We start from the raw sequence: 57671 nt of genomic DNA on the forward strand, positions 1-57671 counted from the left end.
GCATCGGTTACAAAAGTATCGGCAACGCTCCAAGCCGTTATGTATCTTTATGACCAAAAGAAGATTAATCTGGATGAAAAAATAGTTACTTATCTTCCAGAACTCAGAGGAACCAATAAAGAAAATATGACGATTCGCAACATCCTCTGGCATCAGGCAGGATTGGTTGCTTATATTCCATTCTGGGAAAGAACACGTATTCCTTTAGGATGGAAAAAAGAGTTTTATAGTACTACGCAATCATTAGACTATCCGTTGCAAGTAGCAGATGACATGTATGCCAAAACGGCTATCAGAGACTCTGTTTGGAAATGGGTAATAAAATCACCTTTAATTAATAAACACGACCGCGATGGGTCTTTTAGCTATGTATATAGCGATTTGGGCTTCATGATTATGCAACATATTGTTGAACGCATCCTTGGGCAAGGATTAGATGTCTTTACATCCTCCTATCTATATGAACCATTAGGCATGAAAACGACAGGCTTTAATCCGTTAAAAAGAATAGAGAAAGCCAAGATAGCACCTACTGAAAACGACCGTTTGTTCAGAGAAAGAAATCTACAAGGAACTGTTCAAGACCAAACCGCAGCGATGCTCGGTGGAGTATCTGGTCATGCTGGCGTATTTAGTTCAGCGTCAGATTTGGTGAAGTTGTTTGAGATGAACCTTGAAAAAGGAAGTATCAATAACTTGATTTTTTATAATGAAGAAACCATCAATACTTTTACGAACAGTGTTTCTCCAAAAGGGGAAAGAGCTTTGGGATGGGACAAACTTCCAGCTGATGGTGAAAGTAATTACATTTCAGCTTCCGTTTCGCCCAATTCTTATGGACATTCAGGTTATACGGGTACGTTGGTTTGGGTAGACCCAGAAAAAGAGTTAGTATTTATATTTTTATCAAACAGAGTACATCCTTCTGTGAGTAACAATAAAATAAACGCCTTAAAAGTCAGAAGAAAAGTAATGGATGTAGTTTATAGGTCAATTGAGGATGTAAAGTAATAAGAATATAAAAGCCTCCTGATACAAATCGGGAGGCTTTTATACTCTTATCTCAATTCAAATTACTAGTAATCTTCAGTCTTACTACTTTTGTCTTGAGTCTTCAATCTTAAAGTCTAAACAAAATCTACTGGTCTAACAAAATCTCAAGCTCTTTCTTGAACTCAATTAGTAATGTTTCTTTCATAGAGATTTTACGTTTTTGCGTGTTGATTTTATTCATCACCAACTTATCTCCCATTTGACCATTGTAATTAGCATCAGAGATAAATGAATCTAGTTCGTTTTTCTCTTTTTTAGTCATGTAATCCATTTGATTAATCATGATTTTCAATTGCTCAATTCTTGGTTTTTCATGCAAAGCAGGGTGACGATAGCTAATTACTCTTAACAAGTAATTCATTTCGAAAATCTTATCACAGATATTTCTGAAACGTTCAGCAATTCCTCTATCAACATTTTTAGCAAGAGCCGATAGCTCTTTCCATTTTACTAAATATCCTTTTGCCTTTTCCGAAGTTTGTGGAATTAATTCTTGTTGTTTGAACAATCCTTCCAATTCGGTGGTCATATCCTTCATCTGCTGTACTCTTGGATCAACTCTTGGGGTTGATACAATACCTTTTTCACGGTTATAACGCTCGAAGAAGAAATCACTTGAACGTTTGAACTGTTTCCAAAGTTGGCTTTGCTTTTTAGGTGGAACCTGACTAATTGTTTTCCATTCACGTTGTAAATCCTTAATTTTAAGGAATCCAGCGTCTACATCTTTTTCATAACGTAAATTACGAGCATCATCAACAATACGTTGAAGTGTCGCAAGTTTTTCGTCAATGATTCTGTTTTTCTCAGCGTAATATTCACGGCGTCTCACGAAGAAATCATCTACAATCGCATTGAATTCTTCTTCAACGCTATCTTGTAAAGATTTATCAACAGGGCCAGTTTTCAACCATTTGGTTTTAATTTCCATAATGGTTTCTGTAGTTTCTGCCCACTCTTCGCTCTTACTTGCTTCTCTCAACTCCTCAATCAAAGCTCTTTTTATTTCAAGATTTTTGATTTGGTTGTGCAGAATAAGCTCTCTTAATTCCAATTCTAGGCCATCCAAACGTTCGAGTAAGGGCATAAAATTTCCTAAGCCATCAAATTCTACAAGATTTTTGCGAAGCTGAAGTAGTTTGGTAAGATAAGAACCTTTGTTCTGAGCTTCTTCTACTTGTTCAAAAAGTAAGGCTACTTTATTTTCAGCAATCGTAAAACGATTAACGAAATATTGTAAGGCCTCCTCTTCTGTGTTTCTAACAACACCAATCTGACGTTCTGGATATTCTGAATATCCTTTTAAATAGACCTTACCATCTTTACAATAGCCATAGTCGGCGGAGTTCTTAACTGTATTTTCCATTGGTTTACATTACATGATTAGAGTGTCTGGCAAGGCTCATAACTCTAAGAGATTCATGGTTTAGGTTGAATTTATTTTAGTAGTTTTGTGATTGTTTAAAAAGTCTGATTTTTCTATTATTAATGAAACGAATCTAATTGAAAATAATTTCAAAATTCTAAAATTAACAAATTTTGAAAATGGAAACTCTTCTTACACCTAAATTTTTCGCAATTTACTGATTTTCAGCAAAAAATCTAATGATTTGTTTACATTATCAATCTATTCATAACTTTTTTATTTTAACGCTTAAATACAGCCCAAAATAAACAATAAATGAATATAAGTGAACCTCAAATAGTTAAAATATTATTTAATAATATACGTACTGCTTAAATTAAGCGATTTAAATGACAAATACAGCTATCATACAAGAAAGGTAAGCAGGCTTTGATTAAATATACTATCTTTGAATAAATGATTATAAAATTTATTTGAAATAAATTGTTCGTAATTAAATGACAAGGAAAACTGTTTTCTGTTGCATGAACTTTGGCATTTTTTTGAATTGATAAAAAATTACATTAAACGATAAATTAACCCGATGAGTCAGGAAACCATTATTTTTTCTATGGAACGTGTTTCTAAAACCGTTCCACCCCAAAAACAAATACTCAAAAATATCTACTTATCATTTTTCTACGGAGCAAAAATTGGAGTTTTAGGTCTCAACGGTTCTGGGAAATCTTCACTTTTAAGAATTATTGCTGGTAAGGATAAAAGCTATACTGGTGATATTGTTTTCTCGGCGGGTTATTCTGTCGGAATGTTAGAACAAGAGCCAGAGCTTGACCCTACTAAAACAGTGAAGGAAGTAGTAGAAGAAGGCGTGGCTGAAATTGTCGCTTTATTGAAAGAATTCGACGAAATCAACGAAGCTTTTGGTGACCCTGATGCAGATTTTGATAAGCTTTTAGAACGCCAAGGAGAGGTTCAAGAAAAATTAGACCACTATAATGCTTGGGAACTGGATACTCGCCTAGAAAGAGCCATGGATGCCTTGCGTTGTCCGCCTTCGGATGCCAACGTCGCCAACCTTTCTGGGGGTGAAAAACGTCGTGTTGCTTTGTGTCGTTTGTTATTACAAGAGCCAGACGTACTTTTATTAGATGAACCTACCAACCACTTGGATGCTGAGTCTGTTTTGTGGTTAGAAGAACACTTACGTCAATACAAAGGAACGGTAATCGCCGTAACCCACGACCGTTATTTCTTAGACAACGTAGCGGGTTGGATTTTAGAATTAGACAGAGGCGAAGGTATTCCTTGGAAAGGAAATTATTCTTCTTGGTTAGAGCAAAAACAAAATCGTTTAGCACAAGAAGAAAAGACGGAATCTCGTCGTCAGAAAACATTACAACGTGAATTAGAATGGGTACGCATGGCGCCCAAAGCACGTCAGGCCAAATCTAAAGCACGTTTAGAGGCCTACGATAAATTGATGTCGGAGGAAAACCGCCAGAAAGAAGATAAACTAGAGTTATTTATCCCTGCTGGTCCACGACTAGGCAATAAAGTAATTGAAGTAAACAATGTAACAAAGGCTTACGGAGATAAATTATTATTTGATAACCTCACCTTCTCGTTACCACCTGCGGGTATTGTTGGGGTAATCGGGCCAAATGGTGCGGGTAAAACGACGTTGTTTAAATTGATTACGGGACAAGCGCAGCCAGATGCAGGAACATTTGAAGTTGGTGAAACTGTTCAGATGGCGTATGTTGACCAAGAGCATAATCAGTTAAAACCTGATAAATCAGTTTTTGAAACCATTTCTGGAGGTACAGAACATACTATGTTGGGAGGCAAGCAAGTAAATGCCAGAGCCTATGTCAGTAAATTCAATTTCAACGGTGCCGATCAAGAAAAGAAAATTGGTAATCTTTCGGGTGGAGAGCGTAACCGTGTACATTTGGCAATGATGCTGAAAGAGGGTGCCAACCTTCTATTGCTGGATGAGCCTACCAACGATTTGGACGTAAACACATTACGTGCCTTAGAAGAGGCTCTTGAAAACTTTGGTGGTTGTGCTGTAGTCATCTCCCATGATAGATGGTTCTTAGATAGAATCGCCACGCATATTTTAGCATTTGAAGGTAATTCGCAAGTATATTGGTTTGAAGGAAACTTCTCTGATTATGAAGAAAACCGTAAAAAACGTTTAGGTAACGATGCTACGCCAAAACGTATTCGTTATAAGAAGTTGGGAGAATAAAACTATTCTGTATACTAAAAGCAAAAACAGCTCACTTATGACAAGTGAGCTGTTTTTGCTTTTCAATTTATTAATTATCAATCCCTTAGAAAAATCAGGCTTTGTGTAAAGATTTTAAAACTTTGGACACTTTAGTTCTCCTTTTCTTGGACGATTACTCTTTTTAGACTGAATCAAGTCTGTAAAAATATAAGAAATTGATAGTTCATGAGCACCACCTGTCGAGCTTAGGGAAGAAATGGTGGCATCGTAACTGTAACCAATAGAAAAATTATCTTGACGATAGCCTACCAAAAACACCAAGGCATCGTGGCTAACGATACTTACATTATCTTTCTTATACGATTTCAAAGGAATACCTCTATACCATGCACCAATTACGATAGGGGAATAAGTTAAATAAGCACCTACATCTAATTGGTCTGATTGCCCTTGACGTCTGTAGTGAACCACAGGGGTAATACTTTTTTCTTTATCAACTGCATCGCCAAGATTATTCCCCAACATATAGTCGGCCAAAGGAATATTAAACCCTGCCTGAATACCTATTCGCATAGGCAAGGCTGCATTTGAATTAGAAAATGACTGGTTAGGTTGATTGATATGGTGGAATGAAGCCCCCACCCAAAACTGTTCTCCATATAAAAGAGCACCCGTTGAAAAATCCCAATATTTTAATTGAGGAGTCAAATTGTTACCCCCTTGTAAAATCTGATCAGACGAATAGCGGGGATATGCTCCTGTCGTCAAATAAGTATTAATTTGATCACCAAACGTATAGTCAGCAAAATTGACCCCACGTGTTACATACGAACCTTGTATCCCTAAGTTTGCTCTTAATCCATCATTGATTTTAAGGTGATAAGAATATAACGCACCAATATCCGTAGTTACCAAGTTAGTAAACTGACGGTCTGAGGTAAGTAATATCCCTACGCCACTGTTGATTTTATCTAAATACATATCAGCAGAAAGGGAGGAGGTCACAAAGTTAGCACTTAAAGATGGCCACTGATTTCTGTGATTTAAACTGACACGAGCTGCTTTTGCAGACCCAGCAAAAGCTGGATTAAGGAACATAGGTGCTGCATAAAACTGTGAATATTGAGGGTCTTGCGCCTTAGCAAAAGACCAAGTTAACATACAAAATACAAACAGGAAACTTCTTTGCAACATGGAATTCGGAATGGTTAAATGCATCTTTATCAACAGTAAATCATAATGTTAAATCTTAATAAGATATTTTTATTCAGATAATATTTTTATTGACAAAATGTACTTTATCTACATATTTTTGTACCATTTTGTGTTTTCTATTATTTTAAGCATTATATTCCGTTACAAAAGTGCTATACTCTTATAAATTTCGTTTATATTATCGGCGGATGATAATTCTATTTATTTGAACGATGAACAATAAATTCTAGTTTATTTAACACAGAAAAATCTAAATTTAAAGAAGATTTTTTTATTAAAAACCATTTTTATAATAACTATTTTCACATCCAACCTTTTAGGTATAATACCTGTCTATATCAAAGCAAAGAGTATTTATATTTTTATAACGAAAGAATGTTTAGAATTAGTAGCATACAACGTTTTTTTTTGCTCATCACCTGTGTTTTTATTACATGGGTTTGTACAAACACGGCTAGTGCTCAATTCAGTGCAACAAAAACTTGTTTGTCGGAATGTTCGGATTCTACAGCAGCAACAATTTTTAAAGATTTAGGTACAACAGTGGCAACTGCTTGGCGATGGGACTTTGGTGACCCTACCAGTACACTAAAAAACGTTTCTACTTTACAAAACCCTGCACACTTATATTCTACCCCCGGTCCTAAATTAGTAACACTTATTCGTACAGAAAATGGTGTTCCAGTAACTTATACAAAAACAATTACGATTAATGCTCCTCCACAAGCTTTCTTTTTGGGGCAAACACCATCACAACAAGACACGACTATTTGTAAGGGCAGTACAATACTCTTAGACCCTTATCGAAATGGGGGCGCACAACCTCAATATAAATATCGATGGTTTCCTAAAGGCGATTCTACGCAGACGCTTATTGCCGATACAACAAGCTGTTATTCTGTACAAGTAACCGATACGATAACTGGATGTTCGGCTCAAAACAAAATCAATGTTCAACTTTGCGTACCTCCTCCTCCCAAACCACCAGAAACATCTTGGTTCTTTGGGAATAATGCTGGTATCAAGTTCTCAAATGGTTCAGCTACACCAGATACTGAAGGAAAATTAAATACAGTAGAAGGGGTATCGTCGATAGCAGACCAAAATGGTAATTTATTATTTTATACCGACGGGCGAAAAGTATATGACAAAGATGGGAATGAAATGGCGGCAATCAACCCTGCTGATACTTTAAAGGGAAGTTCGTATTCTACCCAATCGGCTGTGATTGTTCCCCAGCCTAGTTGTCAAGGCTGTCAGTCATATTATTATATCTTTACCACAACAGAAATTAATGGTGAAAAGAAATTAACGTATTCAATTGTTGATATCCGATTGAATCAAGGAAAAGGAAAAATTATCCAAAAAAACCTTCCCTTAGACGACGTTTCTTCTACTGAGAATCTTATTTCAACATTTGTTAAAAAAGACTCTACTTATTGGGTCATCTCACACGATTATAATACAAATACTTACCGTATGTATCGTGTGACAAAGAATGGTATTTCTATTTCTAAAACGATTAATATTGGCTCCAAAATAGATTCCGTAGAGAAAGCTCAGGGATATTTAAAGGTGTCGCAAGATGCTACTAAACTAGCCATTGCCATCCCCGGAGGTGCCAGAAATCTTGTAGAAGTGTATGATTTTGCAGATTCCACAGGAGCAATTACCAATAAAAGGATTATTGATTTAGGCCCCGCTCCACCAACGGTGTATGGCGTGGAGTTTTCTCCAAATAGTAAAACCCTGTTTGTGACGATGAAGGCGGATACCATTAAAAAGCCCGATTCGTATTCTTCGTTATTACGCTATGATTTAACTCAAGGAGACTCTGTTTCTTTAGCTAAATCAAAAATCACGTTAGATTCTTCTAAAAAAGAATACTATGGTTCGGTACAACTAGGCCCTGATGGAAAAATTTATCTTGCTGTTCAAGGTACTGATACCTTGGGCGTGATAAAACTGCCTAATGATACTGTATCTTATACCAATGCCAATAAAATAAAAATTGATACTTCATATTACCAAAGAGATGCCTTCAGCTTAAGTGGCAAAACTAGTCAATTGGGGTTACCCACTACGGCAACGGTTGTCATTACCAAAAATTCTGGTGTAGGTATTATGGCTTCAGATACTTGTTTTGGTTCGCCTTCTAATTTTCAGACGAATCATCTTTGTGAGGGAGAGACCTTTAAAAATACTAAAACAGACTGGAGATTTTATGCTGGTCCTGCTCCTCAGGCTGGCAATGATGGAAAATATACCCCCGTCGGTTCGCCCGTTTACACCGTAAATGGTGGTGCTGGCGATGCAGGCTTAAAGGTTTCTTACACTTTCCTTGCCCCAGGAAAATACCATGTTTTTGTAAACATGGGTAATCAATGCTTGGCCGATACATTACTACCTCCACAGGAGTTCGAAATTTTTGCCATACCTACTGCCGATTTAGGCAATGACATTAATCTTTGTCAGAATACTACTACTCTGACGGCAGCGAATAACCTTCCTGATAGCCACTATGCATGGTTGATAGATGGTACTTTTTCACCTAAAGATACCCTTCGTACTTTAGTAGCAACGAAGTCTGGAAAATATACGGTATTGGTAGAGAAAAATGGTTGTATTGCCGAAGATTCTGTAAATGTAAATTTGTATGCAGCCAAGCCTTTTTATTTAGGTGCAGATACTACCATTTGCCAGAATACTTCCTTCGTTTTATCTGCAAGCAATGCTGGTACTAGTACAACTACTACTTTTTTATGGAATACTGGACAAACAACACCAAGCATCGTAGTAAGTAGCGCGGGTACTTATGCGGTAACTGTCAAAGAAAGTACGACGAATTGTGAAGTAAAAGACCAGATTACAGTACGAACGTTGCCTAAGCCAAGTTTCATTGTCAATAGAAAATTGCCGAGTAGCTGTAATATTAAAGACGGGCAAATTGATATTCAAAACCTCTCTCCTGCTGATACCTATACGTTTGTATGGTATAAAGATGGGATTGCTATAGCAGGTCAAACGCAAAGTTCATTGAAAGGTATAGAAGCAGGTAGCTATCGTGTATCTATTCAAAGCACGATTTCTTGTGATACTACGTTCAATATTACTTTATTGGCTTTGGGTTCTAATCCAAACATTATTGTAAGACCAACAGATACCTATTGCGACGTACTCAATAGTGGTTCAATCGCTTTCACTGTTAACACAAATAGTGGTGTTCAACCTACCACGTATGATTTAAAATTGAATGGTAATCCTGACGCTTCTGTTAGAAGTGGCTCTGTGGGTTCAATATTGGTATCATCTAGGAATTACTTAATTAGCGGTCTTGGCGCTGGCACTTATACATTAGAATTATCAGACCCATCTGGCTGTAAGTATATTGAAAGTAATTTAGTCATCGCCATTCGCCCAAGAACAGTTACAAGCATTACGGTACCTCCATTGGTTTGTCAAGGCGATACAATTGTTCTGAAGGCTACTAATGCTAGCACTGGAACAATATCATGGAGCACGGGTGAAAATACGCCTGAAATTAAGGTTTCTAGGGCTGGTCAGTATACTGTAACAGTTATGGATGCTACAGGAAAGTGTATCAGCACCGCTAAATCTTTAGTGTCTTTCAAGCCTGTTCCTGTTATCAATCCTAGTGTTCCGAATGAAGTATGCGAAAATAGTCGCCCGATACAGTTATTAGCGAGTCCAGCAGCAGGGGTTTGGAAAGGAGCGAATGTAACTCCTGGCGGACTTTATACGCCTTCTCCTTATCCAAAAACAGATATTGTAAGTTATGAAGTAACAGGTACAAATGGTTGTGTCGGTAGTTCAACTAGCATGATTAAAATAGCTCAATCACCAAAAGTAGATTTAGGAGCAGACAGGGATGTTTGTAGAAACGGTATTGATTTTATTGGTACTAATCTTGAATCGGGCGTTACTTATCGCTGGAATACTGGACAAACAACTAATTTTATCTATCCTACACAGCAAGGGCTATATACGTTAAATGCTAATCTTGGCAATTGCAGAGCTAGTGATGATATTATTGTTCGCTTATTGCCCTCTCCTTTTATTCCTTTAAAATCTGAATTACCACTTTGTGTGCCAGATGCTTTACCGATAAAATTGGATGCTGGTGGCGGAGCAGGGCAAACGTATAGATGGTTTCCTACTGGACAAACCGACCAAAGTATTTTTGTATCAAATGTTGGGATTTATACCGTGGAAGTAACCAATACGTTAGGTTGTACTAGTCGCGCAAGTACTAATGTGGTAGATAGATGCGAACCGAGCATTTTAGTGCCTGATATTTTCACGCCTAATGGGGATATCCAGAATGATTCATTTCAAGTATTTACAGCTCATATCAAAGATTTTGAATTAAAGATTTTTAACCGTTGGGGCGAGTTATTATTCATCTCTAAACGTCCAGAAGACCGTTGGGATGGCAAATACAAAGGGGTATTAGTAAAACCAGATTCATTCGTTTGGCAGATTACTTATACTGCTGAATACTTTCCTGAAAGAGGTACATTAAAAAAACAAGGGGCTGTTACGGTGGCTTGGTAGCTTTTGGGCTGTCGGGTTTCAGCTATCAGTCTTCGGATATCGGCTTTTTATCTGAATAGAATGTAGGGACGAATTGCATTCGCCCTAATATTTTTTTGCTACAAAGGACGAATGCAATTCGTCCCTACGGTTTGATAATCCTAAAAGAAAAAAGTCGGCTTCCGATAAACCGAAAGCCGACTTCTGAAAGCTAAAATAAGTCCGAAAGCTGAAATCCGATAGCCGAAAGCTTAATCCTCATCTCCTCCACGTACTCCTGAAAGTATTGTTGAACCAAAGAAAATAGCATTTAAAAACAATTTGTTAGTACCATACCAAAATGCTCTGAAGTTTGGATTATCCGTCATCACAATCACCTTTCCTGCTCCATAAGCTGTTGCTACTACCGATGGTGTATTCTTCATTAACTTCTTGTTACGCTCAGTGATATAACCACTTACCAGAGGGTCGTTAGTATAAATCAATGGAGCATTGTATGGGTCTTTAATTTTCTCTAAATAAATATTATTATCTCTGAAAACACTTAACGTTTGGTCTTTATATCCATAGCCAATTGGGTGCGTAGGGTCTAGTTTCACTTGGAAAATAGCACCACTTGTTTGCTGTGCACCTTTATAGCGTTCTGCCAACGCATAAGGTTTAGCAGTAGCAGTATCGGCAGGAATATTTTTAATTTTTACAGGAGATAAGCCTTTTGCAGAAGCCCATTCTACCGCATCAGTTAAAGCGATTAAAGTACCACCTCCTCTAACCCATGTTTTTATTTTCTCTTCATTCAAAGTACTGTATTCACCACTCGAAAGAATCAACGTATTGTACTTTTCTAAACTCATGCGGTTTACTTGCGTAATATCCGACATCGATAAAGGAATGTTTACCCTAGTATCTAATAAATGCCAAATCTCACCCGCATCGTTTGGATTTACACCCGTTCCCGTCAGCATTAAAACCTTTGGTTGACGCATCGGTGCGAAATAGCTACTTCCTAAATCAATTCCTGATGGTGTTAAACCTGTTTGTAAAGCATAAAAGTCAATGCCATCTCTTTCAGCAAGTGTTTGTAACAATGTTTTCAGGGCAACAAAATCAGCTTGTTGATTTGACCCAACGGTGATTTCTACGGTACCATAGCTAAATGCTTTTGTCCCGCCTTCAAATACTCCTGTGAAAGGTTCAGTAGCTACTTTTAGCTTGTAGCCTTTCTTCTGTAATTCATAGGCTGCTCTTGGGGCAAAATAGCTATCCCACTCAAACACATACCCGTAAGTGGTATTACCAATGATTTTTCCTTTTGGAAATTCATTCTTCGTTAACTTATCCCCTAAAGCTAAAGCAATTTTGGCTTCTGAATAAGGTACATTAAAACAATGAGGCATAGACCACGCCGAAATATCATAGAAAAGAGAATCTTCAAAAGTAGTACGTTTTTCAAAAATACCTTGAACCAAACGGTATTGCGGTTGACTTAAAGGCACAATATAGGCCTCCCCTTTTTTAAAGGTTTTTCCATCCAATGTTTCATCTTTGGATACATTGAAAACATCTATTTCATGTTGGCGAAGGATATTAATCATTTCCCAAACCTTTACTTTATCAGCACCTCCGCCAAAAACATAAGCTTTGGTAGCCGAAGTAGATTTTTCTTGATAGAAACTTCTTTGATAATCTAACAAATCCTGACGCATCGCTTTGGCTGCACGCAAAGTAGAAAGCGTAGTAACAAATTGGTTTCTAACGGTAAAGGCAAAACTCATATTGCCATTCTGTGTTTCTTGTAAATGTCCACGAGAACTAGCTTGTTCAAACAAGATACCGATACTTCCCTGCACGTCTGGGAAAGTAGAACCTTTTCCATAGTAAAAATCATCGTACCCTTCTTTCGTAAAATATAATGACCCGATTTTATCTAACGCTGCCGCATGAAACTTACCTATTACTTCGGTTAAATCGATGTTTTTCTTTGGCGTAAGTGGATGCGTTCTGGCTGGAATACCGGGTTGAAAGAAGAATGATGAATTAGGCCCCATCTCATGGTGGTCAGTCAGGATATTTGGCTTCCATTCATGAAATTTCTGTATTCTGCCTTTACTTTCTGGATGTTGCGTATAAAGCCAGTCACGGTTAAGGTCGAACCAATAATGGTTATAACGTCCCCCCGGCCACATCTCATTCAATTCTCTACTGTTTGGGTCAGATACCATGTTCACGCTTTTGTTAGCATTCACCCAGCTTGAAAAACGCTCGCCACCATCTGGATTAATGCGTGGGTCTAGTAAAATGACCGATTCGTTCAAGATAGAATCTATCTCAGCACCCTGAGCCGCCGCTAAATAATATAATGCCAATACTGAAGCATTTGTACCACTGGCCTCGTTTCCGTGTACCGAATAGCCCATCCACATTACGATAGGCATATTTTTAGTATCTAAACTCGACGATTTGTCGGGTTCTACTAACTTATGATGGTCTGCTTTAATTTTATCGACATTTGCTAAGTTTTTTGGAGACGAAATCGTCAATAATAACAATTGTCTGTTTTCGTAACTACGACCATATTCACTCAACTCAACCCTGTCAGATAATTCAGCTACTTTTTTCATATAGCCCATCAGTTGCTCATGCTGAATGTGCCAGTCGCCTACCTGATACCCAAGATATTGCTGTGGGGTAGGGATTTTAGGGTCATAACTAATATTCTGTGGCAGAAAGTAGCTATTAGGTACTTGTCCGAAGCAAGTACGAATAAGCATAAAAAACAAAAAAGCGGTTAACCGCTTTTTGCTAGGAATGTAAAGAGGAAAGTTGTTTGTCATATTGATTAGTTTGATGATGATGCACAATTAAAGTAGGCTATAATATTTATGCCATAGCCATTAAAATATTTTTGAATTTTGAATAAAAGGGCACAATAAATAGTGTATAGAGATTTTATCAGAAAAACTCTATCATTATTAACAATAAAATTGCCATTCAGATAATTAGCGTTGTTTCATCAACTTCGCTTCAATCGTCTGTTGTGTATGAGGCACAGCTCTTAGGCGTTCTTTAGGAATCAATTTTCCAGTATCGATGCATACACCATAAGTGCCATTTTTGATACGGATTAAAGCATTCTCTAACTGAGTAGCAAATTTTTGCAAACGTGCTGCTAATTGGCTCATACTTTCTTTTTCAGAAGTATCAGCGCCATCTTCCATTGGCTTAGAGCTACCTGCCGTCACATCTGTTCCTGGATCATTACGTTTATGTAATGCTTCACGAATGTAGTTTAACTCGCCACGTGCATCTTCCAATTTGTTAGTGATAAGCACTTCAAATTCTTTTAGCTCTTCCTCAGAGTATCGCGTTTTTTCTTCTACAATAGTGTTCATATTCAATAGGGCTGTTTGGGTTGAATATTAAATTAATAGCATTTAAAATTTTTGCAAAGATAAGTTGTTGATTTTAAAATTTGCAATATTTCAAGAATAAATTAAATTTTTCTAAAATTTTATAATTTCTTAATTTTTAGAATTAGCCAACGATTATTTGGCAAACGCATCTATCTTCCATAAAGTTAAAAAGCAAAAAGCAAAAATACCTCAAATTTATGTTTTTTGATTAAAAATCAGGTATTTATACTTACATACAAAGTACTTGTTTTTGTCGTTTCAAGTGTGTTATGTTTGTGCATAATCAACAAAAACAAATCTCAAGGCCTGATTACCACTTATTTAGCGAAAAACAGGAAATAGTATTTTCCTAATATTTCAATCTCCTATAATAATGGTAGTCGGATATATAAAAACAATGACTTACTTAGAGCCCGCTCCTATCAAGGACAAAGAAAACCCACTAGAATCCATGATGCAACGCTTCGACAAAGCGGTTGAATTATTGGGAATTTCTGATGAAATGTATTATATCCTTAAAGTGCCTGCTCGTCAGGTAACAGTAGGATTACCCATTACAATGGATAATGGAAGTATTAAGGTATTTGAAGGCTACCGAGTGATACACTCTAACATCCTTGGTCCATCAAAAGGGGGAATTCGTTTCGACCCTGCTGTAAATATTGATGAAGTACGTGCATTAGCTGCTTGGATGACATGGAAATGTGCTGTAGTAGATATTCCTTATGGCGGAGCGAAGGGTGGAATCGCCTGCAATCCTCGTGAAATGTCGGCTGGCGAGATGGAACGTTTAATGCGTGCTTATACGGTATCGATGTTAGATGTGTTTGGTCCAGACAGAGACATCCCTGCACCAGATATGGGCACTGGTCCTCGCGAAATGGCTTGGCTGATGGATGAATATTCTAAAGCAAAAGGAATGACGGTCAATGCCGTTGTAACAGGTAAGCCTTTGGTTTTGGGCGGTTCGTTAGGTCGTACAGAAGCAACTGGTCGTGGGGTAATGGTTTCGGCTTTGGCTGGCATGGATAAACTTAAAATCAACCCTTATAAATCTACTGCCGCCGTTCAGGGTTTTGGCAATGTGGGTTCTCATGCTGCTAGCTTATTACACGAACGTGGCGTAATGATCAAAGCCATTTCTGATATTTCTGGTGCTTATTACAACGAAAACGGTATTGATATTGAAGGGGCTATTAAATTCAGAGACTTAAACAAAGGTACATTAGCAAATTTCCCGGGGGCTGAAAGAATCTCGAATGAAGAGCTATTGACTTTAGACGTGGATGTATTAGTACCTGCTGCTAAAGAAGATGTTATCACTATCGAAAACGCACCTTATATCCAAGCAAAATTGATTGTTGAAGGAGCCAATGGCCCAACGTCTGCTTCAGCTGATGACATTATTAATGAGAAAGGGATATTAGTAGTGCCAGATATTCTGGCGAATGCCGGAGGCGTTACGGTATCTTATTTTGAATGGGTTCAAAACCGTATGGGTTATAAATGGAATCTCGACCGTATCAATCGTCGTTCAGATAGAATTATGAAAGATGCTTTCGATAAGGTATTCTTGACATCCCAACAATTTAAAGTACCTATGCGTATTGCGGCTTATATCGTAGCGATTAAGAAAGTAGCTGATACTTATAAATTCCGTGGAGGGTATTGATTAATCAATTAATACTAAAAATCCATCCCTAGCGAGGGACTTAAGTCCCTCGCTAGGGATGGATTTTTGATTTTCAAACAGTCTTATTCAGGCAAGTAAATTCACTTCATTAAAACTTCTGACTGTTTTAGCAATGTCTTGTATTAATTCCATTCGTTCTTCAATGGCATTACCCACCACGATAATATCTGCACCTGCCCTTAAAGCATCATGCGCTTTTTTAGCAGTATTTATTCCTCCTCCTACGATGATGGGAACATCAACAGATTGCTGTACTGCGGCAATCATTTCTGGCGAAACTGCATTGTAAGCGCCCGAACCCGCATCCATATAAATCAATTTCAAGCCTAACATTTCGCCTGCCATAGCCGTACACGCAGCAATGCTTGGTTTATCATGCGGAATGGGTGTGGTATTAGAAATATACGAAACCGTAGTTTGGCGACCGCTATCAATAATCATATAGCCCGTCGGTAATACTTCTATCCCACTTCTTTTCAGAATAGGGGCAGAAATTACTTGTTGCCCTATGAGGTAATCAGGGTTTCTACCCGAAATCAATGACAGGAATAATACACCATCTACTTTATTATTAAGGTGCAGGCTATTGCCAGGGAATAGTACCACTGGTATATCGCTGTTTGCCTTAATATCCGTAATTACCTTTTCCATGATAGAGCTAGTAATTAAACTACCACCCACAAAAAAGAAATCTACTGCTTGCTCTTTACTTAAGCTTATTAAATGCGAAAAGCTGTCTTCATTGACTTTGTCGGGGTCAATCAAGACAGCAAATGCTTTTTTGCCTTGAGCCTTCAGCTCATAAAATTTATTGAGAAGATTTCTCTGCATAATTTTCTTTTAAAATCGAAAGGGCTTCTATGATTTTATCTTTAGCAATGGCCATTAAAAATGACAACATGTACCCTTTGATAGATGAAACAAGCCACGATTCTTTCGCTTTTTCTTTTTTTACAATAACAGGTAAATTACCGTTTTCTGATATTTTGGCAGATACTTTTTTTTCATTATCCGAGGTCAAATAGCTAAATAGTAAATAACTAGTAGCTAAAACACCACCAATAATAAGGGCTCTCGTACCTATACGGGTAGCTTCTGATTTAAGGTTGCTAACCTGTCCATCAATCGTTTCTTTATATGCTTTCGCTTCTAAATGTAATTGTCGCTTACGTTCAGAGATTTTTTTGGGGCTAACTGTTGGAAACATAATCTTTACGTTATTCTGTTATTGTCCGAGTAAATTCATTGCACAAATCGCTGACACAATAACTGTGTATGTATGTAAAACTATTCAAAAGTAATAAAAATTGCTTTTTTGAGTAAAAATTTAAAGAAAGAATTATCTTTTAATTTTCTTGAAAAGTGGATTGAGTTTCTACTTCAATACTTTCTGTAATTGTATCGGGTTTTAGTAGTTTTTTTCCAAGATAAAAAACAAACGTTATTACAATGGCGAGTAACACTGTAACTACTAGAAAACCAAGGTATTCGCTTTTGAAAACATGGTTTAAAAATAATGCCAAAGTAAGAAGGAAGAATAAGAGAAGCAATAGTCCAGATAATACAAGTATTGCTCCGATAATCAACTTTTTAATCGTTTCCTGAACTCTTTCTTCTACTTCAAGTTTCGCAATTTCTACATACGTTTGTACATACTTATAGATGTTGTCAATCAATCCGTTTGTCTCTGGTATCTTCATGGCTTAGTTAATTTTGCAATACAAATAACTAAAAAATAGTATCCCAAAGCAAATATCCGTTTAATACAATGATGATAATTGCTACTATCCAAGAGCAAATTTTCATCAATTTGGAATTAACAAATTCGCCCATTTGGGTTTTATCATTTGTGAAAAGAATCAGAGGTACTACTGCAAAACTAAGCTGTAATGATAATATCACTTGGCTAAGTACTAATAATTCTCCCGTCCCTTTTTCTCCATACAATATTGTTACCACTAAAGCGGGAATCACTGCTATTAAGCGTGTTATTAGTCTTCTCAGCCAAGGCTTTAATCTCAAATTCAAAAAGCCTTCCATCACGATTTGCCCTGCTAAAGTTCCCGTTAACGTAGAGTTTTGTCCAGAAGCCAATAACGCTACAGCAAAAAATATTCCAGCAAACTTTACGCCCAAAACAGGGTCGAGCAAGTGATAAGCATCGTTGATATCTGCCACATTTTGATTTCCTGTATGGTGGAACGTAGCCGCAGAAATGATTAAAATAGCAGCGTTGATAAAGAATGCTATTGATAATGATAAGTTTGAGTCTATCGTCGCAAAAAAGATGGCCGAGCGTTTCCCTTCACTATTTTTTTCAAAATTTCGGGTTTGTACAATACTAGAATGTAGGTATAAATTATGAGGCATTACCGTAGCGCCCAAAATACCAATGGCCACGTACAACATTTCAGGATTAGTCAGTATTTCGGGTTTAGGTAAAATATTCCCAAAAATTTCTTTGATGGAAGGTTGAGATACAAATATCTCATACCCAAAACAACAAAAAATCATAAAGATTAATCCAGCCACAATAGATTCTAGTGTTCTAAAGCCCTTTCCTTGGAAATATAACAGTACCAAGACATCCAAAACGGTAATCACTACTCCTACTGTGAGCGGTAAGCCAAAAAGCAAATTAATGGCTATGGCCGAGCCTATGACTTCTGCTAAATCGCAAGCGGCAATAGCAATCTCACACAAAACCCATAATGTTATGGCAACAGGTTTTGAATACGCATGTCTACAGGCCTGAGCTAGGTCTCGTCCTGTGGCAATTCCTAATTTTAATGATAGATGCTGTAGGAGCATCGCAAAAATATTGGAAATAAGGATTACCGAAATGAGTGTGTAGCCAAATTTTGCCCCCCCCGCAATATCTGTTGCCCAGTTTCCAGGGTCCATATAACCCACTGCAACCATCAAGCCTGGGCCTGTAAAAGCCCATAATTTTTTGGAAAAAGAACCTGTTTTAGGCACATGTATTGAACCATATACTTCTGGTAACGACTGATTTATAATTGTATTCTTAAGGTCCATGCTGAATATTGTATTAAATTGTAAGGTATGTCTCAGATATATGATGTAAATTTATTTTTTGTCAACTACAATTCAAAATATTTTTTTAGATTAATCTAAAATTTATTTTTTCGCTTATTAAATAATATCTTTGTCATAGAAACAACTACTATTATTGCCTTCAAAGAATATTCGTCATGACTTCATTTACGGAAGAAAACTACCTTAAAATAATTTATAAGCTTTCTGCGGAAACTGGCAGTGAAGTCAGCACAAATGCTGTGGCAGAACTGACGCTTACAAAGGCAGCATCTGTTTCGGATATGCTTAGAAAACTTTCTGAAAAACAACTGGTTAACTACCAAAAATATCAAGGTGTGAGGCTAACAGAGTTGGGCGAGGCTGTGGCATTAAAGGTGATTAGAAAACACCGTTTATGGGAAGTTTTTTTAGTTGAGAAATTAGGCTTTAATTGGGATGAAGTACATGAAATTGCAGAGCAATTAGAACATATTGATTCAGAAGAGTTGGTTGAAAGACTTGACGAATTTTTAGGCTTTCCAAAGTTTGATCCACACGGTGACCCAATTCCAGATACTTTCGGAGTGATGCCTGAATTACGCTATCAAAATCTATCAGAAATTGCAGTCGGACAGCATGTTGTAATGGTTGGTGTGTCTGAACACTCCCCTACTTTTTTACAGTACTTGGCCAAGATAGGGCTAACCTTAGGTTGTCATATTGTCGTAAAAGAATTGAATGAATTTGATAAATCGCTATGCGTTAGTCTTGGCGAAGCCCCTAGTCTTTTCATCAGTCACGAAGTAGCCAAGAATCTGTTAGTAAAGAGTATCAAAAATTGATTTTGAATTAAAAGCATAAAAAAACCTAATAACGCCGCCACGTTATTAGGTTAAAAAATCTGCGTTCGAAGAACACATTACAAAGATAGAAAAAATGGAGTTTAAGTCAAGCATTTTTAAAGAATTCCTTGTATAAACTTATAAAATATTACACGAACCAAGAATATTTCTTTATGAACTCCTCGAATTTGTTTACGAAACGCCAAAATCTTTCTACTTAAATTTTATAAATTAGTTTTTTTGATAATTAATTGCTAGCAAGCAACTCATCTTTACAAAACTATTTTCAGATTTAATATTATATTTTCTTGTTTATAATATTAACTTATGTTAATTCATTAAAACAATCATGCTTATCTCTTTTTTTACCTCTTATTACCCATCATAATTATAGTATCTATGTCCCGCATAAAAAGACTCAATTTTTTAAAGTAATTTATAATTAGCCATTTCATCTTTTAGCTGTACACCACTTATTTTTTTCCCTTTTATTTCATTTAACAAATAAAAAATCTTTTCTGTGGCTAACACATAGTTTAATCCTTCTGGACGAATATTAGAGACACAATTTCTACTTTCATCCGTCAGTCCCACTTGAGGTTGGTAAGTAATATAAGCACCCATACTATCTGCTGAAGTAAGCCCAGGGCGTTCGCCAATTAAAATAACTACGATGCTTGCCTTTAATAAAAAGCCTATTTCATCAGCAATGGCTACTCTCCCTTGTTCAACGATACAAATCGGTGCAATCTTCCAATTATCAGCTTGAAGTTTCGGAAGTAATAACTGTAAAAAAGGGAGGGAATGTTCATTAATGGCTTTCGCCGAGAGTCCATCGGCAATGACAAAACAAATATCAGCTTCAGTGGACTCTTTTTTACTCAACGTTTCTCTGGATAGTTGGCTGATAGTTCTTCCTAAGTCGGGACGTTGAAGATATTGTGAACGAGACTTTACCTCACTTTGTAACGGTAATACTTCTATCTTAAAATTTAACATAAAAGCCTCTTGTAAACTGCTTATCTGTATTTCAGAATAAACGGCATCTCTTGCCTGAGCATGGTCAGATTGAAATTTCAATAATTCAGCCGTTGGCAAACTATGCCCAGCTCGCCCACGAGCGATCCGGGCAGGTGTATAGTTTTGTAAAAATTGCCATTGGTCGGCTTTGTTGATTTCCATGTTGTGATTCATTGAATGATTTAATGAATGAACGATTTAGTGATTAATCATTGAATTAAGAAAATTATTGTCTAATTCTATTGATAGCAACAGCAAAAAACTCCTCACTCTCCACTCTAAACTCATCACTCAATCAACTCCATATTTCTTCTTTGTCTCCTCATCCAAAGGCAATAAATACACTTTGCCAAAAACCTTAATCCATTCTTGTATTTCCTCATATTTGTAATCCAACTCTTCGCCATCTCCATAACTCATCAAATTATCCTGTTGTGTTTGTAAATCTGTTTTAACAATGGCTTTGCCAGCCGTGACATAGAGATAGCGATTGTCTATAATATCAATATCTGTTGGTACTTTATTTAACCATAAAGTTTGGATTAATTTGCCTGTGGCTACTTCGAAAGTTTTTACTTGGTGTTGGCTTACTTGGGTAATTGATAAAAATTTGCCATTTCCTGAAAACCTTAATAGCTTATGATTTTTTATCTCTTTTAAATAGTAATGAAGTTTACCTTCCGTCAATAACCATACTTTATAATTATGATATTTATCTACTGTTAAAAGCCATTTAGTATCTGGAGAAAAATAGGTAACAATAATATTTTTTTCCTCTTTTAAAAAGTGAGCTTGCCTCTTATTACTCATAGACCAAATTTTGTGAGTACCTCCCAATAATTTATCTACTGTTACTAGCCATTTTGTGTCTGGTGAAAAATCGACATAACTAATATTTTTTTCCTCTTTTAAAAAGTCATAAAGTATTCCCTTTCCCATCGACCAGACTTGATTATTATTATTCATATCCCAAGTTACTAACCATTTACTATCGGGTGAAAAATGAAAATCCCTAATGCCTTGCTCTTGTTTTAAAAAGCTCTGGGCAAGCTCTTTTTCCATCAACCAAAATTTGGCTATGCCATCGTTGTATTTTGTTACCAGCCATTTATTATCGGGCGAAAAATAGACACTACGGATGCTTTGATTCTGTTTTAAAAAGTTTAGTTCAAGTTCTTTTTCCATCGACCAGACTTTGACGATATCATCATTATATTTTGTTATTAGCCATTTACTATCAGGGGAAAAAAAAGCATCAATAATATTTTTCTCCTCTTTTAAGAAATCATGTTTAAGCCCTTTTTCCATCGACCAGACTTTGACTGTACCATCGTTATATCTTGTTATCAGCCATTTACTATCAGGGGAAAAAGAAGCACTACGAATGCTTTGCTCCTCTTTTAAGAAATCATAAGGTATCACTTTGGAGTCTTGCAAGACTTGAACATGATTATTCTCATCTATTATTACAGTCCATTTTCTATTAGGCGAAAAATAGATAGAATTTATGATTTTCTTATTATTCAAAAAATTGACTTGGATACCATTATCCACTTGCCATGCTTTGATAATTCTGTTATCATTTTTTGTTATAAACCATTTGCTACCAGAGAAAAAATAAGTATCATCAATGTTTTTCTCATCCTTTAAAAAAGAAACTTGTTGCATTTTTTCAACTTGATATACTTTGAACTGGTTATTTATATTCCATATTACTAACCATTTACTATCGGGTGAAAAATACACATCCTCAATATTTTTCTCTTCTTTTAAAAAGTCATAAAGTAGCCCCTTATCCACTTGCCATACCTTGGCAGTACCATTTACATCACATGTTACAAGCCATTTTCTATTAGATGAAGAATAAAGAGAATGAAGATTAGTCTCTCTTCTTAAAAAGTCGACTTGTACACCCTTATCCACTTGCCATACTTTGGCTCTACTTCTGCTCATAAAATCATAATCATCAAGTGTTACTAACCACTTATCATTAAGATTCAAAGAAAAATAGGCATCTTTTATTTCTACTTCGTCTTTTAAAAATTTAGCCTGAATTCCATTATCTACTTGCCATACTTTAACATTATCATTTTCACTTCTTGTTATCAGCCATTTACTATCAGGGGAAAAAGTAGCAGAATTAATATTTTTCTCCTCTTTTAAAAAGTCATAAAGTATTCGCTTATCCATCGACCAGATTTTGACAGTACCATCTTTGTACTTTGTTAAGAGCCATTTACTATCAGGGGAAAAAGTAGCAGAATTAATATTTTTCTCCTCTTTTAAAAAGTCATAAAGTATTCGCTTATCCATCGACCAGATTTTGACAGTACCATCTTTGTACTTTGTTAAGAGCCATTTACTATCAGGGGAAAAAGTAGCAGAATTAATATTTCTCTCCTCTTTTAAAAAGTCATAAAGTATTTCTTTTTCCACTGACCAGACTTTGTAATCATTTTCACCTCTTGTTACAAGCCATTTACTATCAGGGGAAAAATCGGCATTAAGAATGCTTTTCTCCAGCCTTAAAAAGGCTGCTTGCTGACACTTAGCTAGCGACAATACGTTACAATCTCCATTCTTATCTGTTGTTACCATCCATTTACTATCGGAAGAAAAATATATATGACTGATATTTCTCTCTTCTTTTAGAAAGTCATAAAGCACTCCCATATTTACTTGCCATACTTTGGTATCTTGGTTCTCATTTACAGTTACGAGCCATTTACTATCAGGAGAAAAATAAGCATCACGAATATTTTCCTCCTCTTTTAAAAAATCAGGTTGTTGACTCTTGTCTAATGTACAAATGTTGCTGTATCCATTCTTATCTTCTGTTACAAGCCATTTACTATCAGGAGAAAATGAGACTCTTGCAGCCTTTTCAAACCTTCTTTTTTCTTGCCACTGATGAATATTGCTTTGATTAAACAACCTTTCAAATACTTCATTTATAGTTTGTAATGCTGTTACATCGTTGGTTTTATGCAAGGCTCCTTCCAATAATGCTATTCCTTGTATAGGATTGAGCTTATCTGCTTCTGATGCCCAATATAAAGCTGTTGTATTATTCTTTTCCAGTGTAGAGACCCACCCAAAAATACAACCAAATAGACTCAAAAGAATACAAATCACAACCCCCAAAATTATCGTTTTTTGGTTTACACTTCTAAAATTACGTTCCCTAACAATATCTTCAATTACTTCATTGGAGGGTTTCGAGCCTCTAAGATTTTCAAGTGTTTCTGGAATATAAACAAAACTGTTATTATTAGAAATTTTAGGGTTTTTAAACTTTGCCAAGGATTCATTGATATTAATGGCAATGATATTTTTGGAAAATGTTGTTATTTCTTCATCAATCCAATCTGTATTTCTAATACTTAAAGGTTCTGCCGCTTGTGGAGAAGCAATTAAAATCATTTTACGGCTTCGTCTTAGTCCTGTTTTAATCTCTTTGGGCAAAGCATTACCGGGAAGAATTTCAGATTCATCTACAAAGCAATAAATTCCTTTGCTAAATAGGCTGGATTCCAATGATTTCATATACCCATAAGCATCCGCCCTACGATATGAGATAAAATAGTCCCAACCAAAGAGCTTTATTTTTAGGCGGTCAAAAAAACTATAATTGTTCATACGTTTGTAACTGATTTATAGACAATTTCTAAGCCCCTTCATCACCAAATATATGGCTTCCATCAGATGATTCGTTTGAAATAGTCTTATATTTTCCTCTTCTGTAAGTCCATTATGAAGGTCTTTCCATGATAGATTTTGAAAGAAAGTATTGATTGCTTCAACTGATGGAATATTTGATGGGTCTTTTTCTTGATAGAGATGTTGTAAAGCCTTGTACTTTTCAGAAAAATAATCTTTGTGTTCGCTTGTAATTAATGTAGTCTTTTGGGTAATGCTCTGTATTAAACAACGAGTTGCTCCTCCAAACATTCCTATTAAATAGATTGGTTTTTGGGTTTTCAAACCCTCGTAAGCCTCCTCTATTATCCCTGCATAACAACCTATAAAACCTCCTAATTTACCACCCATTAATATCAGAGCATCACTTTTAAGATTCTTTTCTATACGCATTTTAGTTAAATTTTTTGCCCATAAAAAAGTATTCTCAATGGTATCATGAGAAACAATTTGATAGTCTTTTTCATCAAGTGAGAAGATGGCTTCTGGTTTAACCTTTACAATCCTCACTCTGTTTTTCTTAAATTTCACTTCTTGTTCTAAAGTAAGTGTACAATAAATTGGATATGAAAAATAGTTAATGAAAGGGGAATATTGAGCATCGTCTTTTACTCGATATTGAAAAGATAATTCTAAAAACTTTTCTAAAAAGCCATTTTTTCTTAAATCTCCACCATATACAATTGTTGCTCCTTGTACCAATAAGTGCCTTGTCAATTCAATAATAGAGTCTTGCAAATGTAATGATGACATTCCGAGTTCTTCTAAATCCTCAGAATCTGAAATAGAGAAGGCTATTCTTTTTCGATTTGGGGCTGCATTATTTGGACTAAGTGTGTTTAAATCAGTTTCTATCATTTCCAACAATTGCGTTGAAACCCCAGTAATATTGATTTCTTGCTTGTCTATATTAGTCTCCATCTTTATAAATATTGGAATGAGTGTGACGGTGTTACAAAATTGATGTCATTATTTACTTCATTAAGAATTTTTAGTTCCTCATTACCTAATGGTGGGTCAGGATATAAAACTAAGACAGGTTTATCGGTATTTTCTTGACGAAGCTTTAAAATATCAAGGTAATTAAACAGCTCTGGGGGATTACTTAGAATATGACAATGATATTTTTTTTCTAAATTATAAAGAGTGATATGTTTTTCTAAAAACTTTTGAGCAAACAGGTTTACCAATACTTGGATAATTGCTAAATCTATAATATCATTAAAACTACCATTCCATTTGATGGTGGGGACATTTCCCAAATAAGGAAAACTTCTTCTTTCTTGTTTTTGTATATGATGAACAACAACGATGGGACACTTTTTCCTTTTGGCAGTAGATACTTCAATCTGACACCATTCTCTTGTAGAATAAGCATCCGTGAGAAAGACTATCATGGCAGTATTTTTATCAATATTGCGATTGATTTCATCAGAGAAATCATATCCATCTGCTATATCATTGGTATCAAAAAAGGTATTGGCTTTTAAATTGTTTTCAATGTAATTCTTGAAACTAATCGCCAATTCTTCTCCATCTGCTTTGGCATGGCTTAAAAAAAGCTTTACGGGCGGTCTTGGTGTAATTACTGTGTTTGTTTTTACGACTTCGTTAACAGATTGAAGGTCTAACATCATTCTGGCAATATCATGCAATAACCTACTTTTAAGTATTTCCCATTGTTTATCTAAATCATTAGTTTTCATCAAATTGATACTTTGAAAGCGGGGAAACTTTTTCTCTTCCAGAAAATAATTGGAGACAGAAGACAGTTCAACAGGGTAAATACGATTATTCTCATCTAAATTCGAAAGGAGATTTGATACATATTCTTCCCAAATAGCATCATTAAACATATTATTGTCTATTAATAAAACAATAGCATTTTTATCTGACTCTTGAAAATTAATAGAAAGGATTTCATTGTTTCTATTAGCCTTATTTCTATAAAACACAGGGATATTTAAGTTTCTACTTAATACATAATCAGTATCTCTATTGAAATTTTGATAGATTTTATTAGCAAAAAAAAGTCCATCACTAAAATTAGGATGCCATAAGACATATATTGCCAGAGGAGAAGTATACATTTTGGGGGCTTTTATTGATAACTAAAATTGGAGTGCATTGGATACAAATATGCTATCTATATCCAATGCACTCCAATTTACTGAAATAAAAAAATAAAAGCTTAAAGAATTTCTTAATTTTATTATGCGGTAAAAGCAATGTTTATCAAGGCTTTATAAAACATTAAAGGGGGATTGCATCTTATGATATGTTAATTTTAGTTTTACTACTTCTCTAAATACAAGGCATTGATTAATTGTTTATTCCCCGATTTCAAACGCATATTTTCATCAAAAATATTCATTTTCATAAGCCAATCTTCAAACTCTGGGGCGGGTCTTAGACCTAGCAGATGTCGGATATAAAGCGCATCGTGAAAAGACGTACTTTGGTAATGCAGCATCACATCGTCTGCACCGGGAACGCCCATGATAAAATTACAACCTGCTGCCCCTAACAGGGTCAACAACGTATCCATATCGTCTTGGTCGGCTTCGGCATGGTTGGTATAACAAACATCTACACCCATGGGTAGCCCTAACAATTTTCCACAAAAATGGTCTTCAAGTCCTGCCCGTATAATCTGTTTGCCATTATACAAATACTCAGGGCCAATAAAGCCTACTACCGTATTGACTAATAAAGGATTGAAATGCCTTCCTACTGCATACGCACGGGTTTCGCAAGTTTGCTGGTCTAAGCCATGATGAGCATTTGCCGAAAGCGAACTCCCCTGCCCTGTTTCAAAGTACATTAAATTATTGCCTAGTGTACCACGCTTCAAAGAAAGTCCTGCTTCATAGCCTTCTTGTAAAATATTCAAGTTTACACCAAACGAAGTATTGGTCGCTTCTGTGCCTCCAATAGACTGAAATACTAAATCGACGGGAGCATTTTGTTCTATCGCTTGAATGGTCGTAGTGATATGGCTAAGAATACAAGACTGCATCGGAATATCAAAGCGTTGACGAACACCATCCAGCATTTCGAGCAAGCGAATCACCGTAGGGACATTATCAGTAGCTGGATTGATGCCAATGACGGCATCGCCACTGCCATAAAAAAGTCCATCAATCATACTGGCGGCAATGCCTTTAAAATCGTCAGTGGGATGATTGGGTTGTAATCGCGTTGAGAAATGTCCTTTTAGACCGATGGTATTTCTGAACTGCGTAATTACTTCACATTTTGAAGCAACAGTGACCAAGTCTTGAATGCGCATTAATTTACTAACGGCCGCTACCATTTCGGGCGTTAATCCTCTTTGTAAAGCTTGGAGAACCTTAGTGTCGGTAGTTTCTTCCAACAAAAAATTTCTAAAATCTCCTACGGTTAAATGACTGATTTGGCTAAACGCTTTTATATCATGGGTATCAATGATTAACCGTGTAATTTCATCTTGTTCGTAAGGCACTAAGTGTTCAGTCAAAAACGTTTTCAGAGGCACCTCTGCTAAGGCCATTTGTGCTGCTACACGTTCTTCGGCTGAATAGGCAGCAACGCCTGCTAATTCATCTCCAGAACGCAAAGGACTGGCCTTTGCCATCAAGTTTTTTAGGTCTGCAAAGTGATAAATATGGTTTCGAATACAGGCTTGATACATTGGTTATCATTTTTAGCTTAGTCAATACAAAGAAACGTTTTTTTATCATTCACCCTATGATAATTTTTTTATATCAACCCCGTTATTCTACATCGGTAATGCTAACTTGCATTTTTATTAAATTAGTCGAGTTTGTATTTATTATTTGTATAACCCCAAAATACAATAAACATTAAACAAGCACCCTCTCTAAGGGGTTAAGAGAGTCCTCTATTGCCATGAAAAAAGTTACTACCCTTATCGCTGTTGTAGCACTGAGTTTTATCTCGGGTTTTACAGTGATGGCTCAAGAAGATTTGAGTAAAAAGCTTCTTCCAATGGACCCAAAAGTAAAAGTTGGGGTTCTTCCAAACGGACTTAAGTATTATATCATGAAAAACGCTGAGCCTAAAAATAGAGCACAGTTGCGTTTGATGGTAAAAGCGGGTTCTGTATTGGAAAATGATGAGCAACAAGGCCTTGCTCACTTTATGGAACACATGAATTTTAATGGAACGAAAAACTTTCCGAAAAACGAGTTAGTTGATTTCCTGCAAAAATCTGGTGTCCGTTTTGGGGCAGATTTGAATGCTTACACAAGTTTTGATGAAACGGTGTATATGTTACCCGTTCCAACAGATTCGATAGAAGTATTCAAAAAGGGAATTCAAATTCTGGAAGACTGGGCTCATAACGCTACCTTAGACCCTACCGAAATTGATAAAGAAAGAGGCGTTGTATTAGAAGAATCTCGTACAGGCAAAGGAGCTCAGGCACGTATGCGTGATAAATTCTTCCCTATCATTCTAAACAATTCGCAATATGCCAAACGCTTGCCTATTGGTAAAGATGATATTCTAAAGAACTTCAAGTATGATGTGCTAAAACAATTTCATCAAGATTTCTATCGCCCAGATTTAGAAGCTGTAGCGGTAGTTGGTGATGTAGATGTAGCGATGGTAGAAAAAATGATTATCGAAAAATTTAGCGGTATTCAAAATCCTGCCAACGAAAAACCAAGAACAAAGTATAAAATTGATTTAAGCGGTAGTACAGATGTAGCCATCATCACCGACCCTGAGCAACCGAATACGATTGTCCAGATTATGAATAAGCAGGAAAAACGCAAAGACGTTACTTATCAAGACCGTCGTGAAGGAATGCTTCGTTCATTGTTCAATCAAATGCTTTCTGGACGTATCCAAGAGCTTACTCAAAAAGCTGACCCTCCTTTCCAATATGGTTATGCAGGTTATAGCGGTTTTTTAGGTAACCTAGATGCTTTCAACACCGTGGTTGTAGCCAAAGGTGGTAACGTAGAAAAAGGCTTAAAAGCCATATTAGAAGAAGTAGCTCGTGCTAAAAAATTCGGCTTTAATGCTTCTGAATTACAAAGAGCCAAAACTCAGTACATGGTAGGTCAGGAACAGGCTTATAAAGAAAAAGATAAGACTGATTCGGAACAATTGGTAGAAGGATTAGTAGGCGCTTTCTTAGAAGATGAAAACCTCACTTCAACTGAATTTGGGTATGAGTTTACCAAGCAATATTTGGAAGGTATAAAACTAGAAGAAGTAAATGCGTTGGGTAATTTATTGATTACAGATACCAACCGTGCCGTGATTTTGATGGCTCCTGAAAAAGACAAAGCTACCTTGCCTACAGAAGCTCAAATTAGAGAGTGGTTAAATTCTGCTGGAAAAGATGTGACAGCGTATGTTGACCAAACTGTCAACAAACCTCTGATTGCTAAATTGCCGACGGGCTCTAAAGTAATTGCTACTAAACAAATTCCAGAAGTGGGTCTTACAGAGTATACTTTTGCGAATGGAGTAAAGGCTGTTTTGAAACCAACAGATTTTAAAAATGATGAAATCTTGATTGGTGGTTATAGCTTTGGCGGGTCGAATTTATATGGTAATAAAGATGCTGATAATGCTCGTGTAGCATCTGCTATCGCTTCTATGGGTGGCTTAGGAGATTTCTCTACAGTAAACCTCCGTAAAGCCTTAACAGGCAAAGTAGCGAGGGTTAGTCCATTTGTTTCAGGAACGACAGAAGGCATCTCAGGATCTAGTAATCCCAAAGACTTAGAAACGGCATTGCAGTTATTGTATAGTTATTTTACCCAGCCTCGTTTTGATGCTGATGTAGTAAAAGGTTTCTTGGCAAATCAGCGTGATGCTTTGGCGAGTCAACAAAAAACTTTGACGCCTGAGAAAGTATATAGTGACTCTTTGACAGCGATTTTAAGTAACTACGCTCCTCGTAATTTACCAATGACGGTAGAAAGATTGGAGAAGATTGATGCTACTCGTGCTTTCCAGATTTATAAAGAACGCTTTGCAGATGCTTCTGACTTTACGTTTTTCTTTGTTGGGAATTTTAAAAATGAAGAAGTTAAACCTTTATTAGAAAAATATTTAGGAGGCTTACCATCAACTAAACGCAAGGAAACTTATAAAGATTTAGGTATTCGCCCACCAAAAGGAAAGGTTGAAAAAACACTTTATAAAGGTACAGAACCTAAAGCACGTGTAACATTGGTTTGGTCTGGTGACTTTGATGGTACTGCCGAAAGCGAAACACAGGTTGAAGCTTTATCAGAAGTATTGGAAATCAAATTGATTGAGAAATTAAGAGAGGAAGAATCAGGAGTATATGGTGTAGGTGTAAGTGGCAGTACTGCTAAGATTCCTGCTAAACGTTATAACTTCCGAATTGCTTTTGGTTGTGCCCCTGAAAATGTAGAGAAGTTGGTAGCTCGTACTTTGGCTGAAATTGAAAAAGTAAAAGAAAAAGGTGCTGAACAAACAGACATTGATAAGTTTAAGGTAGAAACGAAGCGTCAGACGGAAACACAATTGCGTGACAATGGTTTTTGGATGGGTTATTTACAATCTCAGTATCAAGAAGGTGACGATGTAAAATACATCTTGAAGGAAGAAGAAGCCCTTAAAAAAGTAACTGTTGAAAGTACTAAGACGGCGGCTAAAAAATACTTTGGTGATAATGTCATTAAAGTAATTATGTTGCCAGAGAAAAAGTAGTTTTTTGAAGACTAAAAGATTGTGAGACGTGAGGACAAAGGAAGAAATTCTTTTGTCCTCATTTTTTTGTTTTAGTCAATTAACAACGTAATCTAAACTCCGACCACGCAATGAATCAATCCCTACTCTTAATCAGTTTTCACATCTTTCAAAAACAAATCTATTTGCCATCTTAATGCTGGATTATGAGGCTGGATTGCATTGACTGTTATAAGGTTGCCATTAGCATCAATAATTATATATCTTGGTATCCATAAAGGCATTTTTTCACCAATCCTACGGGTTAATAAAAATTGAGTGAATTTATCTGACTGCCCTATCCAATAACTTCCTGAGCCTTCTTGAGATACGTCATAACGTTTAGATGCTTTTAACCACGCCTGTTTCTTTTTATCTATGGACAATGCTATAAAAGTGATGGGTTTCCCTTTGTAAAACTTAATATGTTCATTTAGGGGTTTCATTAGCATCAAACAAGGTGGACACCAACTTGCCCACATATCTATAAAAATTAGTTTCCCTTTGTTTTTATTGAGTAGTTCAGCCCATGTAATTGTATTTTTATCATCTTTTAGCAAGGTCTGTTTTAATACATAATCTGGATAAACGAAGTCCTTGTCATCTAATTTATCTTTTACATATTTTAAAAAGTATTCGTTTTTACAGAGGTTATAAAATGTAGCTACATTATCATAAAAATTAGCAGGGTTATATGGCTTGTTTATTCTAAGGATATAGGCCATCAAGAAATTTCGCTGGTCGCCCTTGAAATTTCTAACAGCAGAATTGAATTGTACTTGGAAATCATTTTTACCATTCAAAGAATCTCTGCACAAAAATTGATTATAGGAAAATAATGCTCTTTTATATTCTACTCCCGCAACTGTTGTATCTAATCCAAAAATCTCGTCTTTAAACTTTGTCAAACTATCAGTATACCATGTAGGGAAAAATTTCCATGATGTATTTCCATAAATGAAAGGTGATAGTAACTCTACCAAAGTAAAACATTTTATTTCTTGTTCTGTCGCTTGATAAAGTATAGTATTGGTGCTGTCCCTATACCTAGATAATACATTTAATTGTCGATGCATTTTGTTGAAAATACTTCCAATCAAAATTTCATATTCACTTTTTAACACATCCTGAACCTTATAGCCAGAATGTGTTGCAAGTTCTAAGCCTACCTCCTTTTCTAAGGCCGTAAGAACACCAAATAATGAGTCTGCCTTATTTACACATTCATAGGATGTTTTATCGGCTCTTTCTTTAAAAATTAAACTATCGTTTGGAAAAAGTAAAAACGGTGTCAGTTTCCTTTCCCAACCTATATAAACTTGAGTTGGATAGGATATATTAAAAGTAAAATTATTGGAACGACCTTTCCCAATTACTGTTGAGATTTGTTCAAGTAGATCATCATAATAGCGAACCTTATGATTCGAAGAAGTGTCTTGAATGATAACCTGTGTTGATTGCCCTACACAATCTGATAGACTTAAAATAGCAAGAATACAGGCAATAATTCCCTGACTGAAAAGAGTAGATTTCATTGTATTAAATTTGGTAGATATTAATTAGATGTATTGTAAATATATTAAAAATAAATTGTAATAATTAGTAGCACGAGTTTCCAACTCGTGGGTATGTCCCTTCACGAGTTGAAAACTCGTGCTACAAATCATTCATAATTATTCCCAATAACACAATCAAACAAAGTAAAACTATCTTATCTTTGTTTAGCCAATTATTTATTCAACTAAGTTCTATAAAACCACATTCTATGCTTGCAAAAACCTTCGGTAGTGCCGTTCATGGTGTTGATGCTACCATTATCACTGTTGAAGTGAGCGAAGGCCAAGGACAAAATTTCTTTATTGTTGGGCTTCCAGACGGAGCTGTTAAAGAATCTACTCATCGGGTGGAATCCGCCATCAAACAAACAGATTTTTTCTTTCCTCGTACCAAAGTTGTTGTAAACCTTGCTCCTGCTGATATCCGTAAAGAAGGTTCTGCTTATGATTTACCCATTGCTTTAGGGATTATCCATGCTTCTGGACAAAGTAATTTAAAAAGCCTTGAAGACTACGTAATTATGGGCGAATTAGCCTTGGATGGTGCTTTACGACCTATAAAAGGAGTTTTACCCATTGCTATTGAAGCCCGAAAAAAAGGTTTGAAAGGATTCATTCTTCCCATTGAAAATGCTTCAGAGGCTTCTATCGTCAACAATTTAGACATCATCGGTGTCAATACGTTAAGAGAAGCGGTTGATTTTTTGAAAGGAACGCTTCAGATAGAACCTTTGATTACTGATACGCGTGATATTTTCTTTAACTCTCAGAATGATTACGATGCAGACTTTTCGCACGTGCAAGGACAAGAAAATATTAAAAGAGCCTTAGAAATAGCGGCAGCTGGTGGGCATAATGTTATCATGATTGGCCCTCCCGGTGCTGGCAAAACCATGTTGGCAAAAAGGATTCCTTCTATCCTTCCTCCGCTTTCATTACAAGAAGCCTTGGAAACTACTAAGATACATTCTGTAGCAGGGAAACTAGGGACGAAAGCTTCCTTAATTTCTACACGGCCTTATCGTTCACCACATCATACTATTTCAGATGCGGCCTTGGTTGGTGGAGGAGGAAACCCACAGCCTGGAGAAATTTCATTAGCCCATAATGGCGTATTGTTTTTGGATGAATTACCAGAATTCAAACGCTCGGCTTTGGAAGTAATGCGTCAGCCTTTAGAAGAACGAAAAGTATCTATTTCTAGGGCAAGATGGGCAGTAGAATTCCCTTCAAGTTTTATGTTGATTGCTTCGATGAATCCTTGCCCTTGTGGTTATTACAATCACCCCGAAAAAGAATGTGTTTGTGGGCCTGGTGTAGTACAAAAATACCTTAATAAAATATCGGGACCATTATTAGATAGAATAGACCTTCATGTAGAAGTAACACCCGTGAAGTTTGAACAATTATCGTCTAACAGAAAATCTGAAAGTTCTACTGATATTCGAGAGAGGGTAATTAAAGCGAGAGAAATACAAACTGTTCGTTTTAAAGACCATCCTGCTATTTATTGTAATGCCATGATGCCTTCGCAAATGGTGAAAGAGATATGCGAAATTAATACGGCAGGCGTTGCTTTATTGAAAAAAGCGATGGAAAGATTACAACTTTCGGCACGAGCTTACGACCGTATTTTAAGAGTGGCTCGTACAATATCCGACTTAGCAGGCACAGAAGACATCCGTGCTGAACATCTAGCCGAAGCGATACAGTATAGAAGTTTGGATAGAGAGAACTGGGCGGGGTAATAAAAGGCAACGACTGTGGTGTATATGTCGTCATTTGCTTTCATTACATAATATCATTGTAAATCTCTTTGATATAAGACCATTTCCAGTCTTTTTTCGCTTGGCATAAACCTGCTTTAACAGGATTATTTAATACATAATTCAAAATTCGATGAAGTTCATCTCTATTACGTACCAGTCTATCATAACTTTCTCTTTGCCAAAACTGGCTGGTACGTTCTAAAATTTTATTACATTCAAAAGCCGAATAACGTTTGACGGAATGCATAAAATCTTCTAAATAAAATGGGGTGTCAGTTTCTGATTCATCAAATAAACGAACTACAACATGGACATGATTGGACATGATACAATACGCATATAATTCTATCTTTTTATTATCCCAAAAATGTAAAGAGTCAGCGACTATTTGAGCCATAGCATGACTTTTTAGGTAATGATTCCCCCCTTTATAAGTATTATAAAAGGTATCTCGTTTAGCAAAGTCTAGTCTTCCTAGTTTATCTAAATCATTTTCATAATTTTTGGAAAATTGAATAATATTAGCTTTTGCCCTAGCATATTCTTCTTTCCATTGTTCTAATACTGACTGAGGTATACTCCCATAAAGATTGTAGGTAACGAAGTATGTTCCACCAAGAGGTTGTAAATGAGGTAGACTTCTTCTATAGAACTGTTTTTTCATATTTTTTGAGTAGAACTGTATCTGTAGCACGAGTTTCCAACTCGTGCACAAAATACTATAAAGTGCACGAGTTGAAAACTCGTGCTACAGAATTGTTATAAACCCTTCACCATTTTTACAAAAGCTTTGGTATCTCCATCTAAATCTGTTGAATTACTTAGCATTTTAATAAATGCACTACCTATAATAGCTCCTGCTGCGTGTGAAGAGGCCTTTTTAAAGGTTTCATTATCCGAAATACCAAACCCTATCAGTCGTGGATTATTTAAATTCATACTGTTTACTCGTTCAAAATACTCTTCTTGGACATCCGAAATGCCTGATTTTGCCCCTGTAGTACTTGCCGACGAAACCATATAGATAAAACCGTGTGATACTTCGTCGATATGTCTGATTCTACTTTCGCTAGTTTGTGGCGTAATCAAGAAGATATTCAGAATACCATATTTATCAAAAATAGCTTTGTATTCTTCTTCATACACACTGGCAGGCATATCTGGCAAAATCAAGCCATCAACCCCAACTTCTTGGCATTTTTGGCAAAAAGCTTCTACCCCAAATTGTAAGACTGGATTAATATAACCCATCAATAAGATAGGCACACTAATACCTTCCTGACGGATACCTGCTAGTTGTTCAAACAAAAGCTTTACCGTCATTCCATTGTCGAGTGATACTTGGTTAGCTTGCTGGATAGTTTCTCCATCTGCCACAGGGTCTGAATAAGGCATCCCTATTTCTACTAAGTCCGCTCCGCTTTCTTGTAATGATTTCAAAATCAATTTAGTATCATTGATTTTCGGAAAGCCTGCTGTAAAATAAACGTTAAGTAAGTTATTCTTTTTTACTGAAAAAAGTGCTGAAATACGGTTCATGATATGGTTTACCTCACCCATCTCTCCTTTAGCATAGGATTATTAAGTTCTTGTGTTATCTACCCTATTTGAGAAAATACTATGTAAAAAATGAAATAATATTTTCTTAAAACGTGTGTTTTGATAATATAATTTTGAAAATCATTTACTATTAGCGGGTGACTTAAGTCACCCGCTAATAGTAAATGATTAGAACTTAATAACTATCCTTCAGAGATGAAATGAGGTGTTATTTTTTATTTTAAAATTCCTTGAGATAATTCTTTAAAATCAAGTCCATCGAAAGTCCCTGATGACATCATTAACAAATTACTGTTACGCCATCGCTCTGCTAATAGAAAATCTTTGAGGGAAGCATTATCTGTGAAAACTAATAAATTAGGGTTATTGAAATGGGTTTTAATATCCTCAGGCGTAATAGCTGGTAGTTTTTTATGTGCTAGCGTTTTCGGGCTAAAATACACGATGGCAACATCTGCGGCATTCAATTTGTTGGCATATTCTCCTAAAAAATCTTTGTTCAAACTACTAAAAGTATGTAGTTCTAAACAGGCTACCAATTTACGATGAGGAAATTGTGCTTTTACGGCCTTGGTCGTTGCTTCTACTTTAGAGGGTGCATGAGCAAAGTCTTTATAAATAATTGTCTCTGCATTTTCAGCGACCAATTCTAAGCGTTTGGCAGCACCTTTGAAAGATGGAATCGCTTGATAGAATTCATCCTCTTCAATACCAATCTGCGAAAGCACTAACTTAGCTCCATTCAAATTTTTTAGGTTATGCTCTCCGAATACTTCAATGGCTAACTCTTTCTTATCGGGCAAAATCAAAAATGTTTTGCCGTCTTTTACTTTATGCGGATGAGCTTTATAAGGAAACTTCTTAACGCTTTCGTATTCTTTTTCTCCAATTTTATTAACCAATTTGTCTGTTTCATCATAAATAAAACTACCTGCTTTGGGAAGCAAGTCTGCTAGTAATTCAAACTGATGTACATAATCGTTAAAATCTGGATAGACATTGATGTGGTCCCAAGCAATACCCGACATCAATACTACATGAGGGTGATAATGCAAAAATTTAGGCTGACGGTCGATAGGTGACGATAAGTATTCATCGCCCTCAATCACAATCACAGGTGCATCCGAAATGCTTGCCATCGTATCAAAACCTTCTATTCTCGCACCTACCATATAGTCGAATTTGCGATGATGGTATTTCAGTACGTGCAATATCATCGAAGTAATGGTTGTTTTTCCATGACTCCCCGCAATAACTACTCTTTGTTTATGTAAACTTTGGCTATAAATAAATTCAGGATACGAATAAATTTTTATGCCTAATTCTTGGGCTTTAGCTAATTCTGGATTATCTACCCGAGCGTGCATTCCTAAAATTACACAGTCTAAATCTCTCGTAATTTTATCAGGAAACCAGCCTATTTCGGCAGGAAGCAAACCTTTTTCCCCCAATAGGGTTCTAGAAGGCTCATAGATTTCATCATCCGAACCCGTAATATGATAGCCTTTATTATGTAAATCAATGGCTAAATTGTGCATCGCTGCACCTCCGATAGCAATAAAATGTATTTTTTTCATGAAACCTGTTTACGGAAAGTACTCCCCGTAGAAACTAATTCTAAAAACGGAACGTTAAATATAGAATAAATCCAATTTTTATGCTTGCAAAGGTCATACTTTTATTGCACTTTTGCACGCTTTTTATGTAGCAGTTTCGTTAATAGTAAACAACAAAAATTTACCTTTACTAAAAAAAACTTCTGAGATTAAGTTTCACGAAGATATAAGTATTTTTAATCAAAACCCCGCATTTATGCTTTTCGCAGTAGGATGAAAAATTACATTGACCTAATTGACCAAACCATTGAATTCCCAACCTTGGAATTCAACATTGACCAAGACAATGAACTTTTGTTCAATAATGTTCCACTTATGGACATTATCCAGCAATATGGTACACCCTTGAAAATTACGTACTTACCCAAAGTTGGCGAGCATATCGAAAATGCCAAAAGGATGTTTAAGAACGCCATCAAAAAGTACAACTATAAGGGAAATTATACTTATTGTTATTGTACAAAATCATCTCATTTTAAGTTTATTGTCGAGGAGGTTCTGAGTCACAATGTGCACCTCGAAACATCTTCTGCTTTCGACATTTCACTTATTCGTGATTTATACAGAGAAAATAAGATTTCTAAGTCAACGTATATTCTTTGTAACGGATACAAGCTACCTCTTTATACGCAGTATATCAGCGAGTTAATCAATGAAGGATTTAATTGTATTCCAATTCTAGATAACCTTAAAGAGATTGACTTTTACGACAAATTTGTAACGACTGAAACCGTAAATTTGGGTATCAGAATCGCAACAGATGAGGAACCAGACTTTGCTTTCTATACTTCTCGTTTGGGTTTACGCTATTCAGATGTAATGGAATTGTACAAAAACAAAATCCAAAATAGCGAGCGTTATAAATTAAAAATGTTACATTTCTTCATCAATACAGGCATTAAAGATAGTGCCTATTATTGGTCTGAATTGAGCCGTTTTATCTATAAATATTGTGAACTAAAAAAGGTTTGTCCAGAACTAGATTCTATCGATTTAGGGGGTGGTTTACCTATCCAAACTTCGTTACAATTCAACTACGATTATCAGGCGATGATTGATGAAATTGTAGAGTCTATCTCATGGATTTGTAATAAAAGTAACGTACCTGTACCAAATTTATTTACTGAATTTGGCTCTTATACTGTAGGTGAAAGTGGTGCAGTTTTATACGAAATCATCGACCAGAAGCTACAAAATGATAAAGAATTATGGTACATGATTAATGGTTCTTTCATTACGCAATTACCAGATTCTTGGGGTATGAACCAAAAATACATCATGTTGCCTGTGAATAACTGGGGAAGTCCATACCAAAAAGTAAATTTAGGTGGACTTACTTGCGATTCGATGGATTTTTATAATACCGAAGCCCACAGTTCAGATTTGTATTTACCAATATTTGAAGAAGGACAAGAGCGTCAGTTTGTTGGTTTCTTCCATACGGGTGCTTATCAGGAATCTTTGGGTGGTTATGGTGGTATTCAACACTGTTTGATTCCAGCACCAAAGCACGTAATTGTGGACAGACTAGAAAACGGCACGATTACAACTCGCCTCTTTGCTGACGAACAAGGCAAAGAAGGTATGATGACAATCTTGGGCTATGGCGAAAAAGCTAATGCAGAAGGAGAAGAAAAAGTTTTTATTCTTAGCCAAGATGAATTGACATTGGCCGAAAACCTTTCGATGGTTGAACAGTAGTTTTCTAAGTGATGAGTTTTGAGTGTGGAATGAGGAGTTCTTTCTTACAGTAATTTCAAATTCATACAAGACAAAAAATCTCTAACGAGGGAACTCATTCCCTCGTTAGGAATAATGGAGATTGGCTGTTAGTTCAAATCCGAAATCTGATGACCGAAAGCCGATAGCTATCTCACAATCCTTTGAAAATTAATCATTTGCGAAACAATATTTATTCTTTTTTTTCGTAATTTAACGTAAGAGTACCTTTATGTACCACTTACATTCAAATTTTAATCATGAAAAAAGCTACTATTATTATTGGTTTTATGGCAGTTTTGTCTTTAGCATCATGTGCAAGGAAAAATAATTGCCCCGCATATGGAAGCACAAGTATTGACAAACCAACTTATAAAGGACGAAATTAATACTTTCCGCTAACGCATTCGAAGCAACAGTAGAGGTTAATCTCTTTACTGTTGCTTTTTCATTTATTGAAACTTTGCTCAACTCAATAAATCGTGTTAAGTTTACACGATTTATTTTTTCATAAGGTTTTCCCTTCCAAAAACATTATAATTTACGGTAAAACAATACGTATGCAAGCATTCATTTTTGATATGGACGGCACAATGGTGGACAATATGATGGTACACCACCGTGCATGGCAACTAAAATTAAAGGAATTAGGACTTGATCTAACGCTTGAAGAAGTAAAAGAACGTTGTCATGGAAAGAACGAAGAAATCATAGAAAGGCTCTTCCCTCATAGATTTACAACTGAAGAACGCTATCAAGTATCTTTTGAAAAAGAAGAACATTATCGTAAAGTATTCAAAGATGAATTGAAATTGATAGACGGACTTGCGAATTTCTTAGAAGAAGCAAAGGCTGCTAACATTCCTATGGGTATTGGCAGTGCTGCTCCTGCTGAAAACGTCGATTTTGTATTAGATAATTTAGGTATTCGTCATTACTTCTCGTCAGTAGTCCACTCTGGTTTAGTAGATAAAGGCAAGCCAGACCCCGAAGTTTTTGAAAAAGTAGCAAAAGAGTTAGGCATTTTACTAGATAAAAGCCTTGTATTTGAAGATTCGCCAACAGGTGCTAAAACTTCTGAAAATGCTGGTTGTACAACAATTATACTAACAACAACGCATGATGAAGCTGAATTTGAGCAGTTTTCGAACATTAAATTATTTTTGAAAGATTACCAAAACCTCACGATTGAACAAGTAAAAAATCTTTTTAACACCCTTTAGCATTATTACCTCACATGAAAAAAAGTTTCTTTTTATTAGTACTCCTTTTTACAATTGTTTATTCAAAAACACAGGCTCAAGACAAATTTTTGCTATTTTCTTACTTTGTGGATAACGGCCAAGACGGACTCCATTTTGCAGCAAGTACAGATGGTTTAACATGGAAGACCCTAAAAGCTGGTAAATCGTTCTTGAAACCAAACGTTGGCAAAGATAAATTAATGCGTGACCCATGTATCATTCAAGGGGCTGATGGCGAATTTAAAATGGTTTGGACTAGTGGTTGGAACGATAGAATTATTGGCTATGCTTCGTCTAAAGACTTAATCAACTGGTCTGAACAACAAGCCATTCCAGTAATGGAACATGAGCCAACTGCCAAAAACTCTTGGGCTCCAGAGGTTTTTTATGATGATAAGACCAAAAATTATTTGATTTTTTGGGCAACTACTATCCCAGGAAGACATTCAGAAATTGGAGAAACTGAGCGTGAAAAAGGCTTAAATCACCGTATTTATTATGTAAAAACACGTGATTTCAAGACTTTTAGCGAAACTAAGTTATTTTTTAACCCTACTTTTAGTGCCATTGACGCTACTATTCTGAAAGATGGTAAATGGTATTATATGTTTGTGAAAAACGAAAATCCTAAGCCAGCAGAAAAAAATATCAGGATTACACGTTCTAAAAAAGCTGAAGGGCCATATCCTACCGAGGTATCAGCACCCATCACTGGAAAATATTGGGCAGAAGGACCTACAAGTGTAAAAATCGGTGAATATACTTATGTATATTTTGATAAATATACTGAGCATAAGTATGGTGCTATCCGTTCTAAAGATTACAAGACTTGGGAGGATGTTTCTGACCAAATGACTTTCCCTAAAGGGCTACGTCATGGAACAGTGGTTGAAGTATCAAAAGCTGTTTTTGAGAAATTACAAGCTGAATAAACTTTCAGTCAAAGTATTTGACTTATACAGACTACTCAAAACATTATAAACATCTAATAATCAAACCCTTATCCATATCCATAGCGAGGGACTTAAGTCCCTCGCTATGGATATGGATAAGGGTTTGATTATCTCGCTAGTAATAAATCCTATCTTTATGGCTTAGCCTTTGCAATATTGACCGTCTCCAATTCTTTAATTCTCTCGGTAGCTAAAGAAATATATTCGTTATTTTTTTTGTTTTTAGATAGCATATATTGCTTATATAACTTCAGAGCCTTTGACTTATCGGTTGATTTCCAATCATTTACTCGAGCTATTAAATATAAATAATCTGCCTTTCCAGAATATTCCAATGCTTTTTGATAAGCTTCTAGCGCATTGTTGTATCTAGCATTCTTCTCATCAATAAAGCCAATTCGTTCATAATACTTTGGTAAATCGTCTGATAATCCTGCATTAATTGCTTGTTGAAAATATTGAATGGCTAAATCTTCTTTTTTCAGTTTAGTATAACATAAGCCAAGATAAAAGAAAGCAGGCTCCGACTCCATCTCTACTTTCAATACGCGTTCAAAACAAGCTACAGATTGCGGAATACTATCCAGATAAAAATACGCATATCCTAGCAGTTGCTGATACCCAACAGAAGAATCCCCTAAAGCCATTGCTTTTTTGATGGACGATACAACAGGCTTAAATTTGCTTTCTCGATAATTTACTCTGGCATTCAACTGCCAAAAGGTAATATAGGTTGAATCTAAAAGAAGACCTTTTTTAATTAATACTTTGGCTTCTGATAAGCTATCCGCTTTTACAAAAAGTTTTCCTAGTTCTGCAATACTTTCAGCATCTGATGGACTAATAGTTATCGCCTTTTTGAAATATATTTTTGCAAGAGAATCTTCTGTTAGCTTTAAACAAAGCATCGCATAGCTTTTATAAACAAATGCATTAGTAGAATCTATATTAAGTAAAGACTGATAGCTTTTCTTGGCTTGGTATAATTTATTTGTTTTTTCGTAGAGATTTGCCAAGCTCATCATTGCCAAAGCATTATTGGGGTCTTGGTCTAAAATAGCCTGATAATTTTCTATGGCTTCTTTTATCCTACCAACCTTTGTCTGGCAATATGCTAAATCTAAACGACAGCCCGTGGTAGAACAATTGCTCAAGCTTACAATTGCCTTTTCAAATTGGTATTGTCGAATCAAACTTTGGGTTTCCATCTCCGTTTGACCTACCACCCTTTGCTGGCTCATCAATATTAATAATAGTACGATGTAAAATTTCGGTGTCTTCATCTTTTAAAAACATAGTTATATAACTATAAAAATAGTTTATATAATTGTCTTTTCAAAATGAAAACTAAAATTTAAGTTATATTTTCAGCGCTATTTTTCACTTTAAAAATCCACAAAAGACAAAACACACAAATTACCATAAAGACCTGATTTACAAAATATTACACAACAAATATTATGATTTGAAGGCGTTGAGGAATCTATAAAATAAAAATACTTGACATTAGTAGGCAAATTTTAAATTCTCATTCACTTATTTAACAACAACAAAACAAAAAACTAAGCGTTTTTATTTGCAATAACGTTGCATTGTATTACTTTTGCAACATGATTACAACAATGGAACATACACATCGTCATACTTTAAAAATAGAGAAGGTTGGTTTTTACCTTTCTATCCTTTGTGCGATACATTGCATAGCTACTCCCTTATTAATTACACTGATTCCGTTTTTGGGTGGAAGTCTATTTGCTGACCATACTTGGGAACTATGGTTTATTGGTGGGAGTCTTGTTCTAGCAAATATTATCTTGATGATAGATTATAAAAAACATTTGAATGCTATTCCACTTTTGCTTCTTATGTTAAGTTTACTAATAAAGCTTAGTGAAATAGTTTGGTTTGCCGACAAATACGAACTTATCACTGGTGGCTTGGGCGGTTTATTAATTGCTTCTGCTTATTATATCAACTGGAAAGCTAAAGAAAAGTCTTGCGACTGTTGATTTTAGAATATCTCAAAAAAAAATCCTTTCAGTATAATACTGAAAGGATTTTTTTTTGAGAAGATTATTTAATTTAGAAATTCACCCCCAACCTTACCGCCATTCTGTTCAACTCATATTCCTTTGTTCTACTAGAAGGGTAATCATCATTACCCGTATTGGTAGTTGTAGTAAAAGCATTATGCTTGTAACCGATACTCAATACAAAGTTAGCTTGCCCGCCCGTTGGAATCAGTAATCCCAGAACAGGACTAATTGCCAAACCTCCCTTAGCGGTTTGGTTATCAGACGAATCATCATTCAGCCATGTAAAACCATATCCAGCATCAACGCCGATATAAGGTCTTACTTTTTTGGAATCTGTTCTTCCATAAGTATTTCTTATTCCTAACGATACAGGAACAATCTGCATTGAATGAAACCAATCGACCCCTACGGTAACCCCTGCTGAAAGTTTATCCGATATTTTGTACCCGTTGTATGATTGAATCGTAAAATTGGTTCGTCCCTCAACAGGAGTAGAATAAGATGCCTGTGTTATTTGATAAGACTTACCAAACAACCCTCCTATTTCTGTAAAATTTACGTATTTATCTTTCAAAAAACTCTTGCTCGATTTTTCTTGTGTATAAGCCACAGAAAAGATGAGGCAACCTATTATTGTTAATATACTTTTCATGTTTTTTACGGCTTATTAGTTTTCGCGTTTTACCAATATCTTACTCAACAATTTCAAATTATTGGCATCTTTATAATCATATTGATATAAACCGTCCTTGCCAATGAGCATTAAAGTACCATTCAAAGGAATTACATCATAAGTATTCATATCTGTAAAATGCTGAATTAGCTTAATATCCATTGAATTGGTAGCATTAAACGTTTTTAGTCCCCCTTTACCTTCACAGATAAATAGTTTTTTATTATCTATTCCTAAGCCATAAGGGCTATCCATATTATATGATTTTAACAACACAGGCGTAGCTGGATTTGAAACATTGATAACATCTAGCTGATTGGCAATAGCTGCCCCACAACGGCTAAAATTATTTACCGAACGAAGGGTAACATAAGCGATATCGTCTTCAACCACTACAGGGTCGCAAGCACGCACGTGGTCTAAACGAGATAAAAACGTAGGGTTACTAGGGTTTTCATTGTTCCATATTTGCATTCCTGTTGTTGTACCCAAGAATAATTTATTTTTATAAGGGAAGATAGTCTCGATACCAAAACCAAGTTTTATACTAGCATCTTTGGTCGGTTTTTCAGGATTAGCCAAGCTAAAGAGTTTCATTTCATCTTGCGTAACAGCATATAGGTGATTATTCGCAATCGTGAATCTTGCTGTCGATCCTCCAACTCCTGCTCCTTTAGCTACTGAACCTGTAGAACTGCTTGATGAAAAGCTTGAATATAGCGACCAACTATCATAATACGCAATTGGGTAATAGGAAGGGTCGCATGATACTTCTTGAGTAGTAGTATACCATTTCCATTTATAGTCATAGATAGTCTGATTGTTCGCATTATAACTCCAACTAATTCCATCTGCTACTCCATAAGTAAATACTTCGTTTACCCTTGATACCTCTTTGATAGCAGTAGGATTACTAATATCAAAAGCTACAAAATCGGTGTAACTATCGGCATATAGGATATTATCTTGCACGGCAATATCAATATTCCCTAATACTTGAATAAAAGCAATGGCTTTGGGTGATGCTGGATTTGAATTATCTATCACATGGAAACCTTTCTTTATTTCATTGATAAACAGATAGTTATCTTTGACATAAATTTTTCCAGGATTCACTAAGTCTTGTGCAGGCAAAGCTTTTACACTGTTCCTGAGTTCATTTAATGAGATTAACACTGATTCAGTTCCTCTGTAGGTATTGGTTTCTTGACAATGGTCTTTACAAGAAACAAAAGCAATTAACAAAGCAAAGAAGTGAATTGCTCGGAGTAAAGTTTTTTTCATGAGCAAAAAGCCTAAAAAGGCGTTAAGTAAGAGTGATAAGTTGGAATTTTGAATTGCGAGTTGCGAATCCTGAATTTAAAATTGTGTATATCAACAATTTTAAATCAAAATCCACAACTCTTTTTATGAGGTTAAACAGCTTTACTCAATCAGATATTATTTAGTTGTACAAAGTCCGTTTACACAATCCACGGTAGGCATAAGTATCATAGAACAGTCAGAAACCCTGTTGTATTTTGCATTCAATTCTTTTTGAAAATCTGTATAGCTTTTCACTTTCTCAGTTAATACTTTCTCATCTGTTTTCGACAAAGAATATACAATAAATCGGGTAGGTCCACCACAGGCTTTTGCCCCCATTGGCATCACTCTACAGTCATCGCCAGCACAAGCCTTGTTGATAGCGAAAGCTTCTATGTCTGATGCCATTTGTGCTAACTTTGCATTATCCTCCTCTTCATTACCAAATACATCTTTATTCTTGCAGGCATAAAATAGTACAAAAACAAGAAACACATAAAGCATTTTCGATGATTTCATGGCTATTATTTATATTTTATACTTGTATACACTGGTCCTAGTATCTTACCATACTTAGATAAATAAGTCGGGAAAGTCTGATTATTAACATCTGTTTCTCTATAAAAAACGCTATCATCTACTCTCCAAGTTTTAATCGCTTTGCCTTTTTCTTTTCTTTGTATTAATAACATCCCTCCGTCGGCACAGCCTGGGCAACCGAATGTTTTACTTGCTTGATTAGCTAAGTCCGCTGGGAATTCAGGTATTACGTTTTTCACCTTAGCATACTCACTATCAGGCAATTGGTATCCTACAAAAGAATATTTCTCTTGGTCTTTACAGAAATTGCCACTAGTATCGGCATATACTTTTCCGCTATTCGTTACCATATAAATAACTGATGCTCTGCAACCCCAGCCTAAACCAACATGGCTAAAAACTAGGTAATTATCAAGTGTTTCTGCGCTGATATCTTCAGAAGATTTGGGCGTTTGTAGTTCATTTTCTGAACATGATAGCATCCCTAATGTCATTAGAGAAACTAATAATAATGTGAGTCTTTTCATGTTAATTATTGTTGATAGGTTCCTACTCCAACTGATACTTTTACATTTTTAAAAATTGACTTTTTAGGAGGTTTTGGTTTTGCTGGTTCGTAATATGGTGTTGCCTCTACTGGCACAACAATATTAGGCTGTTGCCATGTATGAGTGGTATTTTTTGTTGATAACGGCGTTATCATCTCAATGCTATCTGCCAGTTTAGTTCTTTCTATAGGTTCTTCTGGCAAATTTTCCAAAGGTTGTTCTTCCGATAATTCTATAGGAAGAGGCTTGGTTTTAACTGGTAATTGTGGGGCTAGAGGTTGAATTTTTCTTACCTCTTTTTCATTGATAGTAGGCGTAGGACTTTTCACCAATATTTGTTTTTCTAACTTTATTTGTTGCTGTACGGCAGGTTCAATGTCTTTGGTAATGTCAGTGTTGGCAATAAAAACCCAATATCCTATCCCTAGTAATGTTACCAGAACAGTACCTATGTAATAGAATGGAAATGTATTTTTAGGGGTTTGAGGAGCCGTTGGCGTAGCCTCAATGCTCAAGCCTTGCTCTATCTTATCCCAAACGGCATCAGATGGAGTCAAAGAGGCATCTTCAAAGGCTTTTTGCCATTGTTCCTCAAATGAATTATTTGTAAAATCGTTCATCATTAGCTATTTACGGATAATTGACTTTGTAAAATGGCTCTTGCTCTTGCATATTGTGACTTTGATGTTCCTTCTGTAATATTTAGCATCTCAGCGATTTCTTTGTGTTGATATCCTTCTATGGCATAAAGGTTAAAAACAGACTGACAGCCCTTTGGTAATTTCCGAATCATTTCAATTAATTCTTGAAAATTAATGCCTTCAATACCATTCAAGCCATCGGTAAATTGATTTTCATATTCCTGTACATTATCCATTCCTTGAAAATGCTGTTGTGCACGAATATGATTGATGGCAACATTGATAACGATTCTCTTAATCCAAGCTCCTAAGGTACTCTCACCTCTAAACTTACTTAAATTTTGAAATATCTTAATAAATGCCTCTTGCAATACATCCTCAGCCTCTTCTTTACTTTGCATATAACGAGCACAGACCACCAACATTCTACCAGCGTAAGCATTGTATAGCTTTCGTTGGGCGTTACGGTCATTTTGCAGACAGGCCTGTATGAGCTGTTCTTCGTTTTCCAAAATTTATTGTTAATTAAAGAGGCTTATGTGTATTTTATTGTTGCTGTCGGACTTCGGCTGTAAGCAGTCGGCTAAAAGCTGCCTAAAATGACTGACAACCGAAAGCCTTTAGCCAAAGTTGGTGTCTTCACCAGACCTCATTAGTCTAGTAAATTGCTTTCGCATTGGTGGATTGGCTAATAGACCAGCCACGGGTAACCCGATAACCTTAATCACACAAATACTTCTTCTACTTACTTTATAACTAAGTTTTATGGAGCTTTTGTATAAAGACGTTTATTCTTATTAAACGGTTGGAAAAGAACTAAAAAAAATTATATTTTTCTCTGTCACCACTTACTTATCTGTTCTAAAGCCACTAACTATTTGCTTTTTATTATCTTTGCATTCTAAAATTTGAAATTGTACCTTCTGTGAATCAAGAAATAAGAGATAAATACGAAGTCGTTATCGGCTTAGAAGTACACGCTCAGTTACAAACTGAGAGTAAAATTTTTGCAGCCGATGCTGCGTCATTTGGTGCTTCACCTAATACCCATATTTCACCCATTACACTTGGGCATCCGGGTACTCTGCCAAAGCTAAATAAAAGAGCGGTAGAATTTGCCATGAAAATGGGTATTGCCTGCCAGTCTGCAATAACTGAAAATCAGTATTTTGACAGAAAAAACTACTTCTATCCAGATCTTCCTAAAGGTTACCAAATCACACAAGATAAAACCCCTATTTGCATGGGTGGTGGTGTGCATGTGAAACTCTCGACAGGCGAAAAAACAGTTCGTTTTCATCATATTCACCTTGAAGAAGATGCAGGAAAATCATTACATACTGATGGTTCAAGCGATAGTTTATTAGACTATAACCGTGCAGGAACGCCATTGATAGAAATGGTAACCGAACCAGAAATCAAGTCAGCCGAAGAAGCCGCTACTTTTATGACCGAAGTACGTAAGCTAGTGCGTTACCTTGGTATTTGTGATGGCAACATGGAAGAAGGCTCGCTCCGTTGCGATGTCAATATTTCGGTCATGCCCGTAGGTAGTAAAGTTTTCGGAACAAAAGTCGAAATCAAAAACATGAATTCAATGCGCTTCATTCAAAAAGCCATTGAATATGAAATTGTAAGACAAATTGATGCCGTTGAAAATAACGAGAAAATCATTCAAGAAACACGTAGTTTTGACCCTGCCACTGGGCGTACATCGGGTATGCGTGAAAAAGAATCAATGAACGATTATCGTTATTTCCCTGAGCCAGACCTTGTTCCTTTAGTGATTTCGGAAGAATGGCTTTCGTCAGTAAAGGCATCAATGCCTGCTTTACCGTGGGAGTTATTAGAGAAATTTACGAAGCAATACGGCCTGCCAGAATATGATGCCCATGTATTAACCGATACCAGAGAAGTAGCAGAATATTTTGAAGCAACGTGCCAATTTACAAAACATTATAAAGCAGTTTCAAACTGGATAATGGGTACGGTAAAATCATATCTGAACGACCATAATTTAGAAATCGGACAATTAAGCATTACTCCCGAGCAATTGGCGAAATTAATACAATTGGTTGATGATGGTAAAGTGAGTAACTCAACGGCTGCGCACCAGATTTTCCCAGAAATGATTGCCGATACCACTAAAACGCCATTACAAATTGCTGAAGCTAAGAATCTGATTCAACAAAGCAATACAGATGCACTTCAAACGTTAGTTGATGAGGTTTTAGCCAATAATCCAGCGAAAGTAAAAGAATACAAAAATGGCAAAAAAGGGCTTTTAAGTATGTTCATGGGTGAAATCATGAAGAAATCTAAAGGTTCGGCTGATCCTAAAGTAACCACTGCTTTATTGCAAAAAACTTTAGACAATTTATAACTAGCTTATAAATTGAGTTATCATTCACAAAACATGAAAAAAATATCAATCATCATTTTATTTGTACTGACGAGTATCTATACTTTTGCTCAGGATAAAGTGGTTAATATTACGGGGAAAGTAATGAATGTAGTGCCTGATAAAAAGGTATTACTACAGGTAATTAACGGCCGAGGAAATGCCATCACGGTAGATTCTGCGGTAGTAGCTGCTGACAAATCATTCAAGTTTAATAGCAAAATACCTGATGGTGGTGGTTATTATTTAATCAATTTCTTTGGCATGGAACTCAGCCAGAAAGTATTGCTGATTCTGGAAGGTGGCGAAACTGTTAACCTTATTGCTGATGGCATGGATACCCCTGTCAAAAGAGGAAGTTTTCAATTGACTGGAGATTCTAAGAATATTGAATATTTCAATAGAATTCTGAAAATTAGCCAAGAGTTACAAACCAAAGTAGAATCTTGGAATTTACAAGTAACAGCGGCACAAGCAAAAAAAGATGATGCTACTATTCAAAAAATTCAGAACGAATTTCAAGCGGCACAAGAAGCTAACCTTAACAAAATAAAAACCCTCCTTCCAGAAATGGGTACGCATTTGGTGGCTTTGTGGACGGCTGGCAATTTCTTAAATCCTGAGAACGATACGGAAACGTTATTACAAGTAGCAGAAAAATTTAAGGCTGAAAAGGGCAATTCTCCTAATGTTCATATCAAGACTTTCTTGCAACAAGTAATGCGGTTGAAAGGTGTCAGTGTAGGTTCGGAAGCACCAGAAATTGCGATGAAAACGCCGAATGATAAAGTGTTGGCTTTATCGTCTTTGCGAGGAAAATATGTATTACTTGACTTTTGGGCATCGTGGTGTGGACCATGTCGCAGAGAAAATCCAAACGTTGTAAGGATATATTATAAATTCAAAGACAGAAACTTCGATATTTTTTCAGTAAGCTTAGACCAAGAAAAAACATCATGGCTGACTGCTATCGAAAAAGATGGTATGGCTTGGAATCATGTTTCTGATTTACAATATTGGAATTCAGCAGCAGCCGTAGCCTATGGCGTTCAGGGAATACCTGCAACATTCTTATTAGACAAAGAAGGAAAAGTTATTGCAAAAAACCTGAGAGGAGAAGAGCTTGAAAAGAAATTGGAAGAGATTCTAAAATAAGCAATTCTCAAAATATTATTCTGCATATTTCAATCCCTGACATTTTTTATAAAACTGTCAGGGATTTTTCATGTAATTTTGTTCTTCCAAACAATCAAAACAGAATGTTGAGAAAAATATCTCAGAGATTCTATCACACAATCAATTTTTTGAAATGAAAGTAGCCATCATCGGAGCAGGAAATATGGGAATGGCATTTGCCAAATCGTTTATCCAATATGATTTAGTAAAAAAGGAAGACCTTTTTCTGATTGAAAAAAACTCAGACCGTGCCGAAGCATTACGACTGGAAAAAGCAGGAGTTGTTATTGACACCATTTCTTCTAAAATCGGAGAGTATGATTTAATTATTTTATCCGTAAAACCACAGGATTTCCCGTCTTTACAAGAAGAACTTCGTGCCGTAATTCAGCCTAAGCAATTGGTACTAAGTATCATGGCGGGGATTTCTATTGAAAAAATCATTAGCACCCTAAATCACCCTTTGGTAGTCCGTGCTATGCCCAATACGCCTGCTTTGCTAGGAATGGGTATGACTGCTTTCTCGGCTGCTGGCGATATTACTTTAAGTCAATTAAAAAAGGTAGAAAATCTTATTAACTCAACTGGTAGGGCCGTTTTCTTAGAAGATGAAAGTTTATTAGATGCCGTAACAGCTTTGAGCGGTAGCGGGCCTGCTTACTTTTTTTATTTAGTAAAAGCGATGATTGAAGCAGGAAAAAAAATGGGCTTTGAAGAATCTATGTCCGCTTTGTTAGTAAAACAAACCATGTTGGGTTCTTTCCATTTAATTAATAATGCTGAAAAAAGTTTAGATGAATTAATCAAAGCGGTGGCATCAAAAGGGGGTACTACAGAAGCTGCCTTGAAACGTTTTGAAGAAGGACTTTTAGCACAAAACTTACAAGAAGGAATTTACGCTGCTCAGAAAAGAGCGACGGAATTATCGAAATAGGTTCAAGCAATAGGCTGTAGGCTTTTTAAAAAACAGTAGGGACTAATTGCATTCGTCCTTATTTGTTTAACAATATTATTATCAAATCTTTTATTATCACTAGCGAGGGGCTTAAGTCCCTCGCTAGTGATAAGGCTTGAATGTAAACGCTTTACTTTATTAATTAACCCCTTAATGATGCTAAATGGTTAGTAAATTTTCAAGCATTCTCTCATCACAATTCTCCACAGATTTTAAACGACTGATTTTCTCAAATATCCAAAAGTTTATTTCCTAATCCCAAAATCTGATGTCCAAAAGCTGAAAGTTAAAAGCCTTCTTCAATTACTTTCACTTTTAAATAAACTATTTCAAGCAAAAATATAATTTTATAGCTATCCCCTTCATTTTAACACTATTTTTCGCTTTTTTTACATAAATCATAAAACTAACGTTCAATTTCAATCTATATGTCGATAAAAGTTGCCATTTCTCATAAGACGAAATACAAGTTTGATAGAAGCGTCAGTCTATCTCCACACATTTTTAGATTACGTCCTGCGCCACATTCACGAACAGTGATTGAAGGATACTCTTTCAAAATATTTCCTGAAAATCATTTCATCAATTGGCAACAAGACCCATTCGGTAATTATCAAGCCAGAGTAGTTTTTCCCGAAAAAACCACAGAATTGCATGTAGAGGTAGAAGTTATTGCCAAATTACAGGTAATCAATCCTTTTGATTTTTTTGTAGAAGAATATGCCGAAAAATTTCCCTTCAAATATGACGAACAGTTAAGAAGAGAACTAGGCCCGTATTTTGAACAAAGAGAATCTGGCGAAAAATTAATGAGTTGGATTGAAAGTAATAAGGTTTACACTGAAATCAATACTGTTGATTTTTTAGTTTACCTCAATCAAAGAGTTTTTAATGATTTACAATATAACATCCGTATGGAAACGGGTGTACAGAGTTGTGAAGAAACCCTTACTATCAAAAGTGGTTCTTGTCGCGATTCATCTTGGTTGTTAGTTCAGATTCTAAGACAGCACGGTATTGCAGCCAGATTTGTATCTGGCTATTTAGTACAGCTTACGTCAGATATTAAATCTTTAGATGGGCCTTCTGGACCCGTAGCTGATTTTACCGATTTGCACGCTTGGGTTGAAGCTTACATACCGGGTGCTGGCTGGATTGGCCTTGATCCTACTTCTGGGCTTTTTGCGGGCGAAGGACACATTCCTTTGTCGTGTACACCAGACTATGCAAGTGCTGCCCCTGTGACAGGTGCTACCGATGTTTGTAATGTTACGTTTGAATTTGATAATAAAGTTACCAGAATCCATGAAGACCCAAGGGTAACGAAGCCTTATACAGACCAGCAGTGGGAAGACATCATGCAAGTGGGTTATGATGTAGAAAAGGATTTACAAGAAGAAGATGTACGGATGACGATGGGAGGCGAACCGACCTTCGTTTCAGTAGATGATTATGAATCGCCAGAATGGAGCTCTACTGCGGATGGCCCTTTAAAACGAAAATTAGCCTATGATTTAGCATTACGCCTAAAAAATCGTTTTGCTCATGGTGGATTATTACACTTCGGACAAGGGAAGTGGTACCCAGGCGAATTGATTCCACGTTGGCAATATGCGCTATATTGGAGAAAAGACGGACATACCATTTGGAAAAATGATGCATTGGTCGCCAAAGAAAACGACCAAAAATTCACCTTCCATGATGCAGAAAAGTTCACCTTTGAACTGACAAAATACTTAGGCATCAACAGCAATAATATTATTCCTGCTTATGAAGACCCTATTTATTGGGCTTTAGAAGAAGGTAAGATTCCTGTTAATATTGACCCTCTAAAAGTAAATTTAAAAGATTCAGTAGAAAGACGCACCTTAGCCAAACTGTTGGAAAAAGGACTGAATAATCCTACTGGCTTTGTATTTCCTTTGAAATGGGATAGAGGTATCAATACTTGGACAAGCTGTGCTTGGAGTTTCAGAAGGAATCATTGTTACCTGATTCCGGGTAATTCTCCGATTGGTTATCGTTTGCCATTGGACTCATTGCCTGCGTTATCAGACGACAGAAAAGAGTTTCCAGCCGAACGTAGCCCCTTTGAAGATTTAGCACCATTAGGTGATTTTAGTGGAGTTGTGGAAAAACGTTATGGTGCTGTTGCTCCAGACTATGAACTCCCTCCTGCTAAAAAAGTGAGCGAGGGAGAAAAAGAAAAAGGGAACGAAAAGCAGATTATTTTCGAAGTTCCTACGTTCACTACGGCTTTAACAATTGAAGAGAGAGAAGGTATTTTGTATGCATTCTTACCTCCTACTGAGTATTTAGAGCATTATTTAGATTTGATTGCTTGTATTGAAGCAACTTGTGAAAAGCTTCAACTACCGATTAGGATTGAAGGTTACCCTCCTCCGTCTGATTATCGTTTAGAAAAACTAAATGTTACACCAGACCCAGGGGTAATTGAAGTAAATATTCATCCAGCCAAAAATTGGCAGGAGTTAGTTGACAACATCACTGCTTTATACGAAGAAGCCTTCTTTGCTCGCTTGGGTACAGAAAAATTCATGGTTGATGGCAAACATACAGGTACTGGCGGAGGTAACCACGTAACGATTGGAGGTGCCAAACCAGAGGATAGCCCAATCTTGCGCCGTCCAGATTTATTACGTAGTTTGATTACCTACTGGCAACATCACCCTGTATTAAGTTATTTATTCTCTGGCCCTTTTATTGGACCAACTAGTCAAGCACCGCGTTTTGACGAAGGTAGAGAAGAGCGATTGTATGAAATGGAGATTGCTTTCGACCAAATCCCTGAAGGTGAAAATGTACCATTCTGGATGGTTGATAGGATTTTCAGAAACCTTTTGGTAGATGTGACTGGCAATACACACCGTACAGAATTCTGTATTGATAAAATGTATTCTCCTGATTCATCAACGGGTCGTTTAGGCATTTTAGAATTCAGAGGGTTCGATATGCCTCCTCATAAACACATGAGCTTGGTTCAAACCTTATTGATTAGAGCGTTGATTGCTAAATTCTGGAAAGAACCATACAAGAAAAAGTTAGTACGTTGGGGTACAGAATTACACGACCGTTTCCTTTTGCCACATTACGCTTATTTAGATATGCTTGATGTTGTGAATGATTTGAAGGATGCAGGGTATAATTTTGACATCTCTTGGTTTGATGCTTTCTTTGAATTCCGTTTCCCTTATTATGGCGGTATTACCGTTGATAATACTCAACTAGAAATCCGTTCGGGCATAGAGCCTTGGCACGTACTAGGCGAAGAATTGTCAAACTCTGGTACTGCTCGATTTGTAGATTCTTCTTTGGAGAAAATACAGGTAAAAGTAACTGGCTTTATAGAAGGTCGTCATATCTTAACTTGTAATGGTTGTAGAGTTCCATTAAGAAGCACAGGTGTAAAAAGCGAATTTGTAGCAGGTGTTCGTTACAAAGCATGGAACCCGCCTTCGGCATTGCATCCTACTATTGGCGCAGATGCACCTTTGGTATTTGATATTTTGGATACTTGGAATAATAAAGTAATTGGAGGCTGTACCTACTTTGTATCGCACCCAGGCGGTAGAAGTTTTGATACATACCCAATTAATAGTTACGAGGCAGAATCAAGGATGATTAGCCGTTTCTGGGGTTTTGGACATACACCAGATGCACCAGAAACAGAAGAGGCAGCACCAATCAGAAACACGCCAACGATTTCTAGGTTTGTGGCAGAGAACAAAAAGGATCTTAAGGCCGATACGCCTATAGAAATAATTAATCCAGAATATCCAAATACTTTAGATTTAAGAAAGTACTGGAAAAGAAGGTAATATAAATTTCATTTTTTCAATCCTTCTAAATATGACTAGCGAGGGACTTAAGTCCTTCGCTAGTCATATTTAGAAGGATTTGATTTTTTGAACTTAATAGTTCTTTTTAAAACGCCTTTATACAAGTTATTGATAATCTTCCTTAGTATTGAGGTTGTTGTATATTATACAAATAGCCATCAAATAGGTTTTTATACTGTTTTTCTAATACTTCCCTTTCTGTAGGAGACTTTTCGACTGATATTCCTTTAGAGAAATAAACAATCTCATTTTTTTCAGTATCAATAATTATTGCATATAGAGTCGTATTTGCTTTAATTGGTGCAGGAGCATACATACCAAGCGTTAATACTCCTATTCCTACAGCTTTTGCAATTTGTCCTCCATAATTTCCTTTTCTTCTCCCAAAGCCTGTAGCAATAGTTGCTAAGACAAATTTTTGTTTATTGCTTTTTAATACTGAATCAATAATTGGGGTCAGTTTAAGTCCTTCAATTTTATTCGACCTTATTACAGATAAAAAAATATTACTCAATTCAACATCAACGGTCTCCTTAGTTCTTTCATCAAGAATATTGATTTTTTGAGTGATTTTAAAATTATTATTGTTGGATATAATAGAATCTAATAGCATTTTTGATACTAAAGATAAAGAATCATTAGGGGTTGTTTTATTCCCTTTCTCAATCAAACTAACAAATGATAATGGCTCTAAATATGCAACATTTTTTGTTTGGGTGGCTTGAATTATTTCAGATGAGTTAACATTAATAAGTTTATGAGAGACACATGAGGCAAATAATAGAATAGTAGAGAATAATAATATAATTTTCTTCATTGGTAGATTAGTACTTGTTAGTATTTGGGTTATGTAAAAAATAAGTACGAATGTATCCATTAATTTTTTAATTACAAATCTATTTCTGGTTGTCAAAATTCATATATAAATACTGCATCATTCAAATGAACAACAGTATTTTCATTTCAACAACTCCTTCACCGCAAAAGGATAATCAGTAATTAATATATCTACCTGCTTCGTTTTTAGAAATTCCGTATAATATCCTTTATCAAAAGCATCAGGATGTTTTTGAACATTTTCGCTAATATCACTTGTTAACACTATCCCATTTTTCTTGAGTTTTTCAATTAATGACACAGGGGTTTTAGCATTAATATAAGCTACCAAGTTACTGAAAGGTATATTCAAGGCTTTTATTCTTTCCCAATCCTCCTCGTTACTGATTAATGTTGAAATAGTAATTGAAGAAGAAAGCTGATATACTTTCTGTGTATTGATGGGTGAAAACGTCAGAATTAAGCATCGGTCTTCTAGTTTTTTTTTCTTTATCTTTTGCACTGTTTTTTGCCATAAATCATCTTTTACATCTACCATCAGATAAACGTTTTTATGGGCCGATAACCATTTTAAAACTCCATCAAAAGTTGGAATACGTTCTTGTGTAGGATCACCCTTTTGTGCTTTTAGGTATAAGCTTTCTAAATACGTTGATGTCAATTGCTTAATAGCACCAACACCATTGGTCGTTCTATCAATGGTTTCATCATGCATGATAAACAAATCTCCATCAGCACTTTGTCTGATGTCTAATTCTAGCATTACTGCTGATTTTTTGAAGGCATTAGCAATCATATTAAAACGAGCAAGACTATTCTCAGGTAAATTACTATCAAATCCACCACGGTGTCCACTAATAAGTGGCCCATTCTTCCATGATTTTTTAAAATGTTGATTGACGTAAATTGCTGTATCTTTTTTCTGGGCATGAATATTGTTTATACAAATCATGAATAACAAAATGCTAGAAAATAATTGAATTGATAATTTCATTTGATGATGATGTTTAAAAGATGGTAATAGTTACCAATTTAACAATGTATTCTAATGCTTACAATTATGAATGATTAAATATTGATAAAGGATTATTTATCGAAAACAGTAATGTAAAGCCATTGAATTGGAAATATTACAGGATAATACTAATATTTTTTGATATTTTTTTTATTACTTTTATTTTAATAATAACCATTACTATACTGCTAATAATAAAGGTGATGAAAACTCAATCTCTTAAAAAGGTTGTTTTACTGGTAGGAAGAGACGATTGGCACAAGGACACTCATTTGAACCATATCTTAAGAAACTACCTCAAAAAGAACAACTACAAAATAATGTGGGAACACCCCGCAGGAAGTTTTATCTATAAACTTCAGTCCATTGAAAGTCATCTAAAATGGCTCCCAAAATCTATCAAAGCATTCAACATTA

At 35.9% G+C, this 57671-nt stretch carries 42 protein-coding genes (2 of these 42 cut by a window edge); 16 read left to right on the top strand and 26 right to left on the bottom strand.

All coding sequences use genetic code 11. The features are described from left to right. Nucleotides 1–1011, top strand: partial view of a glycoside hydrolase family 3 N-terminal domain-containing protein gene (locus tag J2Y60_RS19925; protein WP_309922949.1) — the end only. Its footprint begins 2031 nt before the window's first position; the window shows 1011 of its 3042 coding nt (coding positions 2032–3042); the start codon falls outside the window, past its left edge; it ends in the stop codon at nucleotides 1009–1011. A gap of 127 nt (nucleotides 1012–1138) precedes the next feature. Here J2Y60_RS19925 and J2Y60_RS19930 read toward each other — a convergent pair whose 3' ends face one another. Then, complete coding sequence (locus J2Y60_RS19930) at nucleotides 1139–2419, bottom strand: DUF349 domain-containing protein (protein ID WP_309922951.1); 1281 nt, start codon at nucleotides 2417–2419, stop codon at nucleotides 1139–1141. A gap of 583 nt (nucleotides 2420–3002) precedes the next feature. Between J2Y60_RS19930 and ettA the strand changes: the two genes are divergently transcribed. Continuing rightward, nucleotides 3003–4673 (top strand): energy-dependent translational throttle protein EttA, encoded by a 1671-nt coding sequence (gene ettA / locus J2Y60_RS19935; RefSeq protein ID WP_309922953.1) that lies wholly within the window; start codon nucleotides 3003–3005, stop codon nucleotides 4671–4673. A 114-nt stretch (nucleotides 4674–4787) separates the two neighbouring features. On the opposite strand, the gene J2Y60_RS19940 is transcribed toward ettA, so the two are convergent. Then, nucleotides 4788–5849 carry a type IX secretion system membrane protein PorP/SprF gene (locus J2Y60_RS19940; protein WP_309922956.1) on the bottom strand — a complete coding sequence of 354 codons (1062 nt, stop codon included), beginning with the start codon at nucleotides 5847–5849 and terminating at the stop codon, nucleotides 4788–4790. A gap of 396 nt (nucleotides 5850–6245) precedes the next feature. On the opposite strand from J2Y60_RS19940, the gene J2Y60_RS19945 reads away from it, so the two are divergent. Beyond that, nucleotides 6246–10445, top strand: a complete 4200-nt coding sequence (locus J2Y60_RS19945) for a gliding motility-associated C-terminal domain-containing protein (RefSeq protein WP_309994732.1) — start codon at nucleotides 6246–6248, stop codon at nucleotides 10443–10445. Between the two features lie 230 nt (nucleotides 10446–10675). Here J2Y60_RS19945 and J2Y60_RS19950 read toward each other — a convergent pair whose 3' ends face one another. Continuing rightward, nucleotides 10676–13258: a M14 family metallopeptidase gene (locus J2Y60_RS19950; protein WP_309922960.1), complete on the bottom strand. Its 2583-nt coding sequence runs from the start codon at nucleotides 13256–13258 to the stop codon at nucleotides 10676–10678. Between the two features lie 165 nt (nucleotides 13259–13423). Continuing rightward, the gene (locus J2Y60_RS19955; RefSeq protein ID WP_309922962.1) at nucleotides 13424–13816 is read right to left on the bottom strand and encodes a TraR/DksA C4-type zinc finger protein; all 393 of its coding nucleotides are present in this window, start codon (nucleotides 13814–13816) and stop codon (nucleotides 13424–13426) included. A 418-nt stretch (nucleotides 13817–14234) separates the two neighbouring features. On the opposite strand from J2Y60_RS19955, the gene J2Y60_RS19960 reads away from it, so the two are divergent. Further along, entirely contained in the window at nucleotides 14235–15509 is a 1275-nt protein-coding gene (locus J2Y60_RS19960) for a Glu/Leu/Phe/Val dehydrogenase (protein WP_309922964.1), read from the top strand. Nucleotides 15510–15596: 87 nt separating this feature from the next. Here J2Y60_RS19960 and J2Y60_RS19965 read toward each other — a convergent pair whose 3' ends face one another. From J2Y60_RS19965 to J2Y60_RS19980, 4 genes are all read right to left on the bottom strand, one after another. Further along, a complete protein-coding gene (locus J2Y60_RS19965; RefSeq protein WP_309922966.1) occupies nucleotides 15597–16361 on the bottom strand; it encodes a geranylgeranylglyceryl/heptaprenylglyceryl phosphate synthase in 765 nt (254 codons plus the stop codon). Continuing rightward, on the bottom strand, nucleotides 16339–16737 hold the full coding sequence (locus J2Y60_RS19970; RefSeq protein ID WP_309922968.1) for a hypothetical protein: 399 nt from the start codon (nucleotides 16735–16737) through the stop codon (nucleotides 16339–16341). The genes J2Y60_RS19965 and J2Y60_RS19970 overlap by 23 nt, the downstream gene beginning before the upstream one ends. A gap of 139 nt (nucleotides 16738–16876) precedes the next feature. After that, entirely contained in the window at nucleotides 16877–17230 is a 354-nt protein-coding gene (locus tag J2Y60_RS19975; RefSeq protein WP_309922970.1) for a phage holin family protein, read from the bottom strand. A 28-nt stretch (nucleotides 17231–17258) separates the two neighbouring features. Then, entirely contained in the window at nucleotides 17259–18569 is a 1311-nt protein-coding gene (locus J2Y60_RS19980; RefSeq protein ID WP_309922972.1) for an Nramp family divalent metal transporter, read from the bottom strand. A gap of 176 nt (nucleotides 18570–18745) precedes the next feature. Between J2Y60_RS19980 and J2Y60_RS19985 the strand changes: the two genes are divergently transcribed. Continuing rightward, nucleotides 18746–19411, top strand: a complete 666-nt coding sequence (locus tag J2Y60_RS19985; RefSeq protein ID WP_309922974.1) for a metal-dependent transcriptional regulator — start codon at nucleotides 18746–18748, stop codon at nucleotides 19409–19411. A 426-nt stretch (nucleotides 19412–19837) separates the two neighbouring features. Here the strand turns inward: J2Y60_RS19985 and eutC are convergent, their stop codons facing one another. The 5 genes from eutC to J2Y60_RS20010 form a co-directional block, all read right to left on the bottom strand. Next, on the bottom strand, nucleotides 19838–20593 hold the full coding sequence (gene eutC, locus J2Y60_RS19990) for an ethanolamine ammonia-lyase subunit EutC (protein WP_309922976.1): 756 nt from the start codon (nucleotides 20591–20593) through the stop codon (nucleotides 19838–19840). Between the two features lie 129 nt (nucleotides 20594–20722). Continuing rightward, nucleotides 20723–24070 carry a TIR domain-containing protein gene (locus J2Y60_RS19995; protein WP_309922978.1) on the bottom strand — a complete coding sequence of 1116 codons (3348 nt, stop codon included), beginning with the start codon at nucleotides 24068–24070 and terminating at the stop codon, nucleotides 20723–20725. Between the two features lie 15 nt (nucleotides 24071–24085). Continuing rightward, complete coding sequence (locus J2Y60_RS20000; RefSeq protein ID WP_309922980.1) at nucleotides 24086–25051, bottom strand: hypothetical protein; 966 nt, start codon at nucleotides 25049–25051, stop codon at nucleotides 24086–24088. Between the two features lie 2 nt (nucleotides 25052–25053). Next, nucleotides 25054–26220 carry a toll/interleukin-1 receptor domain-containing protein gene (locus J2Y60_RS20005; RefSeq protein WP_309922982.1) on the bottom strand — a complete coding sequence of 389 codons (1167 nt, stop codon included), beginning with the start codon at nucleotides 26218–26220 and terminating at the stop codon, nucleotides 25054–25056. A gap of 206 nt (nucleotides 26221–26426) precedes the next feature. Next, a complete protein-coding gene (locus tag J2Y60_RS20010; RefSeq protein WP_309922984.1) occupies nucleotides 26427–27803 on the bottom strand; it encodes an ethanolamine ammonia-lyase subunit EutB in 1377 nt (458 codons plus the stop codon). Between the two features lie 218 nt (nucleotides 27804–28021). Here J2Y60_RS20010 and J2Y60_RS20015 point away from each other — a divergent pair, with 218 nt between their 5' ends. After that, complete coding sequence (locus tag J2Y60_RS20015) at nucleotides 28022–30832, top strand: insulinase family protein (RefSeq protein WP_309922986.1); 2811 nt, start codon at nucleotides 28022–28024, stop codon at nucleotides 30830–30832. 128 nt (nucleotides 30833–30960) lie between these two features. Here the strand turns inward: J2Y60_RS20015 and J2Y60_RS20020 are convergent, their stop codons facing one another. Next, entirely contained in the window at nucleotides 30961–32385 is a 1425-nt protein-coding gene (locus J2Y60_RS20020; RefSeq protein ID WP_309922988.1) for a TlpA disulfide reductase family protein, read from the bottom strand. Between the two features lie 230 nt (nucleotides 32386–32615). Here J2Y60_RS20020 and J2Y60_RS20025 point away from each other — a divergent pair, with 230 nt between their 5' ends. After that, nucleotides 32616–34154, top strand: coding sequence for a YifB family Mg chelatase-like AAA ATPase (locus J2Y60_RS20025; protein ID WP_309922991.1), 1539 nt, complete (start codon nucleotides 32616–32618; stop codon nucleotides 34152–34154). Nucleotides 34155–34197: 43 nt separating this feature from the next. Here J2Y60_RS20025 and J2Y60_RS20030 read toward each other — a convergent pair whose 3' ends face one another. The 3 genes from J2Y60_RS20030 to murC all read right to left on the bottom strand — a co-directional run bounded on the left by J2Y60_RS20030 (nucleotide 34198) and on the right by murC (nucleotide 37312). Continuing rightward, nucleotides 34198–34839, bottom strand: coding sequence for a transposase (locus J2Y60_RS20030; RefSeq protein ID WP_309922993.1), 642 nt, complete (start codon nucleotides 34837–34839; stop codon nucleotides 34198–34200). Nucleotides 34840–34934: 95 nt separating this feature from the next. Continuing rightward, nucleotides 34935–35714 (bottom strand): tryptophan synthase subunit alpha, encoded by a 780-nt coding sequence (gene trpA / locus J2Y60_RS20035; protein ID WP_309922996.1) that lies wholly within the window; start codon nucleotides 35712–35714, stop codon nucleotides 34935–34937. Nucleotides 35715–35950: 236 nt separating this feature from the next. Next, complete coding sequence (gene murC, locus J2Y60_RS20040) at nucleotides 35951–37312, bottom strand: Mur ligase family protein (RefSeq protein ID WP_309922998.1); 1362 nt, start codon at nucleotides 37310–37312, stop codon at nucleotides 35951–35953. A 252-nt stretch (nucleotides 37313–37564) separates the two neighbouring features. Between murC and J2Y60_RS20045 the strand changes: the two genes are divergently transcribed. The 3 genes from J2Y60_RS20045 (at nucleotide 37565) to J2Y60_RS20055 (ending at nucleotide 41246) form a co-directional block, all read left to right on the top strand. After that, nucleotides 37565–39052, top strand: a complete 1488-nt coding sequence (locus tag J2Y60_RS20045) for an arginine decarboxylase (RefSeq protein ID WP_309923000.1) — start codon at nucleotides 37565–37567, stop codon at nucleotides 39050–39052. 578 nt (nucleotides 39053–39630) lie between these two features. Then, entirely contained in the window at nucleotides 39631–40293 is a 663-nt protein-coding gene (locus J2Y60_RS20050) for an HAD family phosphatase (RefSeq protein WP_309923002.1), read from the top strand. Nucleotides 40294–40307: 14 nt separating this feature from the next. Next, the gene (locus J2Y60_RS20055; RefSeq protein WP_309923004.1) at nucleotides 40308–41246 is read left to right on the top strand and encodes a glycoside hydrolase family 43 protein; all 939 of its coding nucleotides are present in this window, start codon (nucleotides 40308–40310) and stop codon (nucleotides 41244–41246) included. A 155-nt stretch (nucleotides 41247–41401) separates the two neighbouring features. Here J2Y60_RS20055 and J2Y60_RS20060 read toward each other — a convergent pair whose 3' ends face one another. Further along, nucleotides 41402–42550, bottom strand: a complete 1149-nt coding sequence (locus tag J2Y60_RS20060; protein WP_309923006.1) for a tetratricopeptide repeat protein — start codon at nucleotides 42548–42550, stop codon at nucleotides 41402–41404. A gap of 339 nt (nucleotides 42551–42889) precedes the next feature. Between J2Y60_RS20060 and J2Y60_RS20065 the strand changes: the two genes are divergently transcribed. Then, a complete protein-coding gene (locus J2Y60_RS20065; RefSeq protein ID WP_309923008.1) occupies nucleotides 42890–43276 on the top strand; it encodes a MerC domain-containing protein in 387 nt (128 codons plus the stop codon). A gap of 73 nt (nucleotides 43277–43349) precedes the next feature. Here J2Y60_RS20065 and J2Y60_RS20070 read toward each other — a convergent pair whose 3' ends face one another. The 6 genes from J2Y60_RS20070 to J2Y60_RS20095 all read right to left on the bottom strand — a co-directional run bounded on the left by J2Y60_RS20070 (nucleotide 43350) and on the right by J2Y60_RS20095 (nucleotide 47522). Further along, nucleotides 43350–43955 carry a hypothetical protein gene (locus J2Y60_RS20070; protein ID WP_309923010.1) on the bottom strand — a complete coding sequence of 202 codons (606 nt, stop codon included), beginning with the start codon at nucleotides 43953–43955 and terminating at the stop codon, nucleotides 43350–43352. Between the two features lie 15 nt (nucleotides 43956–43970). Continuing rightward, the gene (locus J2Y60_RS20075) at nucleotides 43971–45260 is read right to left on the bottom strand and encodes a hypothetical protein (RefSeq protein WP_309923011.1); all 1290 of its coding nucleotides are present in this window, start codon (nucleotides 45258–45260) and stop codon (nucleotides 43971–43973) included. A gap of 156 nt (nucleotides 45261–45416) precedes the next feature. Then, on the bottom strand, nucleotides 45417–45800 hold the full coding sequence (locus J2Y60_RS20080) for a hypothetical protein (protein WP_309923013.1): 384 nt from the start codon (nucleotides 45798–45800) through the stop codon (nucleotides 45417–45419). Between the two features lie 5 nt (nucleotides 45801–45805). After that, nucleotides 45806–46348, bottom strand: coding sequence for a hypothetical protein (locus J2Y60_RS20085; RefSeq protein ID WP_309923015.1), 543 nt, complete (start codon nucleotides 46346–46348; stop codon nucleotides 45806–45808). A gap of 5 nt (nucleotides 46349–46353) precedes the next feature. Continuing rightward, the gene (locus J2Y60_RS20090; protein ID WP_309923016.1) at nucleotides 46354–46989 is read right to left on the bottom strand and encodes a hypothetical protein; all 636 of its coding nucleotides are present in this window, start codon (nucleotides 46987–46989) and stop codon (nucleotides 46354–46356) included. A 2-nt stretch (nucleotides 46990–46991) separates the two neighbouring features. Then, nucleotides 46992–47522, bottom strand: a complete 531-nt coding sequence (locus tag J2Y60_RS20095) for an RNA polymerase sigma factor (protein WP_309923018.1) — start codon at nucleotides 47520–47522, stop codon at nucleotides 46992–46994. A 413-nt stretch (nucleotides 47523–47935) separates the two neighbouring features. On the opposite strand from J2Y60_RS20095, the gene gatB reads away from it, so the two are divergent. The 4 genes from gatB to J2Y60_RS20115 all read left to right on the top strand — a co-directional run bounded on the left by gatB (nucleotide 47936) and on the right by J2Y60_RS20115 (nucleotide 55381). Continuing rightward, nucleotides 47936–49393, top strand: a complete 1458-nt coding sequence (gatB, locus tag J2Y60_RS20100) for an Asp-tRNA(Asn)/Glu-tRNA(Gln) amidotransferase subunit GatB (RefSeq protein WP_309923020.1) — start codon at nucleotides 47936–47938, stop codon at nucleotides 49391–49393. Nucleotides 49394–49426: 33 nt separating this feature from the next. Beyond that, entirely contained in the window at nucleotides 49427–50566 is a 1140-nt protein-coding gene (locus J2Y60_RS20105) for a TlpA disulfide reductase family protein (RefSeq protein ID WP_309923022.1), read from the top strand. Between the two features lie 154 nt (nucleotides 50567–50720). Then, nucleotides 50721–51521, top strand: a complete 801-nt coding sequence (gene proC, locus J2Y60_RS20110) for a pyrroline-5-carboxylate reductase (RefSeq protein ID WP_309923025.1) — start codon at nucleotides 50721–50723, stop codon at nucleotides 51519–51521. Nucleotides 51522–51970: 449 nt separating this feature from the next. Continuing rightward, entirely contained in the window at nucleotides 51971–55381 is a 3411-nt protein-coding gene (locus tag J2Y60_RS20115; RefSeq protein ID WP_309923027.1) for a transglutaminase family protein, read from the top strand. Nucleotides 55382–55523: 142 nt separating this feature from the next. Here J2Y60_RS20115 and J2Y60_RS20120 read toward each other — a convergent pair whose 3' ends face one another. Both J2Y60_RS20120 and J2Y60_RS20125 read right to left on the bottom strand, forming a co-directional pair. Then, on the bottom strand, nucleotides 55524–56219 hold the full coding sequence (locus J2Y60_RS20120) for a hypothetical protein (protein ID WP_309923030.1): 696 nt from the start codon (nucleotides 56217–56219) through the stop codon (nucleotides 55524–55526). A gap of 141 nt (nucleotides 56220–56360) precedes the next feature. Further along, a complete protein-coding gene (locus J2Y60_RS20125) occupies nucleotides 56361–57233 on the bottom strand; it encodes a glycerophosphodiester phosphodiesterase family protein (protein ID WP_309923032.1) in 873 nt (290 codons plus the stop codon). Between the two features lie 224 nt (nucleotides 57234–57457). Here J2Y60_RS20125 and J2Y60_RS20130 point away from each other — a divergent pair, with 224 nt between their 5' ends. Continuing rightward, nucleotides 57458–57671, top strand: the 5' end (the start) of a protein-coding gene (locus J2Y60_RS20130; protein WP_309923033.1) for an alpha/beta family hydrolase. Its footprint extends 464 nt past the window's final position; 214 of the gene's 678 nt are visible here — the first part of the coding sequence; it begins with the start codon at nucleotides 57458–57460; the stop codon falls past the right edge of the window.

The sequence above is a fragment of the Arcicella sp. BE140 genome (genome assembly GCF_031456255.1).
In the GTDB taxonomy this organism is placed as follows: domain Bacteria; phylum Bacteroidota; class Bacteroidia; order Cytophagales; family Spirosomataceae; genus Arcicella; species Arcicella aquatica.

Bases quoted from the DNA above. Each gene is read 5' to 3' on its own strand.
- J2Y60_RS19930 (WP_309922951.1), bottom strand. From the start codon at position 2,419: ATGGAAAATACAGTTAAGAACTCCGCCGACTATGGCTATTGTAAAGAT.
- ettA (WP_309922953.1), top strand. From the start codon at position 3,003: ATGAGTCAGGAAACCATTATTTTTTCTATGGAACGTGTTTCTAAAACC.
- J2Y60_RS19940 (WP_309922956.1), bottom strand. From the start codon at position 5,849: ATGTTGCAAAGAAGTTTCCTGTTTGTATTTTGTATGTTAACTTGGTCT.
- J2Y60_RS19945 (WP_309994732.1), top strand. From the start codon at position 6,246: ATGTTTAGAATTAGTAGCATACAACGTTTTTTTTTGCTCATCACCTGT.
- J2Y60_RS19950 (WP_309922960.1), bottom strand. From the start codon at position 13,258: ATGACAAACAACTTTCCTCTTTACATTCCTAGCAAAAAGCGGTTAACC.
- J2Y60_RS19955 (WP_309922962.1), bottom strand. From the start codon at position 13,816: ATGAACACTATTGTAGAAGAAAAAACGCGATACTCTGAGGAAGAGCTA.
- J2Y60_RS19960 (WP_309922964.1), top strand. From the start codon at position 14,235: ATGACTTACTTAGAGCCCGCTCCTATCAAGGACAAAGAAAACCCACTA.
- J2Y60_RS19965 (WP_309922966.1), bottom strand. From the start codon at position 16,361: ATGCAGAGAAATCTTCTCAATAAATTTTATGAGCTGAAGGCTCAAGGC.
- J2Y60_RS19970 (WP_309922968.1), bottom strand. From the start codon at position 16,737: ATGTTTCCAACAGTTAGCCCCAAAAAAATCTCTGAACGTAAGCGACAA.
- J2Y60_RS19975 (WP_309922970.1), bottom strand. From the start codon at position 17,230: ATGAAGATACCAGAGACAAACGGATTGATTGACAACATCTATAAGTAT.
- J2Y60_RS19980 (WP_309922972.1), bottom strand. From the start codon at position 18,569: ATGGACCTTAAGAATACAATTATAAATCAGTCGTTACCAGAAGTATAT.
- J2Y60_RS19985 (WP_309922974.1), top strand. From the start codon at position 18,746: ATGACTTCATTTACGGAAGAAAACTACCTTAAAATAATTTATAAGCTT.
- eutC (WP_309922976.1), bottom strand. From the start codon at position 20,593: ATGGAAATCAACAAAGCCGACCAATGGCAATTTTTACAAAACTATACA.
- J2Y60_RS19995 (WP_309922978.1), bottom strand. From the start codon at position 24,070: ATGAACAATTATAGTTTTTTTGACCGCCTAAAAATAAAGCTCTTTGGT.
- J2Y60_RS20000 (WP_309922980.1), bottom strand. From the start codon at position 25,051: ATGGAGACTAATATAGACAAGCAAGAAATCAATATTACTGGGGTTTCA.
- J2Y60_RS20005 (WP_309922982.1), bottom strand. From the start codon at position 26,220: ATGTATACTTCTCCTCTGGCAATATATGTCTTATGGCATCCTAATTTT.
- J2Y60_RS20010 (WP_309922984.1), bottom strand. From the start codon at position 27,803: ATGTATCAAGCCTGTATTCGAAACCATATTTATCACTTTGCAGACCTA.
- J2Y60_RS20015 (WP_309922986.1), top strand. From the start codon at position 28,022: ATGAAAAAAGTTACTACCCTTATCGCTGTTGTAGCACTGAGTTTTATC.
- J2Y60_RS20020 (WP_309922988.1), bottom strand. From the start codon at position 32,385: ATGAAATCTACTCTTTTCAGTCAGGGAATTATTGCCTGTATTCTTGCT.
- J2Y60_RS20025 (WP_309922991.1), top strand. From the start codon at position 32,616: ATGCTTGCAAAAACCTTCGGTAGTGCCGTTCATGGTGTTGATGCTACC.
- J2Y60_RS20030 (WP_309922993.1), bottom strand. From the start codon at position 34,839: ATGAAAAAACAGTTCTATAGAAGAAGTCTACCTCATTTACAACCTCTT.
- trpA (WP_309922996.1), bottom strand. From the start codon at position 35,714: ATGAACCGTATTTCAGCACTTTTTTCAGTAAAAAAGAATAACTTACTT.
- murC (WP_309922998.1), bottom strand. From the start codon at position 37,312: ATGAAAAAAATACATTTTATTGCTATCGGAGGTGCAGCGATGCACAAT.
- J2Y60_RS20045 (WP_309923000.1), top strand. From the start codon at position 37,565: ATGAAAAATTACATTGACCTAATTGACCAAACCATTGAATTCCCAACC.
- J2Y60_RS20050 (WP_309923002.1), top strand. From the start codon at position 39,631: ATGCAAGCATTCATTTTTGATATGGACGGCACAATGGTGGACAATATG.
- J2Y60_RS20055 (WP_309923004.1), top strand. From the start codon at position 40,308: ATGAAAAAAAGTTTCTTTTTATTAGTACTCCTTTTTACAATTGTTTAT.
- J2Y60_RS20060 (WP_309923006.1), bottom strand. From the start codon at position 42,550: ATGAAGACACCGAAATTTTACATCGTACTATTATTAATATTGATGAGC.
- J2Y60_RS20065 (WP_309923008.1), top strand. From the start codon at position 42,890: ATGGAACATACACATCGTCATACTTTAAAAATAGAGAAGGTTGGTTTT.
- J2Y60_RS20070 (WP_309923010.1), bottom strand. From the start codon at position 43,955: ATGAAAAGTATATTAACAATAATAGGTTGCCTCATCTTTTCTGTGGCT.
- J2Y60_RS20075 (WP_309923011.1), bottom strand. From the start codon at position 45,260: ATGAAAAAAACTTTACTCCGAGCAATTCACTTCTTTGCTTTGTTAATT.
- J2Y60_RS20080 (WP_309923013.1), bottom strand. From the start codon at position 45,800: ATGAAATCATCGAAAATGCTTTATGTGTTTCTTGTTTTTGTACTATTT.
- J2Y60_RS20085 (WP_309923015.1), bottom strand. From the start codon at position 46,348: ATGAAAAGACTCACATTATTATTAGTTTCTCTAATGACATTAGGGATG.
- J2Y60_RS20090 (WP_309923016.1), bottom strand. From the start codon at position 46,989: ATGAACGATTTTACAAATAATTCATTTGAGGAACAATGGCAAAAAGCC.
- J2Y60_RS20105 (WP_309923022.1), top strand. From the start codon at position 49,427: ATGAAAAAAATATCAATCATCATTTTATTTGTACTGACGAGTATCTAT.
- proC (WP_309923025.1), top strand. From the start codon at position 50,721: ATGAAAGTAGCCATCATCGGAGCAGGAAATATGGGAATGGCATTTGCC.
- J2Y60_RS20115 (WP_309923027.1), top strand. From the start codon at position 51,971: ATGTCGATAAAAGTTGCCATTTCTCATAAGACGAAATACAAGTTTGAT.
- J2Y60_RS20120 (WP_309923030.1), bottom strand. From the start codon at position 56,219: ATGAAGAAAATTATATTATTATTCTCTACTATTCTATTATTTGCCTCA.
- J2Y60_RS20125 (WP_309923032.1), bottom strand. From the start codon at position 57,233: ATGAAATTATCAATTCAATTATTTTCTAGCATTTTGTTATTCATGATT.